This is a genomic window from Collinsella aerofaciens (assembly GCF_015555045.1).
GTDB lineage: Bacteria > Actinomycetota > Coriobacteriia > Coriobacteriales > Coriobacteriaceae > Collinsella > Collinsella aerofaciens_W.
Window position 1 is genome coordinate 1 of the sequence record NZ_JADNJQ010000013.1, and the last position, 57,671, is coordinate 57,671.

Consider the following 57,671-nt stretch of genomic DNA (forward strand, 5'->3'; position numbering starts at 1 on the left):
GCGCCTATGGCACTTCAACATCATTGTCGCAGCCCCGACCCGCGGTCACGAGCGGGGGCTCCTATCTTTTTAGTGCCCTCGGATTGGGTCATAGTGTCTGGCGATGCCAAAACATCGGCGTTTTTGTTGTCGGGACGGCAGTTAGTAGTCGTCGAGTAGTCATTGGTGCTCAGCGGCAGTCCCCATTGCACCAAGTGGCGTGTGCCGTTAAGCGGAGAGGCGTATTGTTGACCCATCGTTTGGGCATACAATGGCTATTGGTTTGCTGCGGTGAAGGCCTGTCCGCTCCGCAGCTTTTTTCTACGGTTAAAGGAGTATGTATGTCCGTTGAGGTCATGAGGTCTGTGATCGATGCTGCCGAGGGGCGCGTGCCCGTCGACACGCTGTTTACCAATGCACAGATTGTCGACGTGTATGGCCAGCGCGTGGCGCCCGGTAGCGTTGCCGTCAAGGACGGTGTGATCGTCGGCGTGCTCTACGATGGTCGCGACGATGCCGCTGGCACCTATGAGACAACTGAGGTCATCGACTGCCAGGGTCGCTATCTCGCTCCCGGTTTTATTGACGGGCATCTGCATATCGAGTCTTCGAACATCCGTCCCGCCGAGTATGCTCGCATGGCCGCGACGCGCGGTACTACCACCGCCATTGCCGACAGCCACGAGATTGCCAATGTTGCCGGTCTCGACGGCTTGCGCTTTATGATCGAGGATGGTCGCCGCGCGCCCATCTCCATCAAGTACATGATGCCTTCGTGCGTGCCCGCGCTGCCCGACGAGCAGGCCGGTGCCGTTATTTCGGCTGCCGATATGCAGGCGTTTTTTGCCGAGCATCCAGGCGATGTCTTTGGTCTGGGCGAAATGATGAACCTGCCGGGCGTCTTTATGGCCGACCCCGAGACCTGTGCTCGCATCGATGCTGCCAACCAGACGCCGTCCAAGCAGGTTGACGGCCACGCGCCGCTCGTTGCCGGTAAGGACCTCAATGCCTATGCCGCAGCGGGCATTATCGCCGACCACGAGTCGACGATTCCCGAGGAGGCACTCGACAAGCTATCTCGCGGCATGTATGTGATGCTGCGTGAAGGTACGTGCAGCCATGACCTGGCCAATCTATCGCCGATGCTGCTGGAGAATCCCGCGCGCGCCCGCCGCTGCTGCTTTGCGACCGACGACCGCGCTCCCTCCGATGCGCTTTCGACCGGCATGATCGACAACGCCTGCCGCGTGGCCATCGAGGCCGGCGTCGACCCGGTGGTCGCTATCTCCATGGCGTCCCTTTCCACGGCTGAGGCATTTGGCCTGGACCACGGCTGCCGCGACCCGCACGAGCTCCGCGGCGCAATCGCCCCGGGCAAACGCGCCGATCTGCTGCTGCTCGATGACCTGACGTTTGCCACGGCTCCGCATCGTGTTTATGCCGCCGGTGCCCTGGTGGCGCAGGATGGCACCTTTGTGGGCGAGATTGCACCCGAGATGGCCGAGGTTGCAGCCCTTGCCGATGAGCTGCGCGCCTCCGTTAAGCTGCCGAAGCTTTCGCTCGACGTATTCGACTATGCCTTTAAGCCGGGCGAGGCCGTGATTGACGTGGTACCGGGTAAGGCCATCACGGGCGTGGCTCGCCCCGAGAGTGCCGAGGGTCTGCGCCGCATTATGCTGATCGAGCGTCACGGCCGCGGCGTGTCGCTGCAGGCCGAGGGCGCCGATGGCGACGGCCCCGCTGGCCTGGGCCTGGTCGGCAAGCATATCGGTCGCGGCTGGGTGCGCGGTTTCACCATCACCGGTGGTGCCATTGCCTCCACGATCGGCCACGACTCGCACAACGTGTGCGTGGTGGGCGACAATGCGGCGGATATGATGGCTGCCGTTGAGGCCGTGGGCCAGGGCGGCCACGTGCTGGTGCGCAACGGCGAGGTCGTGGCGCGCATTCCGCTGGCGCTCGGTGGCCTTATGAGCGAGGGCACGGCCGAGGACGTTGCCGCGCAGCACGACGACTTTATGATCAAGGCGCGCGCCATGGGTATTGAGCCGCCGCTCGACCCCATCATGGGCATTATCTTCCTGCCCCTGCCGGTCATCCCGACGCTCCGCATCCGCCCCGAGGGCATGTTCGACGTTACAACCTTCACCTATGCCGACTAGTCATCGGGGACGTTCTTAAACGACTAGTCGTCGGGGACACTCTTTGGCGGGCTGCCTGACGCCGCGACCGTAGGACCTCTGGCATGTGTGAGCTATTTGCCAGGTCCTTGAAACGTTTGCGCCCGCGGAGTCTTATTTGAGCTCCCTTTGGGTACGTTGGAATCGGATACACGTTCGATTCCAACAAGCCCGAAGGGAGCTTTTCTATGTTTAAACTGATTGCATCCGATATGGACGGCACACTGCTTGACGAAAACGGCCAGGTGCCTCCCGAGACCTACGAATTGATTCTGGCGCTACACGAGCATGGCGTGCATTTCGCCGCATCGTCAGGTCGTCGCTACGATCGCCTGTGTGAGTTCTTTGCGCCCGTTCGCGACAAGATGGACTTTGTTGCCGCTAACGGCGCCCAAGTCTACGCCGACGGTAAGATGGTAGACCGTGAGGTGTATTCGCACCTGGCGATTCGAAGGCTCGCCCAAGCCGTCAGGACGTTTCCCAATCTGCATCTTGCGCTCTTTGACCGAACCAAGTCCTTCTTGCTCGATGACGAGTGCAAGTTCGTGCGTGAGGTCGATAAGGACCTTCCCAATGCCGAGCGCATTTGGGAGCTGCCCGATCCCAGCGTAAATATCATCAAGGCGAGTATCTTTTGCGATGACTGTGCCGTTATGGACAGTGCCTACGTACTGCAGCGCGAGCTTGGCCAGCTTTTTACCTTTGCGCCTTCTGGAAACGCATGGATCGATGCCATGCAGCCTGGTGTGTCGAAGGCCTCGGGAATCGAGCAGCTCATGGAGCACTATGGCGTCGAACGCGACGAGGTCATGGCGTTTGGCGACTCGATGAACGACTACGAGATCATTCGCTTTGTCGGCACGGGCTGCGCGATGGAAAATGCGCGCCCCGCGCTCAAGGCGGTGGCCGATCGCGTCGTAGGCTGCAACCGCGACCACGCCGTTCAGCATGAGCTCCGTCGCGTGCTGGAGAGTCTCTCCTAATCCGGCAGATGGGGACGTTCCTTTTCTGCCGACAGTGGGGGGACAGTCCTTGCAGCTTTTTGCGAAGAGTGTCCCCAGTGACTAGTCGTTTAAGAATGTCCCCAATGATTGATCAATGACTAGGCGAGGGCGGCCATGATGGTGCGGGCGACGCCGTCGTGGTCGTTGTCGTATTCGGTGATGGCGTCGGCGGCCTCGCGATCTTCGGGCTCGGCGTTGATCATGGCCATGCCGTGGCCCGCTGCCTGTAGCATGGGGATGTCGTTGATGTTGTCGCCGAACGCCCAGGCGTCGGCGAGACGCTCGCCCAGGTGCTCGCATAACCACGTGAGGGCCGTCCCCTTGGTGGCGCCCTCACCCATGACCTCGATATTCATGGCGTACGAACGCGTGACCTCAATGCCTCCGAGCGTGTCGAGCTCTGCTGCGATGGCGTCGCGATCGGCCGGGTCGTGCCAGTACATGGCGATGCGTTCGAGCGTCTCGACCTCGTCGATCTTGCTGTCGATATCCATGTCGATCGGTGTTCGTGTGCGCTTGAGCGAAGCCGCGATGTGGGGGTCGCCGCCACAGAACTCATCCAGACGCCCGTATAACGAGCGGGGGAGGAAGCACTGCCCATCCGCGAAGATATCGAAGGTCACATCGTGGCCGGCGGCAATGCGATGGATGCGGTGGGCAATACCACGGTCGAGCGGACGGCTCAAGATGCACGTGGCGCGCGAGGCGTCGGTGGGCGTATCCTCGTCGAGCTGCCAGACGCTGGCGCCGTTGGCGCAGACCGCGTAGTGTACGGCGGGGTGGGCGAGGATGGGCTCAAAGATGCCTGACAGCGGGCGCCCCGTGCAGGGCACAAACTCAATCCCACGTCGAGCGAGTTCGTCGAGCATTGCCCAGGTGGCGTCGCTCATCTGCTTATCACTCGTCAGCAGCGTTCCGTCCATATCGGAAAACACAATCATTTGATGCAGCCCTTTCTACTGGCATAAAAAGCGTGGCCGAAGGCGGCGATGCCCTGGCCACGCTCGAGTTCTATAACGGTCCGCGTCCTAGCGGTCGGCGAGTGGCTTGTACTCCAGCGGCTCGATCACCGGGCGGTAGGCGGGGCGGATGATGCGGTGCGCACAGAAGAGCTCTTCCATGCGGTGCGCCGACCAGCCGGCCATGCGGGCGACGGCGAATAGCGGCGTAAAGAGCGTCTCGGGCACGCCGAGCATCTTGTAGATAAAGCCCGTGTACAGGTCGATGTTGGCGCAGATGGGCTTGGTCATGCCGTGGTCGCGCATGACCTGGGGTGCCAGGCGCTCGATACGCTCGATGAGTGCGAACTCTTCGCCCAAGTCCTTCTTGGCTGCCAGTGAGCGCGCGTAACGGCGGCAGACCTCGGCGCGCGGGTCGCTGAGCGTATAGACGGCGTGGCCCATGCCGTAGATGAGGCCCGTGCCGTCGAAGGCCTGCTTGTCGAGGATCTTGCCCAGGTAGGCCGCGACCTCGTCCTCGTCCTCCCAGTTGGAGACATGCGCGCGGATGTCCTCGTGCATAGACACGACCTTGGCATTGGCGCCGCCGTGGCGCGGGCCCTTGAGCGAGCCGATAGCCGCGGCGTAGGCGGAATACGGGTCGGTGGCCGAAGACGACAGCACGCGGCAAGCGAAGGTGGAGTTGTTGCCGCCGCCGTGCTCGGCATGCAGCATGAGCATAACGTCGAGCAGCATCGCCTCATCGCGGGTGAACGCCATGCCGCCGCGCAGGACCTGTAGGATGGTCTCGGCGGTGGAGAGGCCGGGCGTGGGGTGCGGCACGTGAACCTCGGAGCCGCGAAGCTTGGCGACCGAGGCCATGTGTGCGAAGGCGGCGATGCGCGGGAGACGTGCGAGCATGGAAATGGCGACGTCGATTTCGTGCTCGGGCGTGATCACGTCTGGTTCGGCATCGAAGGCGTAGAGCAGCAGCACGGCGCGCTGGAGCACGTTCATGATGCTCGACGACACCGTGGTCATAGGGAACTCTTTGACGTACTCGTCGCTCAGATGTCTAAAGGCGCCCAGGCGCTCGCAAAAGCCGTCGAGCTCTTCCTTGTTGGGCAGCGAACCCGTGATAAGCAGATAGGCGACTTCCTCGTAGCCGTAGCGATTCTCGGCCTGGGCATTGTTGACCAGGTCTTCGATGCTGTAGCCGCGAAGCGTGAGCTTGCCCTGATCGGGCACGACCTTTCCGTCGACCTTGTTGTAGCCGTGCACATCCGAGATGCGAGTGAGGCCCGCGACCACGCCCGAGCCGTCGGCATTGCGCAGGCCGCGCTTGACATTGTGCTCAACAAACAGGCCCTCGTCATAAGGGTCGGTCGGCAGGCCGTGGTAGAGGCTTTCGCTCTCAGGCGAAATCTGGCGGCTTGCTTCGTAATCCAGAACCAGGCGGCTCAAGTGGTCGTCGAAGCGGTAATAGATTTTCTTGGCGTCGTAGGCCATGCGCGCTCCTCTCCGGGCCGCATCGGGGTGACTTGCATGGGCATGCGCGCGTCAGGCTATCCCCAGCGGCTTGCTCGCTACAGGCGGTACATAAAGTTGAAGACGTCCTCGCGCTGGATGGACACGTTGACGCCCGAAAGCTCGCCGGCCTCGGCCAGCGCCTTCTGCAGCTCGGCGAAGTCGAGCTTGGACTCGGCGGTATCGGCCAGCATGGTCATGGTGAAGATGTCCTCGATAATGGACTGCGTGATGTCGCGGATGTCGACGTTGGCCTCGCCCAGAACGCGGGTGACGCCGGCGACGATGCCGGGGCGGTTCTTGCCAAGGACGGTGATGACGATACGGGAGGACGAGATCTCGGCCATGGGAAACCCTTTCGCGTGATTGCGGCGCGCGCGGGGCGCTCCGCTACGGTACAGTGTTCATCATTGTACCTGTCTGGCGCCAAAAGGGGTGTGCTTGCTGCGGCGTTACACGTCTGCAACATGGATGAAGGTTCGATGGGGTGCGTGCTCGCTGAGGTTGGGCATATCGCATTGCACAAAGACCGTGAACCTTTTGTGAGACGTGCGGTGCCGTGGTAACATAACTAAGTTTGTTGTCTTGGTCGGAAACCAAGACGCCTTATGCGCTGATCGGTAACCAGCGCCTGACTAATAAGGAGTCCTACCATGAAGCAGGGTATCCATCCCCAGTATGTCGAGTGCACGGTGACGTGCTCCTGCGGCAACACCTTCAAGACGCACGCTACCGTGTCCGAGATGAAGGTCGAGCTTTGCAACGAGTGCCACCCGTTCTACACCGGCCAGCAGAAGTTCGTCGACACCGGTGGACGCGTCCAGCGCTTCGCCGACAAGTTCGGTGGCGCCGCTGCCGCCCAGCTCAAGAAGGCTGAGGAGGCCAAGGCTGCCAAGGCCGCCAAGGCTGCTGAGGCCGAGGCCGCTCGCAAGGCCGCCGCTGAGGCTAAGGCTGCCGAGAAGGCTAAGCGTGCTGCTAAGTTCGCCGAGGAGGCTGCCAAGCAGGCCGCCGAGGCTCCCGCAGAGGCTCCCGTCGAGGAGGCCGCTGCTGAGGCCGAGACCACCGAGGCTGCTGAGTAAATAGCTCGCCGCGGAATCGCTCGCATTCATGGCATAAGGGCCGTGCATCCGTTTGGGTGCGCGGCCCTTTTCTTTTTATTGGTGCAAACCAACCTGACCCCGCGGCACCAAGTTGGTGCATGGGGGTCAGGTTTCTTTGCACCAAATGGCAGGGGATACGTCGTTTGCCCAGATAAAACCTGCCAAAATAAACCTGTCCCTTTTTGGCAGGTTGGTCGTAGTTATTACGTGGCGGTCGAGGTCGACCGCATAGGCTGCGCCCCGTTTGGCTAAAGTACAATTATCTGTGTTTAACTCGCCCGAGGCTGCATGGCGCGGGCGATGGCCAAAAAGGAAAACCACATGGGATTCATGTCAAAGCTGCTGTCCTTTGGATCCGATAAGGACCTTAAGCGCTACTACAAGATCGTCGATCAGATCAACGGTCTTGAGCCCCAGTTTGAGAAGATGACCGAGGAAGAGCTCCGCGCCCAGACCGATAAGTTCCGTGAGCGTTACGCCAACGGCGAGTCGCTCGACGATATGCTCCCCGAGGCTTTTGCCACCGTGCGTGAGGCTTCCAAGCGCATCACGGGCATGCGTCACTTTGACGTGCAGCTCATTGGCGCCATGGCACTGCACGAGGGGCATATCGCCGAGATGAAGACCGGCGAGGGCAAGACCCTTGTCTCCACCTTGGCCGGCTACCTCAACGCTATCGCCGGCAAGGGCGTGCATGTCGTTACCGTCAACGATTACCTGGCAAAGCGCGACTCCGAGTGGATGGGCCGCATCTACAAGTACCTGGGAATGACCGTCGGTCTGCTCCAGAACAACATGCCGCTCGAGCTCAAGCGTCCGGCCTACCAGGCAGACGTCACCTACGGCACCAACTCCGAGTTCGGTTTCGACTACCTGCGCGACAACATGGTCACCCGCCCCGAGCAGCGCGTACAGCGCGGCCACCATTACGCCATCGTCGACGAGGTCGACTCCATCCTGATCGATGAGGCCCGCACCCCGCTGATCATCTCGGGCGCTGGCACCAAGTCCGCCAGTACCTACAAGGACTTCGCGCGTGCCGTGCGTGGCCTTGAGCGCGGCGAGGACGTGTCGCACGACATGCTCACCGCCACCGAGGACGTGGAGCCCACGGGTGACTACGTCATGGACGAGGCCAAGCACACCATCGCCGCCACCGAGCGCGGTCTTAAGAAGATCGAGCGCCGCCTGGGTATCGAGGACATCTACGCCGATCTCTCCGGCCAGCTTGTCAACCACCTGCAGCAGGCGCTGAAGGCCCAGTACATGTTCCACCGCGACAAGCAGTACGTGGTCACCAACGGCGAGGTCAAGATCGTCGACGAGTTCACCGGCCGCATTATGGAAGGCCGCCGTTACTCCGAGGGCCTGCACCAGGCCATCGAGGCCAAAGAGGGCGTGCTCGTGCGCGAGGAGAATCAGACGCTGGCCACCATCACCCTGCAGAACTACTTCCGTCTGTATGACAAGCTCTCCGGCATGACCGGTACGGCACTTACCGAGGATGCCGAGTTCCGCGAGATCTACAAGCTGCCCGTCGAGGTCATCCCCTCCAACAAGCCTGTGCAGCGCGTGGACCACGAGGACCTGGTGTACCGCACCATCCAGGCCAAGTACAATGCCGTCGCCGACGATGTCGAGCAGCGTCACGCCAAGGGCCAGCCGGTCCTGGTGGGCACCGTCTCCATCGAGAGCTCCGAGAAGCTGTCCGCCGCCCTTACCAAGCGCGGCATCGCGCACGAGGTCCTCAACGCTAAGCATCACGAGCGCGAGGCCCACATCGTTGCCCAGGCCGGACGCTACGGCGCCGTGACCATCGCCACCAACATGGCCGGTCGTGGTACCGACATCCTGCTGGGCGGCAACCCCGACGAGCTGGTGCGCGAGCGCCTGGAGTACGAGGGCCTGACCATGGAGGACGTGACGCCCGAGCAGCTCGAGCAGTTTAACGCCGAAGCCAAGGAGACCTGCAAGGCCGAGCGCGAGCGCGTGCTTGCCGCCGGCGGCCTGACCGTTATCGGCACCGAGCGCCATGAGTCCCGCCGCATCGACAACCAGCTGCGTGGCCGTTCCGGCCGTCAGGGCGATCCGGGCGAGACCCAGTTCTACCTGTCGCTCGAGGACGACCTCATGCGCCTGTTCGGTGGCGACAAGATGGACCGCGTCTCCAAGATGATGGTTACGGCCGACATGGGCGACGACATGCCCATCCAGCACAAGATCATCTCCAAGGCCGTCGAGAGCGCCCAGCACAAGGTCGAGAGCATCAACTTCTCCATGCGTAAGAGCGTCCTTGAGTACGACGACGTCATGAACAAGCAGCGCCAGGTCATCTACGCCGAGCGCAATAAGATTCTGGACGGCAAGGATCTGACCGACCACATCACCGAGGTCATGCACGATACCGTGTACCGCTGCGTGCAGGAGTTCTGCACCAAGGACAGTCACGATGGTGAGCGCGACCTGGAGGGCCTGCGCAAGTGGGTTGTGGAGCTCACCGGCCACATCGATACGCCGAAGTTCCCCGACGAGGATTATGAGGCCCTGGCTGCCGATGTCCTGGCTTACGTAGAGAAGTGCTACAACATGAAGGCCGAGCGCTTGGGCGAGGACCTGATGCGCGAGCTCAACACCCAGGTTATGCTGCGCGTCATCGATACCCGCTGGATGAACTACCTGCAGGAGATGGACTACCTCAAGACCGGCATCGGCCTGCGCGGCTTTGGCCAGCGCGACCCGCTGGTCGAGTACAAGACCGAGGCCTACGGCGCGTTCCAGATGCTCGTCGACACCATGTACGAGGATTACCTGCGCACGGTTCTGCGCATCGAGATCAAGGCTGCCCCGCGTGCCGTGGAGCACAAGGAGGAGCCCGCGCTCGAGGGTGCGCACTTCTCCGGTCCCGCCGAGGTCGATGGCGACAACGGCGACTCGGTGCTGCGCAAGCAGGCGCAGGTGCAGGCCCGCACGGCTGTCCAAGGCGGACCGGCTGCCGTCAACAACGGTGGCAAGGTGACCACCTATCGCAAGTCCGAGAGCGACGATCCGTACGTCAACGTGGGCCGCAACGACCCGTGCCCCTGCGGTAGCGGCAAGAAGTTTAAGTACTGCCACGGCAGGAATCGTTAATGGCTGAGGCTTTAGAGGTAACGCCCGCCGAGCTGGACGCGTTTGCGGACCGGCTCGGCGAGGTCGAGTCGTATCTCCATTTGGACGAAAAGCGCACGCGCGTGACTGAGCTCGAGGCTAAAAGCGTGGCCCCCGGCTTTTGGGATGATGCCGACGCTGCCCGTGCCACCATGGAGGAGATCGCGCGCACCAAGGAAGATATCGCTGCCGTGGACACCGCGCGCGGCGAGCTTTCCGATGCCCGCGCCGCGCTGGAGCTTGCCGAGGAGATGGGGGATGACCCCGACGCCGTCGCCCTTCGCGAGGAGGCTACAGCCACGGCTGAGCGCCTTGCCCGTGCCATCGACGAGCTTGAGCTTTCGAGCTGGTTTACCGGTGAGTTCGATCACGGCGATGCCATTGTGACCATCAAGCCCGGACAGGGTGGTCTGGAGGCCCAGGACTGGACCTTCATGCTCTTTAAGATGTACATGAAGTACTGCCAGCGTCGCGGCTGGAAGGTCACCATCAACGACTGTCCCGCGGCCGAGGTCATCGGCATCGACCGCGCTACCTTTACCGTCGAGGGCAAGGACGCATTCGGCATGCTGCGCGCCGAGGCCGGCGTCCACCGCTTGGTGCGCATTAGCCCCACCGACGACAAGAAGCGCCGCCAGACCACGTTTGCCGGCGTCGAGGTCATCCCCGTGCTACCCGATGATATCGACATCGAGATCAGCCCCGATGACATCCGCGTGGACGTGTACCACGCGAGCGGCCCGGGCGGTCAGGGCGTCAACACCACCGACTCCGCCGTGCGCGTGACGCATTTTCCCAGCGGCATTGTGGTCACCTGCCAAAACGAGCGCAGCCAGATCCAGAACAAGGCCGCGTGCATGCAGATCCTCAAGGCTCGCCTGTACGAGATTGAGCTCGAGAAGCGCGCCGAGGCGCTCGATGAGATCCGCGGGCCCAAGACCACGATCGGGTTTGGTAACCAGATTCGCAGCTACGTGCTCTACCCGTATCAGATGGTCAAGGACCTGCGTACGGGCGTGGAGACCAGCAACGTCGAGGCCGTTCTTGACGATGGCGACCTGGACCCGTTTGTTATTGGCTACCATCGCTGGGCCACCGGCAACGCTGACGCGGAGACCCCATCTGCATAAACCGCCCGGTTTATGTGGAAATGGATTAAAACCCTCCGAGCAGGGTGGTTTTGTATCCAAAACAAACCCTGCGCAGGGGTGGTTTTTGTCCGGCGAATCGGTAGAATCGAATACAAGAAGAAGTTCAAAGCGCATCCGTTTGGGTGCGCTTTTTTGAGGGAGGCAGCATGGCATATCGTCTGGACATCAAGCGCATTCTTTCGATGAACTTCTTTCACGATCTGCCCCAGATCATGTTGGGGTGTGCCTTGGCCGCCATCGCGACCGACCTGTTTTTGATTCCCAACGGCCTTGCTGCCGGTGGCGTTACGGGCCTTGCCACCATTATCCAGGCGGTCGGTGCATCGCGCGGCCTATCGCTTCCCGTTGGTATTCAGACGATCGTGATGAACGCCTTGCTGCTGCTGGTCGTTATGCGCGAGGGCGGCATGTTCTACGTGGTGCAGACCGCGACGGGCTTTGTGCTGCTGGGCTTCTTTACCGATCTGTTCGCCCCGTTTGTAGCACCTCTGGCGGATGCGGACCTGATGCTTCCCGCTATGTGGGGCGGTATTATTACGGGCATCGGTTACGGCATGGTGTTGCGCGCCGGCGCCAACACCGGCGGCTCGGACACGATTGGCCAAATCATCTCGCGTAACACCTCGCTGCCGGTGGGCTCGACCGTCATGGCAATCGATGTTGCCGTATGCGCGCTGTCGGCTCCGGTCTTTTCAATCGAAAACGCACTATATGCAGGCCTTTCGATGGTCATTAGCGGCTACGTGATCGATGCCGTGGTCGATGGTGGCAACAAGCGCCGTATGGTACTCATCATTTCGGACAAGTTCCCTGATATCGCTGCCGATATCATGTATGGCCTGGGTCGTGGTTGTACCAAGTTTAAGGCGACTGGCATGTATTCGGGTGCCGAGAAGCCAGTGATTATGGTCATCGTGAGCCGTCGAGAGCTCAATACCCTCAAGACCATCGTGCGCGAGCGCGATCCTCACGCCATTGTGACGGTCGCTGACGTTACGGAAGCCTTCGGCGAGGGATTCAAGGACATTAGCGCGTAGGGTCGACCGCGTTCCATCCAAAAGACGTTCACATTGATAAACCGTTTCATCAGCGGTTCTGCCTGCTAAATTGTTCAAATAATGATAAAAACTCTGGTAAAGCCATCAGTTTCCAGCATAATGAATGACGTACGTGCATTGCGGCTGTGTTGGGATTACCTTCGGTGCCGTGCGCATTTTGTCTAATGAGGATGAAAGGAAGGCACAATGAGCGACGAAGAGCTCAAAAAGGTTGCCAACGAGGTAAGGAAGGGCATCGTCACCGGCGTGCACGCTGCCAAGTCCGGCCATCCGGGCGGTTCGCTCGGCGCTGCCGACATCATGACCTATCTGTACTTTGAGGAAATGAACGTCGACCCGGCCGATCCCCGCAAGGCCGACCGCGATCGTTTTGTGCTCTCCAAGGGCCATTGCGCTCCGGGCCTGTACGCCGTGCTCGCCGAGCGTGGGTTCTTCCCCAAGGAGGACCTCGAGACGCTGCGCCATATCGGCAGCCACCTGCAGGGCCACCCCAACATGAACGACACCCCGGGCGTCGACATGTCCACCGGCTCGCTCGGCCAGGGCATTTCCGCCGCCGTGGGCATGGCCGTTGCCGCCAAGCACTGGGGCGATACTTATCGCACGTACGCCCTGCTGGGCGATGGCGAGAGTGAGGAGGGCCAGGTCTGGGAGGCCGCCATGTTTGCCGGCAACCAGCAGCTCGACAACCTCTGCGTGATCGTCGACCACAACGGCCTGCAGATCGACGGTCCCGTCGAGGAGGTCAACGACCCCATGCCGCTCGCCGACAAGTTCCGCGCCTTCAAGTTCCATGTGGTGGAGCTCGCCGACGGCAACGACTTCGACCAGATCCGCGCCGCCTTTGCCGAGGCTCGCGCCACCAAGGGGCAGCCGACCGCCATTATCGCCGAGACCATGAAGGGCAAGGGCGTTTCCTTTATGGAGAACCAGGTTGGTTGGCACGGCAAGGCCCCCAACGATGAACAGTTTGAGCAGGCCATGGCAGAGCTCACGGCCGCCGGAGAGGAGCTCTAGGATGGCAGACGTCAAGAAAATCGCCACGCGCGTAAGCTACGGCGAGGCCCTCGTCGAGCTCGCCAACGAGCACGATGACTTTGTGGTCCTCGACGCCGACCTGGCCGCCGCCACGCAGACCGGCAAGTTCAAGGCCGCCTGCCCCGATCGTTTCTTCGATGTGGGCATTGCCGAGAGCAACCTGATGGGCGTCGCCGCCGGTATCGCGACCACCGGTCGCGTCGCCTTCGCGAGCACCTTTGCCATGTTCGCCGCCGGCCGCGCTTTTGAGCAGGTCCGTAACTCCATCGGCTACCCGCACCTCAACGTTAAGATTGGTGCCACGCACGCCGGTATCTCGGTGGGCGAGGACGGCGCCACGCACCAGTGCTGCGAGGATATCGCCCTGATGCGCGTCATCCCTGGCATGACTGTGATCGTTCCTGCCGACGACGTCGAGGCCCGCGCGGTGACGCGCGCCGCCTACGAGTGCGACGGTCCGGTGTACATGCGTTTCGCCCGCTTGGCCTCGCCGGTTATTAACGACCCCGAGACCTACAAGTTCGAGTTGGGTAAGGGTATTGTCATGCGCGAGGGCGCCGATGTGACCATCATCGCCTGCGGCCTGATGGTCGGCGAGGCTCTCGAGGCCGCCGAGCAGCTCGCTGCCGAGGGCATCGACGCCGAGGTCATCAACATGCACACCATCAAGCCCATCGATGCCGACCTGATTGTCAAGAGCGCCACCAAGACCGGCCACGTCGTGACCGTCGAGGAGCACTCTGTGATCGGTGGCCTGGGCAGCGCCGTTGCCGACGTCCTGTGCGAGCAGTGCCCGACGCCGCTCAAGAAGATCGGCGTCAACGACACCTTCGGTGAGTCCGGCCCGGGCGCCGAGCTCCTACACAAGTACGGCCTGGACGCCGCCAACATCGTGACGACCACCAAAGAGTTCTTGGCCTAGGACAAGACGAGGCAAAGTATCGCCTCAACAACCACATACAAGCCAGAACAGGGGCGTCCCCAAAGAGGACGCCCCTGTTTTTTCGGCAACAAACAAAACAGGCCCGCACCAAGCAAGGGCTTCCTCTGGGAAACGGGCCCATCCCAGCCAAGTGCAATTCAGCCGCCAAGCATAGCGCTGCTGCACCCAAATAAAACGCAGCGACCCCTTAGTTACCGCAGGCCGGGCACAGGGTTACTCTCCAAATCTTTCCGCAGGACGGAGGAGCCCCCGCCGCGCGAAGCGCGCAGCGGGGGCTCCGACATGTCCGAGGACGATTTGGAGAGTAACCCTGTGCCCGGCCGACGGGATCCCTAAGCACGCCATGCTTCTTATGTGCAGCAAAGCTAATGCTGCTAAAATACTAAGCGCTCATGTAGTTTAAACGCACGACGATAAGGAGCACCAGTGGGTAACCACTTCCGTACCTCCGGTGCGGGCGATGATGCCCCCAAGACGCAGGCAGGCGTCCAGGGCAGTCGTTTCGCCACTCCGGATTCAGAGGGCCAGCCTGTTGCTCAGGCCCCCGCTCAGCCGGCAGATCAGGCACAGCCGGCATCCGATCCCTTTGCCTACAATCCAACCAGCGATGTCGCGCTTTCCGGCGCGGCGGGTTTTGAGCCCGTTCAGGCCGTGACCGCTCGCGTGGAGCAGCCTCAGGCTGGCGCCGCCACGCCGCAGCCTACCATGGCCGGCATTCCCGACCCCATGGCCCCTGCGACGCCGGCTCCTCAGCCTGCGCAGTCCGGTCTCTTTGCCGCTATTCCCGACCCCACGCAGCCTGCTGCCCCGGTGGTCGAGAGCGATCAGGCCGCCGAGGTCGCAAGCCTCGATAACGCGCTCAACAACCCCGATTTTACGTCGGTGTTTGCGCCCATCGATCCCCAGGCCAGCCGCAAGAAGATGGCCAAGCAGGCCGGTGTCGAGCCCGTCATCCTTATGGAGCATGTCACCAAGATCTATCCGGCACAGCCCAACAAGCCTGCACTCGACGACATCAACATCGAGATCTATCCGGGCGAGTTCGTCTTCCTGGTCGGTCACTCCGGCTCGGGTAAGACCACGCTGCTGTCGACGCTCAACCGTGACGTCAAGCCGACGAGCGGTCGCATCCTGGTTGCCGGTCAGGACCTCATGAAGATCAAGAACCGCAAGGTTCCGTTCCTGCGCCGCCAGATTGGCGCCGTGTTCCAGGACTTTAAGCTTCTGCCGCAAAAAACCGCCTACGAAAACGTGGCGTTTGCCCTGCAGTGCATCGGCAAGCCCAAGGGCGTCATTCGCAGCCAGGTGCCCGAGGTGCTGCGTCTGGTCGGTCTGGCCGATCAGATGGACTCGCTGCCCGACCAGCTTTCCGGTGGCGAGCAGCAGCGCGTTGCCGTCGCCCGCGCTATGGTCAACCGTCCGCCGCTGCTGATCTGCGACGAGCCGACGGGCAACCTCGACCCGGCGATCTCGCTGGGAATCATGAAGCTGCTCGAGCGTATTAACCGCACCGGCACCACCGTGATCGTCGCCACGCACGACCGCGAGATGGTCGATAGCATGCACCGTCGCGTGATCGCCCTCGAGGGCGGCCACGTTATCCGCGACCAGGAGAGGGGAGGTTACGGCAACTATGGCACCAACTAACGTGGGCTACTCCTTCAAAGAGGCAATCAGCCACTTCTTCCGTAACTGGACTACCTCGCTCGGCGCCGTCATCACGATCTTCCTTTCGCTGTTTATCATCGGCCTGTTCATCATGGGCTCCGCGATGCTGAACTCCGTGATCGGCACCGTCGAGGATCAGGTTGTCATCAACGCGTTCATTAGCGATGACGCCGATCAGGCAGACATCCAGGCCTTTGAGGCCGAGCTCAAGACGTGGAGCAACGTCAAGTCCGTGACCTATAAGGATAAGGACGACGCGCTGGCCGAGTACACGAGCAAGATGTCGGGTAACGCCGACGCCACCATGAGCGCGCTCGACGGCCAGAACCCGCTGCCCGCCTCGTTTGCGATTGAGATGGACGATCCGTCTCAGGTCGAGAGCACGGCCAAGAAGCTCAAGAAGGATGCCGATTTCCAGAAGATCGCGGATGACGGCGACGTCAACGCGAGCGTGCTGTACGGCCAGGAGGAAGTGAGCCGCCTGTTCCAGGTGACCAACTACATCCGCATCGCCGCCGTGGTGCTCGTTGGCCTTCTGACCTTTATCGCATTCATCTTCATCAACAACACGATTCGCCTGTCCATTACGGCGCGTCGTCGTGAGATTGCGATTATGCGTCTGGTCGGCGCCAGCAACGGCTTCATTCGTGGCCCGTTTATCACCGAGGGCGTACTGCAGGCCATTTTGGGCTCGCTGCTTTCCATCGGCGTTCTGGAGCTGCTGCGCAATCTGATGATTCCGCGTTTGCAGGAGAGCATCGGCTGGATGTCGTTTGCCCTGCCGATGCAGTACTACCTGGTGACCTATGCTGCGCTGATTCTGGTCGGCGTGATTATCGGCCTCTTTGGTTCTGCCATCGCCATGCGTCGCTACCTGCGCGTGTAGGCATGCCTGGAATTCATCCCTTCCAACGGGTCGTCTCTTATGGGGCGGCCCGTTTTTTGATCCCTAGGGGACGGCAGGAAAGCGAATCATTTGGGTAGACTCTTTGGAGTTCGCAATCGATAGTTAGGAGGCGCCATGGGGCGCAATAACAAGCATAAGCGTGGAGCTCGCAATAAGCGCGGGCCGGTGCGCAGCGAACGCCGTCCGAGCCTGACCGGGCGCGTGCAGCTCCATGAGCACAGTGCCTATGTCATAACCGAGAATGGCGACTACAAGGTCATGGGTCGCGGCAAGCGTGAGATCATGGACGGCGATACCGTTGCCGTGAGCATTAAGAATAGCCCGCATGGCGAGCGTCGCGCCGTGATCGAGGGCGTAGTTGAGCGCGCAGCCATAAGCGTGGTGGGTACGTACCAGACCGCCGGTCCGCTCGGTGTGATCGAGCCGCTCGATTCGCGCTTGAAGGCCGACTTCTTCATTTTGCCCGAGGATACCTCGGCGGATCGTCTGGGTGTCCACCCGGGTGATGCCGTTGTCGCGCGCATTTTGACCTACCCGACGCGCCTGGAATCGGGCACCGTGACGATCGAACGCCGCATTGGCGGAGATGACGCGCCCGATTTGGGCGTTCAATATGTGATGGCGCGTTACGGCTATACCGATGGCTATCCCGAGACCGCGCTAGACGAGGCCGAGGGGCTTTCGCTCGATGTGTCCGCGGCGCTTAAGGACCCGCTCCGCCGCGATCTGCGCGACCGCTTTGTCATCACGATCGACCCGGTCGACGCGCGCGACTTTGACGATGCCATTTCGCTGGAGCGCACGCCCGAGGGTGGCTACAAGCTGGGTGTGCATATCGCCGACGTTTCACACTATGTGGCTTGGGACGGGCATATCGATCTTGAGGCTCGCCATCGTACGACATCGGTGTATCTGGCCGATCGCGTGCTTCCCATGCTGCCCGAACGCCTGTCCTGTGACCTGTGCTCGCTTCGCCCTGACGAGGACCGTCTTGCGTTTACCGTCGATATCGAGCTCGATGAGCGGGGTCGCGTGCGGCATTACGATCCGTACCCCAGCGTGATTCGCTCGCGTGTGCGTATGGACTATGACGGCGCCGAGGCGCTGCTGGTGCGTGCCGGTGCGGTTGAGTATTCGGTGCTGGAGGGTGCGGCCGAGGATGTTGCGGCTGCCGAGGCCTCGCGCGAGGAAGCGCTTGAGCGCGGTCTTGCGTGCGAGGAGACCGCCCGCGGCTACAACATCGACCTCGGCGATTTCCTTGTCGCCGCCAACGAACTCGCCGAACTCCGCCGTCGTATTCGTCGCGCCCGCGGCTCAGTCGATTTTGACACGGCCGAGATTCGCGCTCTATTGGATGAGGGCGGAGTGCCCGTGCAGATTGTGGCGCGTGAGCGTTCGTGTGCCACGTCGCTTATCGAGGAAGCCATGCTGCTCGCCAACGAGTGCGTTGCAGAGTGGCTGGCGGACCGTGATATCGAGGCCTGCTATCGCGTGCATGAGGATCCGAGCCCCGATAGCCTGCACGGTGCCGCCGTTGCGCTGGCGCAGCTAGGCATCATCGACGATCGCCGTGCTGCCGGTATTGCCCTGGGGAGTCCCGATGAGCTGCAGGCCGCAGTCGATGCTGCCGCCGGTACGGCCAACGCACCGCTCGTCAACATGCTGCTTCTGCGCAGCATGCAGCGCGCGCTGTACAAGCCGCGCAACGAGGGCCACTTTGCGCTCGCCGCGCCGTGCTACTGTCACTTTACGAGTCCCATCCGTCGCTACCCCGATCTGGTGGTGCACCGCGTGCTCAAACTGCAGTTGGCCTACGAGCAGCTCGGCGGCAAGGACGCCTTGGTCCGTACGCCGCGGCTGATCGGCAAGGGGCGCGAGTCGCTGCCGCGCATTCTGCCGCAGATCTGCCGCGCATGCAGCGATGCCGAGCGCGCGGCAGATGCCGCCAGCCATGCGACACAAAAGATCAAGATTGCCCAGTACTATGAGGACCGTCTGGGCGAGCGCTATGCCGGAACCGTCTCGTGGGTTAGCAGCATGGGCCTCTTTGTGCGCTTGGATCTAACGCAGGTCGAAGGCTTGATTTCGATCAAGAGCCTGGGCAACGAGTGGTTCGAGTTCGACGAGGACGCGCTTACGCTGACGGGCGCCGACACGGGGACTCGTTACGAGCTGGGGCAGCGCGTGATTGTCGAGGTCTCGCGCGTCAATACCACGCGTGGGCACTTGGACTTTAAGCTTATCCATTAGCCAAATCCCGACTCATGGTGGGGGAGCGGAGGGCGGCCTTTCGGGACCGCCCTTCGCATTTGAATCGTGGCTACCTTGCCGTCTGCTCGGCCGACCGCTTACCTGCTATTTGAGAGGTAGAACCTACCAAAATAAACCTGTCCCTTTTTGGCAGGTTTACAAGAAAGCAGGGATGAGATGGCGACGGTGTACGGTTATGCGCGGGTGAGTTCGCGCGATCAGAATCTTAATCGGCAGCTGGATGCGCTGGGCGCCTATGGCGTGGGCTCGGCGAATATTTATGCCGACCATGCGAGCGGCAAGGACTTCGATCGACCGCGTTATCGCGAGCTGCTGCACGTTCTGGGAGACGGGGACGTGCTGGTGGTGCTTTCTATCGACCGACTTGGTCGTAATTACTCCGAGATTCTTGAGGAATGGCGACGCATTACCAAGGAGCTCGGGGTTGCCATTGTGGTGTTGGACATGCCATTGCTTGACACGCGCGCCAGGGCCAGCGGCGCGCCGGATGTGACCAACACCCTGATTGCCGATATTGTGCTGCAACTGCTGAGCTACGTGGCGCAGGTGGAGCGCGAGAATATCCATCGGCGCCAGGCGGAGGGAATTGCAGCGGCGCGGGCGCGAGGGGTTCGTTTCGGTCGACCTCGCAAGCCGTGCCCTCCTCAGTTTGAGCTGGTGCGCGATAGCTATGAGGCGGGCGATATTACCCGCAGCCAGGCAGCAAAGTGCCTGGGCGTGTGCGTGGGGACGTTCGATCGCTGGATGCGCGAGGCGGGGTAGGGGTTTGCGTCGCTTTGTCGCTTCCTGTTGCGATTCAAATTTTGATACGGTGACGATGTCATTTGGGGCTACACTCGCTCATATTTAAAAAGACGGAGGTTGGCCTTTGGCGCACATGAAGAAAATAATCGGGTGGACCGCGATCGCTCTGTTCGCCGCAACGCTGGCGGGCATCTGGGTGCTGACGGAGCAAAACGCAGTGCAGACGTCGTTGCTGAGCGAGTCCACCGCGCGCGTGGTGGAGGGTCAGGCTGCGAGCGTTCAGGCTACCGGCATCACGGGTGAAACTCAGGCGGGGGACGGCATGACTGAGAGTACCAATCCGGCTGCCTCGACGGTCCAGCCTGGTCGACTTGCTTCCATTCGCATGTGGGTAGGCGCAAACGTCCGTCGCGTCGCCCATACCGTAGAGTTTTTCTTCGTCGGATTGTTCGCCTCGGTGATCGTGGTCTGCTTTTCCAGGCGTCCATGGAGTGTGTGTTCCCGTTGCGTGCCTGTGTTTCTCTTTTGCGCTGCCTGCTCCGTTGGCGACCAGGTGCATAAGATCTTTGTTCCCGGCAGGCATTTCGACGTTATCGATTTAGGATTCGATGCTGCGGGCTATGTCACCGCCATGCTGTTGGTATTGCTGGCAGCGGCGTTGGTGCGCCATGTGACTCGGCCGATCGGCGCCCATGCGAGGCGCTAGCCTTAAGACGAGACATCGCGACTGCCTATGCTTCGACATTGACTACCATAACGGCTGCAATCGCGAGTGGTCGTCGATGTGCAGTTTTCCAGACACCTGTTTTCTCTAAGAAAGGAAATCCCATGGCGGTATTGTTTGTTGAATATCCCAAGTGCTCGACCTGTAAGAAGGCCAAGGCATGGCTGGACGAACATGGGGTAGAGTATATCGACCGCGATATCGTTTTGGACAATCCCACGGCTGATGAGCTTGCGACCTGGATTGCTCGTTCGGGGCTGCCGGTGCGGCGCTTCTTTAATTCGTCGGGCATGAAATATCGAGAGCTGGGCCTGAAGGCGCGTCTGGATGCGGGCATGACGGATCAGGAGTGCTACGAGCTGCTGGCGACCGACGGCATGCTGGTCAAGCGTCCGCTGCTGGTGGGCGACGACTTTGCGATTCCCGGGTTTAAGGAAGCGGCCTGGACCGAGGTGCTGCTGTAGTGGCTGCGGAAAGTGCGTCCCGTTTTGAGCTCGGATTCCGGGACGCAGTTTCCGGTTGAAGGGGCTAGCGGAAACCGTATCCCAGTTTGAGCGCGAAATCCGGGATACGGTTTCCGTTTGGGGCCTCTAGGGGAAAGCGCGTCCCGTTCTGGACGTAAATTCCGGGATGAGCTTTCCGGTTGGCGGGCATGCGCACTATCCCGGCTGGCGGGCATATGCGCTAATCCTCAAGCTGTGCCCATTCGTGCGGATCGTAGACCTTTACGTGCTTGTTGGGCTTGCCGCTCCAGTACTCTTCGTCCATAAAGGGCAGATATGCCTGAATACCGGGGCAGATAAAGGGAATCCGCTGCTGTTGCAGTCGCTCACGCTGGCGCTGCTCCAGGTGTGCCTCGGATGTGACGGTCGGCATACCGGACAGCTCGACGAGGCTTGCCTGGATTCGCTTAAGGTCGGGGAGTCCCGCGTGCCATGACATCCGCATGATCAAAAAGGATGCACGGCGGTATTTTGCCTGCATCACCGTGATGGCGGGGCGCAGTGTGGGATGGATTTTGTCCCGTTCGGGCCAAAGGTCAGCAGTGATCTCGAGGCCCAGGGTCTCCCATAGGTAATCAAGCTCTTCGTCCATGGTGCCTCGATATCTACGTGATCATTGATACTTCGATTGTGTTGCCTGGTGCTATCGTTTTCACGGTAGAATCTGCCAACGGTTGACGGCTACCGCTCGCGGCGTTTTGCCCTTCGTGTACAGCGGTTGGCTTCACAGGTCCTTCACGGGTTGGACTAAATTAGGCCAATTTGACTGAATTTCAAAAAAGTCAAAATTGGGGCTTGCGTCACGGCGAGACTTCCCGTATATTTCTTTCTTGCGCAAAGGCACAGCCGAGCGCAGCGATGCAGTCATTGGGATGTCGTCTAATGGCAGGACAGCGGATTCTGGTTCCGTCAATGGGGGTTCGACTCCCTCCATCCCAGCCATTGCATTTGCTACATATGGCCCGTTCGTCTAGCGGTTTAGGACGCCGCCCTCTCAAGGCGGAGATCACCAGTTCGAATCTGGTACGGGCTACCAAAATTGAACTCCCGGGCCTCGCAAGAGACCCGGGTTTTGTGTATTGACCGATGTTTAAGGCGCGTTGAGTCTGCCGCCTGGACCGAGGAGTTGTCATGGACCTGCCCATCAGCTTGCAAGACATCACGTATGCCGAGAACTATCTGGCGCAGGGCGACCTGGCTACGGCGACGCCGCTGCTGGAGCGTCTGGTGGAGCTCGCCGAGGAGTATATCGACGCTGAGTGCAAGACGGAGGAGAAGCGCCAATACTTTAGCTTCGATAGCAAGTTTGAGCGCTTGGCCTATCGCCGCGTGGAGAAGGATCCGCGCGAGCTCGTGCAGGTCGAGGTGCCGTTTGACCGCCTGTACTCTGACATGGCGTTTGCCTACATTCGCCAGCAGGATTATGTGAGTGCTCGCAACGCCTTGATGCAGGCCGTGCGCTGGGACCCCATGAACTGCAACTACCGCCTGGATCTGGCCGAGCTGTTTCGTGCACTCGAGGACAAACAGGAGTGGGCCTCGCTTTCGTTTTCGGTACTAGAGCGTGCGAGCGACGGCAAGTGCGCCGCCCGCGCCTACGCCAACTTGGGCCAGTATTTCCTTGAGCCCGAGACCGAGAACGTCTCGGCGGCCGTGGGCTGCGCGCGTCTGGCGCTGCGCTTGGCCCCTGGTGATGCGCATACGACGCGCCTGCTCAACAAGATCCATACTGCCTATCCCGATGCCGCCGAGGAGAGCGACGAGCACGTGATGGGTGAGTTGGCGTTGCAGGGCGTGCCGACCTTGCCTTCGGCCGAGATTGCCATTTGCCTGATCATGTGTGCGACTGACGCTGCGAGCGACGGCGACAAGCAGGAGGCTACGCGCCTGACGGTCCGCGCCCGCGACCTGGTGGGTGAGGAGGCATGCGCGGCGATCATTAAGCTGGTACGCGAGAGCGATGCCGAGCTCAACGCCGAGCGCAAGGCAAAGCGCGCAGACGCCGACAAGGGAGCCGACGGCGTCAAGGAGGCCGGCGATGCCCAGTAAGCGCGAACGCAAGCTCATTTCAAAGAATCGCTCGGCGCATCACGAGTACTTTATTGACGAGACGTTCGAATGCGGCATTGAGCTGAGCGGTACCGAGGTCAAGTCGATTCGCGAGCGCGCGTGCCAGATTACCGATACCTTTGCACTGATTCGTGGCGGCGAGTGTTGGCTGGTGGGCCTGCATATTCATCCTTACAGCCACGGCGGTGTGTGGAACCGCGACCCCGATCGCCGTCGTCGTCTGCTGCTGCACCGCAAGGAGATTGACTTTCTCGACGGTAAACTACGTAATCGCGGCTATGCCCTGGTGCCGCTGGAACTCTACTTTAATACCGACGGCCGCGTAAAGCTGCTGTTGGGCCTGGGTCGCGGTAAGAAGCTCTACGACAAACGCGAGGACATGGCCAAGCGCGACGTTCAGCGCGAAATCGATCGCGCGCTGAAGGAGCGTAATCGCTAGGAGCTCTGTATAAGTTGCGGTGGAATGCGGACTGTTTTGCCTGTTTGAGGGGCTATTCAGTCCCTATTTCACCGCAACTGCGGGCGTTCCATCTCGCTTACTGTTCTGACACATATGTCTCAAAGGCGGCGTCCGGTATGGACGTCGCCTTTTTTGTGGGTACATACATCCATGAGGTTCCAACCCGGGTTAGGGGAGTGGTCGTTATGGACAAAACTGCGTTCTTTACGATGCCGAGCGGCCTGTATGTGGTGAGTGCTGCGGCCGACGGGCTACGTGCCGGCTGCGTCATCAACACGGCGGTGCAGGTGACGTCCGCGCCGCCGCGCATTTCGGTTGCCGTGAACAAGGAAAATGTCACGTCTGGTGTTATCTCGTCTGCCAAGGCCTTTGCACTGACCGTGATCGATCAGACGGCCGATATGCTCTATATCGGCAACTTTGGCTTCCGCACCAGCAGCGATTATGACAAGTTTGCCAAGTACGAGACCCGTGAGACCGCTCTGGGCATGCCCTATGTTCCCGAGCATGCGGCGGCCTTGTTTAGCTGCCGTTTGATCGACACTGTAGATGTTGGCACGCATCTACTGTTTATCGGCGAGGTCGAGGATGCCGAGCGCCTGAGCGACGAGACGCCGCTCACCTACGATTACTACCATAAGGTCCTGAAGGGCAAGACGCCTCCGAAGGCGTCCTCGTATCAAGGGTAGAAATGTGGGAAAATTACTTGCATTATATTATTGAGAATATATACTAATAAGCAAGTACACCAGCAGTCACGTTCGAGAGGAGAACATCATGGCTGAGGAGAAGAAGACGTATAAGTTCGTGTGCATCGTTTGCGGTTACGAGGTTGAGGTCGACACGCCCGAGCTGCCCGAGGACTACGTGTGCCCGATTTGCGGCGTCGGTCCCGATCAGTTTGAGCTCGTCGAGGAGTAACTCGCAGACACACGACTTGCAGCAACACATAGCTCTGTCCAAGGGTCCCGGTCGGATATTCCGGCCGGGACCCTTTTCCTCCGTCCCCAAGGGATTACGGCTGCCGTTAGCCGATCCTGTCTGTCGTGAGTCCAGCCGACCGTTTGTCTTAATCTGTAACATCTAACAGTGAAAACGGGGTCTACGTGTTACAGATTGAGACAAACGGAGCTATCCCTCGGAATAATCTCGATCTGTAACATCTAGACCCGCTTTTGATGTCTAGATGTTACAGATCGAGACGTTTGCCTGGTTAGGTGCCCCGTCTCATTACATCCCTGTCAACAACACGACATCGAGAATCGTCACGATGGCGCCGATCCCTACGAGCAGCGCGTTGAGCGGGCGCGAGTTGGTGTATTTGCCCATGACGCGGGGCGAACTGGTGAGTCGTATGAGCACAAAGACCGTAATTGGCAGCTGAAGCGACAGCAGCGCCTGACTCCAAATGAGACCCTCAAAAGGATTCGGGATGACCAGGCACGCCGCCACTGAGCCGACGAAACAGGCCGCCGCCCCGATCGAGGAATGTCGGTCGTGGATGTCGTATTCCTCGTCGAACATGCCCGCGGTGATGGTGCCCGCCGCCATGCCCGCCGTCACACTACTCGATATGCCCGCAAACAGCAGTGCCACCGCAAAGATGGTCGAGCTTGCCGGGCCCAGAATGGGGGAGAGTGTGGCCGCTGCGACGGCGAGGTCGTCTACGACCATGCCGTGCGCAAAGAAGGTCGTTGCGGCCAGGATGACCATGGCCGAGTTGATTGCCCAGCCCACGCCCATCGAAAAGAGCGTGTCGAAGAGCTCATAGTGCAGACGCTCTTCGATAACCTGCTCGCCTTGGCCTTCGAAGTGCATGGATTGGATGACCTCGGAGTGCAGGAAAAGGTTGTGGGGCATAACGACCGCACCCAGGACGCTCACGATAATCGCGGCCGAGCCGGTGGGCATACTGGGTGTGATCCAGCTTGTGGCGGCTTGCGGCCAGTCGACCTTGACTAGTGCAAGCTCGGCCAAAAATGAGAGCCCTACCACGCCTACAAAGGCGATGATCCAGCGTTCGGCGCGTTTGTAGGAGCTTGTCATGAGCATGGCAATCGATGCCGCCGCCACGATGATGCAGCCGGCGCGTACGGGCAGGCCAAAGAGCATTTGAAGCGCGATCGCACCGCCCAGGACTTCGGCCATGGCGGTGGCGACCGTGGCTAGATACGCGCTGCCGAGTATCGCACGCCCGACGAGGCGGGGCAGGTGGCGCGTCGTGGCCTCGGCGAGACACATGCCCGTGGCGATGCCCAAGTGTGCCGCGTTGTGCTGCAGCACGATGAGCATGATCGTGGACAGCGTGACGATCCACAGCAGCGCGTAGCCAAACTGCGAGCCGGCGGCCATATTGGAGGCCCAATTGCCCGGGTCGATAAAGCCGACGGTCACGAACAGTCCGGGGCCGATATGCCGCGCGATGTCGAGTCCTTCGTGGCCACCGGTGCGCGGGGAGCCAAAGTGATGTTTGAGATGGTTAAGCATGGTGCGCTCCTGCGTGTCGTTTGCTTGACGCCGTAAAGGGTACCCGTTTTAGGCTCAAAAGTTAGCCATGCCTAATAAAATTGTTGTATTTGAATGGGATGGTGAAAGGGGGCTGCCGAAATGTCTTGATCTGTAACAACTAGGGATGGAAATTGGGTCTAGGTGTTACAGATCAAGACAGGAAGAAATGGTCCTATGGAATATCTCGATCTGTAACAGCTGACCGCCAAAACCGGCCCTCCGTGTTACAGATTGAGACATTCGGAGCCGTCTCTCAATAACGTCTCAATCTGTAACAGCTAGTCATCGAAATTGGGTCTTCCTGTTACAGATTGAGATGTTTGAAGTGGTGAGCTTACGGGCCGAACCTGGGGCTTTTGTTGTCGTCCTTGAGGTCGGCGGTGTCCACTCGTAGGGCGCGCGTTACGCGATTGTTTCGAAACGGGCGGGAAACACAACGGGCCGGCGATGCTCCTAGTATGCCTAGTCAACTGACTGTCTAAATATCTAGGGGAGGATCGCGATGCAGGCAGATTCCGCTCAGCAGCAGGGCCTTTATCGCCCCGAATTCGACCACGATGCATGTGGCATCGGCGCGCTTGCCGATATCAACGGCGAACGCCATCACCAGATTCTGGACGATGCGCTGTCCATTCTGGTCAACTTGGAGCACCGCGGTGGCACGGGACTCGAGAAGAACACCGGCGACGGCGCTGGCATCCTGTTCCAGGTTCCGCATCACTTTTTCCGTAAAGAGGCTCAAAAGTGCGGCCAGATTCTGCCGGCAGAGGGCGACTATGGCGTGGCCATGCTGTTCTTTCCGCAGGACGACAAGGGCGTAGAGGATGCCCGTCGCGTGTTTGAGGAGGGCTGCGCCGAGGCCGGCGTGCCGCTGCTCTTTTGGCGCGAGGTGCCGGTCGACCCGCACGACCTGGGTGAGACGGCCCGCGCCTGCATGCCTACCATCCTGCAGGCCTTCCTGGGCCGTCCGGACGACACGCCCGCCGGCGATGCCTTTGAGCGTCGCCTGTATGTGTGCCGCCGCACCATCGAGAAGAAGGCCGATGCCGAGTTTGCCCTGCGCGACAAGATCTTCTACGTGTGCTCCATGAGCTCGCGCACCATCGTGTACAAGGGCATGCTTGTGGCCACGCAGATGCGTCGCTTCTTCATCGACCTCAACGATGCCGCCGTCAAGACGGCCGTGGCGCTCGTCCACTCGCGCTACTCCACCAACACCACGCCCAGCTGGGAGCGCGCGCACCCCAACCGTTTTATCATCCACAACGGCGAGATCAACACCCTCAAGGGCAACGTCAACTGGATCCGCGCCCGCGAGCCCAACCTGTACAGCCCCGTGCTGCAGCACGATCTTGAGCGCGTGATGCCCATCATCAACCGCGAGGGCTCCGATTCCGCGATTCTGGACAATGTGCTCGAGTTTTTGGTCATGAACGGTCGTCCGCTTACGCGTGCCGCGTCCATGCTGCTGCCCGAGCCGTGGGACCACAACGACAGTCTGAGCGAGGAGCGCCGCGCCTACGACGCATACCAGTCCATGCTCATGGAGCCGTGGGACGGCCCGGCGGCCATCGCCTTTACCGACGGTCGCACGCTGGGTGCTGCTCTCGACCGCAACGGCCTGCGTCCCGCCCGCTACTATGTGACGCGCGACGGTCGCTTTATGCTGGCAAGCGAGGTGGGCACCATCGAGGTGAGCCCCGAGAACATCCTGACGAGCGGCTGCCTGGGACCGGGCCAGATGCTCGAGGTCGACTTTGCCCGCGGGCGCGTCATCTACAACGACGAGCTTCGCGCCCGTTACGCCAAGGAAAAGCCCTACCGTGATTGGATTGCCGAGGAGACGCTGACCGTTGCCGCGCTCGATGAGCCCGTTGCGGCAACGCCCGCCGAGGACGCCGAGGTGCCCGCCGCCGTGCGCATGGCCAAGCTCGGCTACCACTGGGATGACGTCGACGAGGTCGTGTGTCCCATGGCCCAGCAGGGCAAGGCCCCGCTCGCCTCGATGGGCATCGACGCACCGTTGGCTTGCCTGTCCAAGAAGACGCGCTCGTTCTTTGACTACTTCTATCAGCTGTTCGCCCAGGTTACGAATCCGCCGATTGATGCTCTGCGCGAGCACATGGTGACTTCGACCACGCTCTATCTGGGCAACCACGGCAACCTGCTCGAGGACTCCCGCACGGCCTGCCAGCTGGTGCGCTTGGAGCGCCCGTTGCTCAACGAGGAGGAGTTCGACTGCATCTGCGCCATCGACCGCGTGGGCTTTAAGACCCGTCGCTTCCGTGCCGTCTACCGCCGCGATGCCGGCGAGGGCGCGCTGCAGGCTACGCTCAAGCAGCTTGCCGAGGACGTTGAGGCCGCGGTCCGCGACGGCGTGAACATCGTGGTGCTGAGCGATCGTGCCGCTGCGGGCGAGGTGCCCGTGCCGTCGCTGCTCGCCGTGGGCTGCGTGCACAACCACCTGATCCGCGCCGGCGTTCGTACCTTTGCCGACATCGTAGTGGAGTGCGGCGACGCCGTGTCCCCGCACGACTTTGCGGCGCTGGTGGGCTACTCCGCGAGCGGCATCTATCCGTACAACGCACATGCGTGCATCCGCGATCTGGCGGCGCGCGGCGATCTGGGCGTGACGGCCGAGCAGGGCATCGCCAACTATAACAAGGCCGCGACGGCGGGCATCGTCTCCATCATGTCCAAGATGGGCATCTCCACGGTGCAGAGCTACCATTCGGCGCAGATCTTCGAGGCCGTGGGCTTTACGCCGGAGTTCGTCAACGCGTACTTCGCCGGCACGGTGAGCCGTGTGGGCGGTATGGGTGTCGAGGACGTCGAGCGCGAGCAGAATGAACGCTATGACGCCGCGCTCGCCATCCTTAAGAGCCCGGCTCTCGATCAGCTGCCCACACTGGGTCTGACCAAGTGGCGCCCGCTCGGTGGCGAGGATCACCTGATTGACCCCCAGACCGTCTACCTGCTGCAGACCGCTTGCCGTGAGGACAGCTACGACACCTTTAAGGAGTACAGCACCCGCCTGCATCGCACCGGCCGCGCCGTGCGCCTGCGCGACCTGCTGGACTTTGATGCCAGCGACCGCACGCCGGTTTCGCTCGACGAGGTGGAGCCCGCGCTCAACATCGTCCGCCGCTTTAACACCGGCGCCATGTCGTACGGTTCCATCAGCAAAGAGGCGCACGAGTGCATGGCCATCGCCATGAACCGCCTGCACGGCCGTTCCAACTCCGGCGAGGGCGGCGAGGATCCGCGCCGCGAGACCCCGCTGGCTAACGGTGACTCCAAGAACTCCGCCATCAAGCAGGTGGCAAGCGCGCGCTTTGGCGTGACGAGCCGCTACCTGTGCAGCGCCTTCGAGATTCAGATCAAGATGGCCCAGGGCGCCAAGCCCGGCGAGGGCGGCCACCTGCCCGGCAAGAAGGTCTACCCCTGGATCGCCGAGGTCCGTCAGTCCACGCCCGGCATCGGCCTGATCTCGCCTCCGCCGCACCACGACATCTACTCCATCGAGGACCTGGCAGAGCTGATCTTCGATCTTAAGAACGCCAACCCCGGTGCGCGCGTGTCGGTCAAGCTGGTCAGCGAGGCCGGCGTCGGCACCATCGCCACCGGTGTGGCCAAGGGTGCCGCCGACAAGATCTTGATCAGTGGCCACAATGGCGGCTCGGGTGCCGCTGCGCGCGACTCTATCTGGCACGCGGGTCTGCCGCTGGAGCTTGGCCTTGCCGAGGCCCAGCAGACGCTGCTGCAAAACGGCCTGCGCTCGCGTGTAGTGCTCGAGGCCGACGGCAAGCTCATGGACGGCACCGACGTCGCTGTCGCCTGCCTGTTGGGCGCCGAGGAGTTTGGCTTTGCGACCATGCCGCTCATCTCCATGGGCTGCCTCATGCAGCGCGACTGCCAGCAGGATACCTGCCCGGCCGGCATCGCTACGCAAAACTGCCGCCTGCGTCGCGGCTTCCGCGGCAAGCCAGAGCACGTCGAGCACTTTATGCTCTTTGTTGCCGAGCAGCTGCGCGAGGTCATGGCGAGCCTGGGCTTCCGCACGGTCGACGAGATGGTCGGCCATCCCGAGTGCTTGCGCCAGATCGAGGTCCCGGGCAACCGCAAGGCTAACCTGCTGGATCTGTCGCCCGTGCTGGCGAGCGCGACCTGTGAGTTTGGTGCCCACATCTCGGGTGCCGACGGCCGTCACTTCCTGCCCCAGATGGCTGCGGACAGCGAGCTCGACAAGACGCTCGACTCCACGTTGTTTGTGCCCTACACGGCCGATGCCCGTGCGCACCTGCGTCCGATTCGCTTCCGCGCCGATATCGCCAACGTCAACCGCTGCGTGGGCACCATCTTGGGCAACGCGGTGACCAAGGCGCATCCCGAGGGCCTGCCCGCCGGCTCCATCACTATCGATTGCGACGGTTCGGCCGGTCAGAGCTTTGGCGCCTTCCTGCCGCGCGGCATTACGCTCAACGTGTGCGGCGACGCCAACGACTACTTTGGCAAGGGCCTTTCGGGCGGCGAGGTGTCGGTGCGCCCCAACCCGCATGCGACCTACAAGTTCGATGAGAACATCATCGTGGGCAACGTTGCGTTCTTTGGCGCCACGAGCGGCTGCGGCTTCATTAACGGCCTGGCAGGCCAGCGCTTTGGCGTACGCAACTCCGGTGCCACGGTGGTGGTCGAGGGCTGCGGCAACCATGGCTGCGAGTACATGACGGGTGGTCTGGCGCTCATCCTGGGCGAGGTCGGGCAGAACTTCGCCGCCGGCATGACGGGTGGCGTGGCCTATGTCTTTGACCAGTACGGCACGCTCGATGCCCGTGTGAACCACGAGAGCGTTGAGCTCAAGGCCCCGACGGCCGGCGAGCTGGCGCAGATTCGTGCACTCATCCAGGAGCACGTGGACGCGACGCAGAGCCCGCGCGGCATTAAGTTGCTCTACAGCTTTGAGACGATGAGCAAACACTTTGTGAAGGTCATTCCGACCGAGTACGAGCGCGTGCTGGCGATTGTCGCGGCGGGCGAGGCTGCCGGTAAGACGCATGCGCAGGCAGAGGAGCTGGCGTTTGACATTGTGACCGGTCGCGCGAGCGCCGCGGATGTCGCTCGCTTCGATGTCGCGGGTGCTGCGTTCGTGGCTGCCAGCTCTGTTGCTTCGACCAAGAAGGAGGCGTAAGTGCCATGGGTAAGCCCGGTGCTTTTCTTGATATCGATCGCGTGACTCACGAGCTTCGCCCCGTGGAGGAGCGCAGCCATGATTTTGATCCGCTGTACGTGGAGCTCGATGACGATGCACGCCGCGACCAGGCGAGCCGCTGCATGATGTGCGGTGTGGCGTTTTGCCAGATGGGCGCGAGCTTTGGCAAGGCGCGCCCGAGTGGCTGTCCGCTGCACAACCTGATTCCCGAGTGGAACGAGCTGGTGTACCGCGGCCGTTGGGACGAGGCTGCCGAGCGTCTGTCGCTCACCTCGCCCATGCCCGAGTTCACGAGTCGCGTGTGCCCGGCGCTGTGCGAGGCCGCGTGCAACCTGGGCTCGGTCGACGGCCAGCCCACGACGATTCACGATAACGAGCGCGCGATCAGCGACCACGAATGGGCAAACGGTGGCCCGCGTCGCTTTGAACCGGCAGGGGAGGACGCGCCCTCGGTCGCCGTGGTTGGTTCCGGTCCTGCTGGTCTGGTGGCAGCATGGGAGCTCGCCCGTCGTGGCGCTCGCGTGACGGTGTTTGAGCGCGACGACCGCCCGGGCGGTTTGCTCATGTACGGCATTCCCAACATGAAGCTCGAGAAGTCCGTGGTCGAGCGTCGCGTGGCGCTCATGCGCGAGCTGGGTATTGTGTTTGAGCTGGGTGCCGATGTGACGGACCCTGCGGTGGCAGCCAAGCTCGATGGCTTTGAAGCTGTCGTAGTGGCTGCTGGTGCACGTGCGCCCCGCGGTCTTTCGGCTACGAATGTGGATGCCCCAGGCGTGGTGTATGCCGTGGACTATCTGACGGCTTCGACCGTCTCGGTGCTCGATGGCGGTGAGCCCGCGGTGAACGCGCGCGGCCTGGACGTTGTGGTCATTGGCGGCGGCGATACCGGCAACGACTGCGTGGGTACCGCGGTGCGCCAGGGTGCGCGTAGCGTGCGCCAGTTTGAGTTCTTGCCGGCCGCGCCCGATAAGCGCGCGGCGAGCAACCCTTGGCCGCAGTGGCCCAACGTTAAGAAGACCGACTACGGTCAGCAGGAGGCTATCGCTGCCATGGGCGGCGAGATGCGTGCCTGGGGCGTGGATACGCTCGAGGTGCTGCTGGACAAGAAGGGCGCGGCAGCGGGCCTGCGCGTGGTCGATCTGGATTGGTCGGCCGGCAAGCCCGAACGCATTGCGGGCTCCGAGCACGAGGTGCCGGCGCAGCTGGTGCTCATCGCCTGTGGCTTTACGGGCCCGGAGCACAGCGTGTTCGATGCCGTCGACGTACCTGTTGCCACGGCGGGCCGTCCGTTGCCCGTGATGGTTTCCGAGGGCTCGCACCTTGCGGCCCGCGTGGATGGCATTGCTGCGGATGCCGCGCCGGTGTATGTGGCCGGCGATGCCCGCAACGGCAGCTCGCTCGTGGTGAGCGCCATGGCCGATGCCCTCGCCTGCGCCGCCGAGGTTGCCGAGACCTTGGGGCTGTAAGGCAATCATTCAAGACCGTTCCCAACGACTAGTCATTGGGGACGGTCTTCTTTTGTCTAGTCGTTGGGGACACCCCTTAACGTCTGACTGCTCATTTGCTGACGTGCAGGCTTGCGACGCCTTGCTGTTTTTGTGATGGCTGCGGCTGGCAAGCTCAAAATCTCTGTATATTTTGCCTATGTTTAACTGGGGTTTTGTCTCGGTATAGCTTATCGGTCAAGCGTTCCGTCAAGTATTCGGTCAGCATCTGGTTTGCAGCCCGATGCCCATTTCGCCCGTGCTGGCGGCGATCACTGGCCCTCCCCGTAAGCTCAAATTGAGGTTCATCAGTTTGAGGAGGATGCCATGGCCGATCATGTTTTGGACCGGGGACGTCTGACCGAGGCCGTCGGTAACGATATTGCCGACATGGCCCAGTTTTGGATGCTGCGCAAGTTTCAGTTTTTGGAGTCGGCGCGCACGCAGTTCGAAGTGATAGTCGATCCATGGCTCAGCTATTGCGAGGAGCCTTCACAAAGCGAAATCATGGCCTATAACATGGCATTTACCGATTGGCTGCTGTTCGAGCGTCCCTATTACCATGGCAAGACGCTGCTTGAGCTGTATGTGGACGAGCCGCCGGCATCGCTTTCGCCTGCTTCGCTCAGGCGGCTCGAACAGGTGCGCGACACGCAGTATTTCTCGCGCTTTGGCATTTTGGACAAGGATCCTGCGACTGGTATGGTCGCGCTGCGTGACACACGCACCGACCGTCGTTTTGATATCTACGACCCACATATCGTGAAAAAAGAGCACTGGCGCGAAGGTGCGATTGCGGTGCGTATCGCGTGCGTCGACGATGTCTGGCTGACGGCGGGGCAGCTCTACCTCTACGACATTGCACGCCTGAGCGATACGGCGGTCGACGGGCCTGGCGCGGTGCATCCCGAGGACCTAGAGGACGGTTTCGACACCTCGTGTATCAGCTTCTTTCTGAGGCTGGTTCGCGACATCATGGGTGCCCAGGGGCGGTATGTGAAGTCGCTCAACATCTACGAACAGGAATGGGAGTAGGGGTGGGCTGTCGCAGCGCCGCCGCCTGTCTATTTGTCTCGATCTGTAACGTCTAGGGACAAAAAACCGGTCTACCTGTTACAGATCGAGATGTTTGGAACCTGGCAGGGGGGAATGTCTCAATCTGTAACATCTACAGGCCACAATTCGACCTAACTGTTACAGATCGAGACAAAGAGGTGCAATGCTGCACGAACGTCTCGATCTGTAACGTTTGGCGGCTGCTTGTGCCCGTAACTGTTACAGGTCGAGACATTTGTCGACGGCGGCAACAGCGGCGATGGTCCATTTCTCCGATGTGATGGTGATAGAAGTGTCTAATACCGTTTTTAAACACAAGCATGCAACACGTAACACCTTGGCGCGGAATAGGATGCTTGCCAGGCTTACGGAGGCGGCTGAACAAGACGTGCTGCTTGTGACGCACGACAATGCCGAGCTCATGTGGCTGCGGCGCCATGTGGGCACAGACGATATTGCGGAGCCCGAATCGCACCTTTTTTGTTTTCAGTATGAATGGGATGCATTGACACCGCCGGAGCGGGCGCGGTGGACCATCAAGGGACTTGCGGAGTTTCATCCCGATTGGGCGTTTTGGGGGTATGACGCCGCGCTGATATGGGGTCTGGAGGTGCCGAATGATCTGCTCGGGCCGCGTTACTTGGTCAAAACGGGTTGTTCGGTGGCGTTGAGTACGGGGTGTAGGCTTCTACGTCCGCAGGCGGCGGGTGCGCTTGAGCGCGTCGATGGCGTGCGGGTGACGCCGTTTTGGCGCACGGTGGAGGATTGTCTGCTGCGTGCGCCGTTTTCGTATGGTCTGGCGATCGCCGATTCTGCATTGCGGGCGAAGGGCATGTCGCGCGACGACCTCTGCGAACGGCTCCAGGCCGATTGCGAGGGCAGGCGAGGGTATCGCAGAGCTCAGGTGATTGCGTCGCATGCGGACGGCCTGTCCGAAAACGGTGGCGAGTCTCGGTTCCGAGCGTTCTTTATTGCATACGGTTTTCCGGTGCCAGAGCTGCAGGTGGAGTTTCGCGACCCGCTTGATCTGAGCCAAGTGTTTCGGGTCGATTATTTCTGGAGGCTCGAGGACGGGACATGTGTCATCGGCGAGCTCGACGGAAAGGGGAAGTATGCCTTGCAGAACGGCGAGGGTCGGGAGTCGGTCGACCCGTTCGTGGCAGAGCGTCAGCGGGAATCTCATCTGACAATGCTCGGGCACAAGGTGCTTCGGTTCACGTTTGATGAACTCAAGAACCCGGGGAAGCTGGCTGAAAAGATGAGGCTAGCGGGTATTTCGCAGCGGACCGATTTGGCTGAGGAATGGAAGCGTCAGTGGTATGGGCGTTGAGGGGTGCAACTGACACGGATATGGTTGTTCCTGCCGGGTTTGTTTCGATCTGTAACAACAAGGGGCCGTTTGGCCTCGTAACTGTTACAGATCAAGACAAAAGGTTGGCTACCGCTAAAAGATCTCAATCTGTAACGTCTAGAGGCCGAAAACCTGTCTACTTGTTACAGATTTAGACGTTTGACGATGGGGCCGGAGAATATCTCGATCTGTAACATCTGACGGTCAAAATTCGACCCAACTGTTACAGATTGAGGCAAAGGTTGGACGCGATGTCGAAAAATCTCGATCTGTAACATTTGGAAGGTTAAAGACGGTCCATCTGTTACAGATCAAGACGTTTTGCTGGAACGACCGAAGCATCGCTGCACTGGTCTGTTTATCCTCACGCCCTTCTCTTCCTCCCGTTAGCCGATATGTCCGCAGCAACGCTGCCGTGCTGGGCGATAATGGACAAATGTTCAAGTTAATTGTGAAGGAGGAGCTCGATATGGCGTCTGCCGATCGTTCCACGTTGTTTATCAATGCGACCGTCTTGGATGGTTCGGAACATATGGAGCCGCAGCCCGACATGGCCGTGGCCGTTGAGCGCGGTCTCATCACGTGGATGGGGCTGAGTGCTGTGGCGCAGGCGCCTGCAGGTGCCGAGGTCATCGACCTGGCAGGGGCGTATCTCATGCCAGGCCTCATCAATATGCATGTGCATCTGTGCGGTTCGGGCAAGCCGGTTTCGGCGGGCGATGCGGGCGCGCTGATGAAGAAGCTCGATAATCCCGTGGGGCGCGCCATCGTGCGCCACATTCTTAAGGGCAGCGCCCAACAGCAGCTGGCAAGCGGCGTGACCACGGTGCGCGGCGCGGGCGACCCGCTGTTTGCCGATCTTGCCGTGCGCGATGCTATCGATGCTGGCAAGTACCAAGGTCCTCGCCTGGTGGCGCCGGGAACGGGCGTCACGGTGCCGGGCGGCCATGGTGCGGGCTTGTTCGCCCAGGTGGCCAACAGTCCCGCCGAAGCGGCCGAGCAGGTGCGCGACCTGTATGCGCGCGGTGCCGACGTCATTAAGCTGTTCGTAACGGGTGGCGTGTTCGACGCGACCGAGGTGGGCGAGCCGGGCGTGCTGCGTATGCCGGTGGAGGTTGCCGCGGCGGCGTGCAAGGCGGCGCACGATATGGGCCTTCCGGTTATGGCTCACGTCGAGAGTACCGAGGGCGTGAAGGCCGCGCTAGAGGCCGGTGTTGACACGATTGAGCATGGCGCTCCGTTGACGCCCGAGATCCTGGAACTGTACCGTGGCGCCGCGGGCACGCAGCTCGAGGGACGTGCGCCCAGCGTGACCTGCACCATCAGCCCGGCGCTGCCGTTTGTGTTGCTCGACCCGGAAAAGACCCATTCGACCGACACGCAAAAGAAGAACGGCGACATCGTGTGCTCGGGCATCATCGAGAGCGCTCGTGCGGCGCTAGAAGCCGGTATCAAGGTAGGCCTGGGCACGGATTCGAGCTGCCCGTTCGTGACCCAGTACGACATGTGGCGCGAGGTGGCCTATTTTGCCAAGTATGTCGGCGTGAGCAACGCCTTCGCGCTGCATACGGCTACGCAGGTCAATGCCGAGCTGCTGGGGCTGGGCGGCGAGACCGGCACAATCGAGTGCGGTAAGGCCGCCGATATCCTGGTGACGCGCGAGAACCCGCTCGATGATCTGTGTGCGCTGCGTGAGCCAATGCACGTGATGTGCCGCGGCAACTTGGCGCGCAAGCTGAACGTGAAGCGTATCCCCGAGGTTGATAACGAGCTTGACGCGATTATGGCCATGCCTGCTGAGGCGCTGGCCGAGGAGCTTGCCCGCGACGGCGTGGCATAGGTGTGGCAAGGGGACGGTCCCTTTGCCATAATCAAAAAAGCCGAGGTCTCAGCGCGAGGCCTCGGCTTTTTCTGTCCCATGGTATGGCGGCTACGAGCGCGTCTCCATCTTGGCGTGGCACTTGGGGCAGGTGACGCGGATCTTGCCTTTGCCCTTGGGGACGGAGAGCATCTGGCCGCAGTTGGGGCACTTGAGATATGCCGTGGTCTTGCGACCCTTCCACATCTTCTTGGCCGTGCGCTTGGCACGCTCAAAGTCTTCCTTGCTCGTTCCGGCCGCGCGTGAGGTGCTGGCCGCTGCGGCCCCGCCGCCCAAGCTGGCGACGAACTTGCCCAAGCCGGGAACATTGGCAGTTGCGGCGACAAAGGTCTCGTTCTCCTTGCGACGTGCATCGATGTTTTTGGACAGGCCGCGCAGCACGCCAATTACGATGACGGCGATGGCGATCCAGCTGAGCCACTGGATGCGGGCTATCGATCCGATCATCGCGATGATGATGCCGGCAAAACCCATTACGATGGTGAGCTCGTCAGCGCCATTGCGACCCTTCATAAAGTCATTCATGCAAATTGCCTTTCGTTCGATATGCTGCACGCCTTTATACCCGATTTAGAGCAAGGGGGACAGGTTAATCTACACCAATGCGGTGCAAACATACCTGTCCCCGGAACACCAAGACGGTGTAAAGAAGTCTGTCCCCAATGCCCCAATTACTTGGAGAGCTTGTCGACAACGTGTTCGATCTCGGCGAGCTTGGCGGCCTTTAGGTCTTCGTCGCCCGATTCGATTGCCGAAGTCACGCAGCCCTCGATATGCGCCTTGAGCACGTCGGCGTTAATGCGCGCGAGGAGTGCCTGCGTGGCCATGAGCTGCGTGGAAATATCGACGCAATATCGGTCCTCATCGACCATCCGCAAGATGCCGTCGATCTGGCCGCGCGCCGTCTTGAGCATGCGGGTCACAGATTTGTGGTCTGCCATCATGGCGGGTCCTCGTTTCTGGTCAGTCTTCCAAATACCCCGCCCTCAGTTGCGGTGGAATAGTTCCTGTTTGGGGGTGCGGACGATTTCTTGGACCGCGCCTAGGCGTATCCAAGCTTCCTGCGGTACTCCATCGGGCTGAGCCACCCGAGGGACTTCTTGATCCGCTCCTCACGATAGTATACGAGGTAGGCCTCGAGCCTGCCCATGAACTCCCCGGCCGTCACGCCCTCCCAGCCCCTGTAGTGGAAGAACTCGTTCTTGAGGCGGCCGAAGAAGCCCTCGCAGGCCGAGTTGTCCGGGCTGCAGCCCTTCGCGGACATGCTCCTGGCCAGCCCGTTCTCCTCGCAGATCCCGATCCACTCCGGCCAGCGGTAGTGGCCGCCGCGGTCCGAGTGGATCGTCGTGCGGGCGCCCGCCGGCCTGGCCGCGCAGGCCTTGAGCAGACTCGAGTTCGCGAGGCGCTTGTCGGGGTGCAGCCCGATCGACCAGGCGACGGGCATCCCGTCGAAGCAGTCGACTATCGGGCTCAGGTAGACCTTCTCGCCGCCCGGGAGCCTGAACTCGGTGATGTCGGTGAGCCACAGCCGGTTGGGCTCGTCGGCGCGGAAATTCCTGTTCACGAGGTTCTCCGGCGCCTTGGAGACCTCGCCGGCGTAGGAGCTGTAGCCCCGGGCGCGCCTCTTGTTGTAGACGACCTCGAGGCCCTCCTCGCGCATCACGCGGGCCACGCGCTTCTCGCTGGCGCGGACCCCCTCGCGGCGCAGGCGCGCCCAGACGGTGCGGTACCCCCAGCGCCCCGAGCCCTCGCGGAAGATGCGCACCACGCGGTCGCGTATGTCGGCGTCGCGGTCGCGCGGTGCGGCGACGCGGGGCCTCCAGTACTCATAGGAGCTCTTCGATATCCTCAAGAAACCTGTGATCGAGCGGAGGGGCAGGGCGGTCGCCCGCCTCAATCTCTCGCCGAGCTCGCACTTGCTCCTGTTCGAGATCGAAGCCGGGTCCCACCCTTCCGCTTTTAGGTCGGCCAACACCGCCCTGAGCAGCAGGTTCTCTATCTGGTCCTCGTTGAGCCCGGCGAGCGGGCCGGTCGCGGGCGGGGCGTAGATCGACTTGTCGGGGCCCAAGCTGGCCTCCTTCCGGCGCGGTTTCCTCGCACCGATTCTACAGCGCGCCCCGGTGTAGCTGTGCGGGAGGTGCCCCGTCGCCCACTTCTTGGCCGCGCCCACCGAGACCCCCGCGAACTTCGCGGCGGCGGTCGGCCCCATGCCGTCCTCCGTCGCCAGGAGGAAGAGCTCGACCTTCTCCCTGCTGTACATGCGAACCTCCAGTCCGGACCGCTTCACGGTCCAACTTTCTGTCCGCACCCCCTTTTAGCGCCTCAAGCCTTCAAACAGGAACTATTTCACCGCTACTTCTGAAGGGTTGGTTGAGTGGCGGTTGCTGAGCGGCTATGTCAGCCGGCAGTGGTGCCTGTTGGTGCGGCAGCTGCTACGCGGCGGCCACGGACAGGGCGTGGAACTTCTCGCCCGCGGCCTCGACGGCGGCGGCGAGCTGCTCGGCGGTCACGGTGTCGGCGCACTCCACCTGGACGGTCTGGGTCTCGTGATCGGCGTCGGCGTCGGTCACGCCGGCAACGTTGAGCAGCGCAGTCTCGACGGTGGCATCGCAGTGGCCGCACATGAGGCCGGAAGTCTTGATTGTGTATCGCATAGGTATTCCTCTCTGTTGCGTCGGCTTTCCCAGGCACCCGACCTTGACCTTCAAGCCGTCGCTCGCGTATCAAAGTACGCGTCGCTCCTCTTTCAGGTCAATCTCGGGCATCTGGAAAACCCGTTCTAAATGGACTTAATGGTGAGCCTATTTTGCCACTTTAGGCTTAAAGGTTCGCAGGCGCAGCGCATTGCTTACGACGCACACGCTCGACAGACTCATGGCCGCGGCGCCAAACATCGGCGAGAGTTGCCAGCCGGTGAGGGGGAAGAACACGCCCGCGGCGAGCGGAATGCCGATGCCGTTGTAGAACAGCGCCCAGAACAGGTCCTGCTTGATGTTGCGGATCGTGGCGCGCGACAGCTCGATGGCGCGGGCGACGTCCATGAGGTCGCTGCGCATGAGCACCACATCTGCCCCCTCCTTGGCGATGTCGGCGCCGGTGCCGATGGCCAGACCCACGTCGGCGCGCGCCAGAGCGGGGGAGTCGTTGATGCCGTCGCCCACCATGGCGACCTTGCCGCCCGCATCCTGCAGTTCGCGCACGTGGCGCTCCTTGTCGGCGGGAAGGACGTCGGCGATGACCTGCTCGCTGCTCAGTCCCACGCGGCGGGCGATCGCTTCGGCGGTGACGCGGTTGTCGCCGGTGAGCATGCGTACGTCGACGCCGAGCTTGCGGAGCGCGGCGATGGCCTCGGCGCTCGTTTCCTTGACCTCGTCAGCCACGGCAATGGTGCCGGCAAGCTCGCCGTTCTTGGCAAAGAACAGCGGCGTCTTGCCCTCGGCGGCAAATTGCTCGGCAAGACCCGCGGGCACGGTAACGCCCAGCTCGTCCATCAGGCGCATGTTGCCGGCTGCAATGACGTTTTGCCCCTCGCGCGCCGTAACGCCTCGCCCGGGCGCGGCGGCAAAGTCCTCGACCATGCGCGCGACAATTCCGCGCGTCTCGCATTCGGCCATAATCGCCTCGGCCAGCGGGTGCTCGCTCGAGCGCTCCAGCGCGGCGGCCAGCTTGAGCAGCGCCTTTTCGCTCATGGCGGGCGAGCCGTCGGCGCGCGCGGCAACCACAATGTCGGTCACGGCAGGCTTGCCGCGGGTGACTGTGCCCGTCTTATCGAGCACCACGGTGCCCACGCTGCGCAGGTTCTCCAGCGCCTCGGCGCTCTTAAACAGAATGCCCATTTCGGCGCCCTTGCCGGTGCCCACCATAATGGCGACGGGCGTGGCCAGGCCGAGTGCGCACGGACAGCTGATCACCAACACCGCCACGGCGGAGGTGAGCGCCTCGTTTATGCTGCCGGTCAGTGCCATCCACACCGCAAAGGTCACGGCCGAAATCACGAACACCACGGGCACGAACACACCGGCGACCTTATCGGCCATGCGGGCAATGGGCGCCTTGGTGGCGTTGGCGTCCTCGACGAGCTGGATAATCTTGGCAAGCGATGTTTCGTCGCCCACGCGTGTGGCACGGAAGATAAACGAGCCGGTGCGGTTGACGGTGGCGGCGTTGACGGTGTCGCCGGCGGTCTTTTCCACGGGGATGGACTCGCCGGTGAGCGCGCTCTCGTCCACGGCCGAGCTGCCCTCGAGCACCACGCCATCGACGGGGATGGACTCGCCGGGGCGCACGCGCAGGACCTGGCCGGGAAGGATGCTGTCGACGTCGACGGTGGTCTCGCTGCCGTCCTCTGCCACGACGGTCGCAGTCTTGGGCGCCAGGTCGATGAGCGCCTCGATGGCGCTGCCGGTTTTGGACTTGCTGCGCGTCTCGAGGTATTTGCCCACGGTGACGAGCGACAGGATGGTGCCGGCGCTCTCAAAATACAGATTGTCCATGCCCGTCATCATTGCCTCGTGCACCTGACCTGTGGCCAGCTGGTCGGCCATGATGAACATGGCGTAGAGCGACCAGGCGATGGAGGCGGTGGCGCCCACGGCGATGAGGGCGTCCATGGTGGGCGCGCCGTGCGCGAGCGATTTAAACCCATTGATAAAGTACGCGTCGTTGACATAGACGATGGGGATGAGCAGGACGAGCTCGGTGAGGGCGAGCGTCATGCTGTGGGTATGGTCGGTGAAAATGCCGGGCAGCGGCCAACCAAGCATGTGTCCCATGCCTATGTAGAACAGTGGGACGAGGAAAACGATCGAGATGATGAGGCGGGCGCGCATGGCAGAGGCGGCGGCCTTCAATTTTTTGGTGGGCGACTCCATGTGGGCGGCGCCGGACCTGGCTTGCGTGCTGCCGTTTGAGCCGGCGGCACCGGTGCTCGCATCGACGGGTGAGGCCGAGTAACCCGCACGGTCGACGGCGGTGCAGATATCGTCGGGGGAGACCTGCGCGGGGTCGTAGTCCACCAGCATGGAGCCGGCGAGCAGATTGACCGCGACGCTTTGGACGCCGTCGAGCTTGCTCACGGCACGGTCCACGTGCGCCTGGCAAGCGGCGCACGTCATGCCGCCCACGTCAAACTTATCTTGGGCCATGGCTTCTCCTTTCTGTGGTTCGGTGTTGGAATTGTTAACCTGCCGATACTATACACCCATACCCCCTGGGGGTGTCTAGTGGAGATTGAAATGTATGACATTTCGCTATGGATGAGGGTGGCTGCTCAATCGGTGGCCGTCCCAACCAATCATCTTAATCTGTAACATCTAGCAGGGAAATATGACCTCTAACTGTTACAGATCAAGACATAGAAATCGGCCGAAAGCTAACGTCTCGATCTGTAACAACTAGACCCCGTTTTACCGAGTAGATGTTACAGATCAAGACAAACCATTCGAGGGTAACCCGAACGTCTCGATCTGTAACAGTAAGATCGATGTTTGGGTCTTAGTTGTTACAGATCGAGACAATCTCGAAGCAGATGCCCAGGGCATACAACGTAAAACGCCGGGGCGCCCGCGTGATGGGCGCCCCGGCGCATGCAGGGCAGGGTTTGCGAAGCGGTGGAAGGGAGGAGAAGCCGTCCTCCCGAAATCCTTACTCCTGACGACGCTTCTTGTCAGTCAGAAAGACGCCGGCGGCTACGAGCACGACACCTCCGATGATAAACGTCTCACCGGCGAGCGCAGCATTGTCGCCTGTGGTGGGAAGCGCCGAGTTGGCGGCCGTCTTGGCGTTGCCGGCAGATGGCTTTCCAGTAACCGGCTTAGCGGCAGCCTGCGTGACCTTGGCCTGCTCGGCCTTCGCGGCCTCTTGCTCCTGGCGGGCGATCTCGTCCTTCAGGGCTTGCTCGGCGGCTACGCGTTTTGCCTTCGCCTCGTTGTAGGCATTGAGCGCTGCGGTGTAGGCGGGCGTCGCAGCATCAAGGTCTGCCTGAGCGGCATCAAGTGCGGCCTTTGCGTTATGTTCTGCCTGCTTGGCGGCGACGCACTTGGCAAAGAGGGCATTGAGCGTATCGTTCGCGTTTGCGTCAGAGCCAGTAGCAATGCCGTTTTCGACGTTGATGGACTTGAGCTTTCCGAGGGTAGCGACAGCGGCATCCGATGCGGCCTGAGAATTCTCGACCGCCTGCTCGGCGTTCGCGATGGCATCATTTGCCGCACCAAGGGCGACTCCGGCCTCGGTAACTGCTGCGTCGGCGTCCTGCTTGGCCGCCTCGGCGGTGGCAAGATTATCGGCTGCATTGCTCAGGGCGTCGGCACGGGCCTTCTTTGAAGCAAAGTCGTTTTTCGCCGTGGTCAGATTGCTCGCGGCGTGCACCGCGTTCGCCGCCTTGGCCTCGGCGTTGTCCTTCGCGGTGTCGAGGGCCTGCTTCTTGGCGGTCTCGTCGAGCTTCGCCTTTTTGAGAGCGCTCCGGGCAGACGTCTGGGCTGCCGTGGCTTCATCAAGCGCCTGATGGGCCTCGTCGGCTTTCTCCTGAGCCGCAGCAACATCGGCTGAATACTTGGCAAGTTCCTTCTTTGCATCTTGCAGAGTCTGCTGTTTTACGAGAGTCTCTGCCTTGGCGTCATCAACCTTCTTCTGACTCTGAGCGGCTTGCTCTTTCGATGCCTTAAGCTCGGCGCGCTTCTGGTTGACGACCTGCTCTGCGGTCGCCACGTTGCTTTGGGCGGCTTTGACCTGGTCTTCGGCTTCGGCAACTTTTCCGTTTGCCTTGGCGAGATTCTGCTTTGCTAGGGCAACAGCGGCGGCGGCACTTGCTACGCTGTCGTTCTTGGCGGCAAGGTCGCTATTCGCGGCAACAATGCCTTCTTGCTTTTGAGCGACGAGGGTTTCAGCTGCCTTTACGGCATCGGCTTGCGATGTCGCTGTGCTGCGCTTTTGCTCAAGGTCCGTCTTTGCGGCGGCGAGCTTTTCGCTGGCTTTGGAGAGGCTCAGCTGATACTGATCAAAGAGATTCTCGAGTTCATCGATCGAGTATTCTTTCTCGCACGAACCGTAATTGTTGTCGATCTCCAAGACGAACACATACGGCCAAAGGGTTCCGCGCGAGTTGATGCCGTATCCCATGGTTTTGGCGTTAGGTTGTACGATATTCAAATAATGGCCGACGGTGCCAAAGTCTGCCCCGCGCTTTTCGAATTCGGTTTTGTGGCTCCGGAAAGTATCCCAAGCATCTTTGGGGGCAACGTTGCCAAGGCCGGCTTTCGCTGCAGCCTCGTCAAATATCTCCTTTTCAGCATCGACCCATTGGTGCGCGATGTTTTCTTTAGTACTGAAGTTCCAAGCGGCATTTTCACAATTGGCGTAATCTGAGTGGCCTAGCGTTTTGTCAGAGTAATTGGAGTCGGATTGAGCGATTGCCATTTGCTCGGCCGTCACCCTAAGCTCACTCAATCCAACGCTTGCACGGTATTCGTTAATCTCGCGCAGCTTGTTAAACGATAGCTTGGCGTTGTCGAGTGACGTGCCGTCTTTTTTATCGCCAATGGTCGTCGGGTTTTTATCGCTCTGCCTATAGATGATGTTTGCAGCGTCGTTGGCACCGATGAACTGGTAGAAGCCGATGACGCTCTGCGCCTCCGCTGTCGTTGCCTTATCGGTTGCTGCCTTGCACGTATCGTATGCTTTCTGTGCATCGACAACGGCTTGATCGGCGGCCGCCTGGTTTGCCTTGGCAGTTTCGAGCGCCTTGTCTGCCTGCTCCTTCTCGGCTTTTGCCTGGTCGACTTGTTTCTGAGCGACCTTTGCCTTCTCCAGTTCGGCAGCATGTGCCTGCTTTGCCGAGGTCAACTCCGATTGCGCCGCATCGGCTTTCGTCTGGGCTGCCGTTACACCATTTTCGGCTGCTGCGACTGTCTGCTTCTTGGCTTCGAGCTCGCTTTCGGCGCCGGTGAGGGCGTCCTGCTTGGATTCAACGTCGCTATTTGCCTGAGAAAGGCCTGCTTCGGCAGTCGCTTGCTGCTTTTTCGCCTGGTCGAGTGCGCTTTGGGCAGCATCGACCTTTGCCTGGGCGGCGTCATACTCCGGGCCCTCGGCGCCTGCCTTTGCGGCCGCCAAATCGGCTTGTGCGCTGTCGTATGCCGCCTGTGCCTCAGCCGCCTTGCCATCTGCGACGGTCTTTGCCTGCTGGGCGGAAGCCAGCGTGCCTGCCGCCTCGTCGTAAGCGCTCTGCGCGGCGCTCTGAGCCTGCTGGGCATCGGTGAGCGCGGAATCGGCAGTGGCCTTCGCAGCCTTTGCTTGGTCCAGAGCGGCCTGCGCATCTGCGGCTGCCTGCTCGGCGACCTTGATTTCCTCCGGCGTTGCGTTGGCGGCTGCCTTCTGTGCTGCCTCGAGCTTGGCCTGCGCGTCGGCTGCCGCTTGCTTTGCGGCATCAAGGACCTTCGACTTGTCCTCGGCGTCGGTCTTGGCTGCATCGAGCTTTCCTCGGGCATCCTTCAGCGTGGCACTGGCGCTGTCGGCCGCCTTGACGCTTTCATCGAGCTGGCGAGCATATTCGGCGCGCGCGGCGGCCTCTGCCTGCGAATTATCGGAGACAGAGACGTCATAGGTGCTTTGTGCGTTGTCGCGTGCCGCCTGTTTTTCGGTATAGGGGGCAGCCACCGTGTCGTAGTCGGATTTGGCGTCTGCCTCGGCAGCCTTTGCGGCGTCGATCGCAGCCTGCAAGTCGGCAATCTTCTGGGCGTCTGCCTTTACTGCGGAGCCTGCCGCCTCGCCGGCGTGGACAGCAAGCGGGGACATGATCGCGTCCTGTGCCGTGGTATCACTCACATCGTTGGCAAATGCCGAGAACGGCGCGAGCAGCGACGAGCCGGTCATAGCGATGGTGGTTGCCGCGGTGACGGCGAGTCGTGTTGCCTTGTGGCCCGAGAATGTGGGGCGAGGCTCGGCGCCGCCTGAGACTTCCAAGTGTTTAGGTGCGTACTTTGCCATTTCTTCTCCCAATCGTTGAAGGGGTACCTATGACAATTCGTATGTTACGACTGCCGAAAGGGCTTCTGTTGCGCAACATTGGCAAGGAAATATCGACACACTTGATTTATATATTATGAGGCGAAGTTCTCGGCAAGCTAATGTCTCGTTCTGTAACATCTAGCAGCAAATATGACCTCTAACTGTTACTGATCGAGACAGACCGTTCGCGGTCAACTCAAATGTCTTGATCTGTAACATCTAGAGAGGTTTTTAACCCCTTACTGTTACAGATTGAGATGTTGTCTCGCGGGGCTGGGGTTTGTCTCGATCTGTAACATCTAGACCGGTTTTTGGGTTCTAACTGTTACAGATCAAGACAATTGCCGGGGTGGGGTCCCGTCACGGCAAGACGCCCACTGCTTAGATGCAGAATCCAGGAATCACGCAGGTTCGCTTGTTTGGCTTTTCCGCAGGCGTTGCGTACGTAAAGACGTCGCCGTCGCGTCCCACGCGGTTCATATAGAGTATGCCTTCGCTCTCCGATGTGTCGGGACTCGCCGTTCGTTCCCACCAACAGGTGTCCTTGCCCTTCCACTGGCGAACCAACGTCTCGTTCGTGGTATACGGACTTACCTTGAGCTCGCGGAAGAGCTGATACTCCTTGCCCTCGCCGTTATAGATGTCGGCCAGGTAGTGAAAGTCCTCGACAAATGACTCGGGCGGTTGCACTCCGCACAGCTCGACCATGGCGGGCAGCCAAAGGGTTGCGGGCAACTCGCTCAGACACGATACGCTTCTGGCGGCGCCAACGTTATTCGAGATCTTTTTGACAGATTTAATGAGTGCGCGCAGCTCATTGGGCAGCAGCTTAAGGCCGTCGCCGTCGAGCCATTCCCGCAGCTCGCAATCTGCCCAGCCGGCGCTCAACGGTTGGGCCGCGGCATCGCGCTCGGCAATGCCGGCATCGAACATAAACGTCAGTCCGGCCTTGCCCGTACCGTCTAGAAGCTCGTCGTGACGGATGCCCACAAGCTGCGCGCCGATGTGCAGCCCGTTGGTGAGCCTCACGCGCTTGGTACACGGATAGGGGATATGCCCGTTGTCATCGAGCAGATGGTAGCGCTTGGCAATCTCGCGTGCCTCGCTACGGGTCTCGGCGGCCTTAATCTTGAGCGAAATCTCCTGCAGCTGATCCCAGGTGTAGTCGTCAAGTGAACCGCGGATGCCGTCCAGGTAGTCGGGGATGCCAAAGCCATGGGTTGCCGCCCCGATAACGCCGAGCCCCGCAACGGCCGCGACAACGCCACCGATAATAAAGCGGCGGCGGGTCATGGCGTCGTGCCGGGCCTGCTCCAGGATTTCTCGCGCGCGCTCGCCGGCGACGTCGACCTTAAGGTGCGTGCCAGAATCGATGTCAATCGCGGCCTCGTCTCCTGCGCCTTCGCGGCCCTCGGATTCGGCATCGGTGAGGTATGCCGAGAGCACCTCGAGCATCTGCTGCTCGGTGGGACGATCGCACTGCTCGACTGAGATGCCTTTCATGATGATCTGGACGAGTGCCTCGTCGTCATTGCATCGCGGCTCGAGCGGTGCCGGCTTGGTCTTGGTCTTTATGAGGTAGAACGAGCCGGTTGCCGCGGCACCCGTCGACTCAACATCGAACGGTTTGCGACCGCTGTAGAGCTGGTACAGAATGCTCGAAAGCGCGTAGACGTCGATTGCGGGCGAGCGGCGAAGGGCCGCGATGCCTTCGATATCCTGCGTGAGCATCTCGGGCGCGGCGTATGCGGGCGTGGCAAAGCGCCAGATGTCGGCGCGCCGGGTGATCGTGTCATCGCCGAGGGCCATGGTCGCGGAGCCCATGTCGATGAGGCAGGGGTCAAAGGAGCAATCGACGATCTGCTGCTCGAGCGTTCGACTGGTGGTACGGAACATAATGTTGGCGGGCGACAGGTCGCGATGGACGACCGGATTTACGAGTCCCTGGGTCATCAGGAGTGCGCGAAGCACGGCGTTTCCAACGGCGGCCACCATCTGGGTGGTTAGCCCGCCCGAGACATCGTGCGGAAGCAAGGGCAGCGCCTGCTTGAGCGAGGTGCCCTCGACCCACTCCATGAGGATGAGAGGGTCATCCTCGCACGATCCGTAGCCATAGACGCGCGGAAATCCGCGCAGGTGCGAGACGGTACATAGATGACGGTACTCCTCGAACAGCGCGGCGGTGCTGGCCAGGTGCGCTGCCGATTGCTCGGCGGAGCGGTCGGGGGCTTGGCCGGAAAGGATAGCGTTGTCCTTGAGTAGCTTGACGGCAAAGACCTCGCCGCTCGTGTTGGTCCCGCGCAGCACGTGCCCGATGTTGCCGTTGTTGCGGTGGGCCGTCTGGAGAATAAGCGTCATAAACCGACGCTTGGCCTCGTCCTCGGCGCTGGGGTCGACCGCCACGGCGGTGTCGAACGTGTCAAGACGGATGAGTTTGTCGCCATAGGCGCTATCGGTAGTATCCATGGCGTTCCTTTGTCTGGCATGGGTTGCCGCACGTATACGTGAGCAGTGCGGATATCGGTAAAGAACCATGATAGCCGCACTGCCCACGTATGCCGCTGAGTATTGTCGTTTACGACGCAGAAGGTAGAAGACGAAAGACGGACGGCGACCGTCTTCCGATCGCCGTCCGTGCTAGTCCACAATGACAAGGAATGTCGTGTAGAGACCCAGATGGAGCCTGTCGCTGTTTTCGATTTCCACCGGGGGATAGACTTTGCCGGGCTCTCGTTGGTCGCGGGGCGGCTCGATTACGATATCGCCGTCGCCTGCGCCCGATTCGAGCACCGTGCCGTTGGTCGATCCAAGGCCCTGGGCGTACCAGTGCTCACCCTCAAGCCAAATGCGAAGATGTTCGCGCGATGCGTCGGCGCCCACATCGGTGATGCTGGGCGAGGTTTTGGGCAAAGAACCAATCACGGTGCCGCGCGGATCGCGTGTGAGGGGATGGATCTGCATGTCGACGCAGTTGTCGGCATGTGTCCTGAGCAGACCGAGGTTGGGGGCGACGGCGCGCGGCTGCTCCAGGCTGCCCATAAAGTCACGTCCGACGGTAGTTTCGGTGGTGCCAAAGTGCCCGCCCGTCTTGCTGTCGCAAAAGCGCTCGACGGTGGCCACGCCTTGAACGGGATCGGCGAGCGCCCCCGTTGCCACAAAGAGCATCAAGAAGAGCGTGCTTTTTTCGCGCACGGCATTGCCGTCAAAGTTGTCGATGCGATTGAGGGCATTTGCATATAGGCGGCTGTCCAGCTTGTAGCTGGCGAGAGCCGACATCATTTCGTTGGCGGCCGGACCGCGATAGTGCTCGGCGATTGCCCGATAGGCGGACTCGCCGCCGCCGAGCTTGCTGCAGATTGCCGAGGAAAGGTTGAGCGTGGTGACGGTAAAGTCGCTGTAGATGGCGGGCGCGCACTGGTCAGGCTTGCGATGGACGATGTAACGGGTGAGATACGAGCGGTTGGAAGAGCATTTCTCGAGCAGGGTACTGCCGAGATAAGAGTTTCCGTTGATAAGCATTCGGGCGATCTCGAGATGTTTAAGACCGCCGAACGAGCGAATATCGTTATAGAGGACCGAGCAAGGCGTCTCTGCTGCCACGGATACCTCCTTTGGTTGCTTCCTAGCCAATATGGCGATAGGAATTAATGGCCCCCGGTGGGCGACGTATTAAATGGCTGCGCAATATATAGCGTAACCAAAGCAACATTATAGGCCGCATGTTCGAAATTGCAGGAAGACCGAGAGATTTTAGTTGGACTGAACGGAAATCCCCCTCTGTCTTGTTCTATAACATTTGGACCCGGTTTTGCCCTGCATCTGTTACAGATTGACACAATCGGCCAGGCCCACCTCGTCCGCCTCGTCATCTGTGGTTTACGTGGGGGCATACGGAGTACGGGTATACTAACCGGCGGCGAATCTGCTCCATCGCTTAGAGCTGCTGCGTCTGGACGGCGCGTGATAGGGCTGCCAAAGCGATCGCCAGCGTGCTGAGCAACGTCCTCTCTGTGCGCACCTGTTTTTGTATGTATTAGCGCACTACCAAGCACGCCCGCGCGGCCGCATACCGCGCTCATGACGCGTGCAGATAAGGAACAACAACATATGCGTAATTCTGTATCCGACGTCACCGACGCCGAGATTCTGGACGAGGCCCGCGAGGCCATGACCCAGGCTGCCTTCGATGCCGCCGATGAGGCAAATGCTGCCCAGGCCGTCGAGTCCGCTACCGAGAGCCTGCCCGCCTTTAACGAGCTGGGGCTTTCGGACGAGATGCTTCGTGCTATTGAGAACCTGGGCTACACGGCGCCCACGCCCGTTCAGGCCGGCTCCATCCCCGTGGTGCTCGAGGGTCGCGACCTGCTTGCCGCCGCTCAGACCGGCACCGGCAAGACGGCCGCCTTCTTGCTGCCGACCATGAACAATCTGGAGCACATCGCTCCGCCCAAGCCCGTGCGTGAGCGCGGCGGCCGCAACCGTCGTCGCGGCGCCAAGAAGCCCGAGGGCAACGGCCGTGGCCCCGTGATGCTCGTCATCACCCCCACGCGCGAGCTCGCCCAGCAGATCGACGAGGTTGCGAGCAAGATCGCCGACGTCACCGGCCATGTCGCCGTGACCGTCGTGGGTGGCGTGAGCTACAAGCCGCAGACCGCGGCACTCAAGTACGGCTGCGACATCCTGGTCGCTACGCCGGGCCGTCTGGTCGACCTGATCGAGCAGGGCGCCTGCCACCTGAACGAGGTCAAGGTCCTGGTGCTCGACGAGGCCGACCGCATGCTCGACATGGGCTTTTTGCCCGCCGTCCGCCGCATTGTGCGCGAGACGCCGGCCGAGCGCCAGACGCTGCTGTTCTCGGCGACGCTCGACGAGGAGGCCGTGGGCGAGATCACCGACCTGGTGAGCGATCCGGCTCGCGTGGAGATCGCGCCCGCCACGTCGACCGCCGACACCGTCGATCAGTTTGTGTTCCCGGTGTCCATCGAGGCCAAGAATAACCTGTTGCCCGAGTTCCTCAAGAAGGAGGGCCCGGAGCGCACCATCGTCTTTATGCGCACCAAGCATCGCGCCGACAGCTGCTGCCGTCGTCTGGAGCGTAAGGGCATCAAGGCCGCCGCGATTCACGGCAACCGTAGCCAGGCCCAGCGCGAGCGTGCGCTTTCTGCCTTCCGCGACGGCACCGTCGACGTGTTGGTGGCAACCGACGTGCTCGCCCGCGGCATCGACATTAGCGACGTGCGCTACGTCGTGAACTTTGACGTGCCGGCCGAGCCGACCGACTATATCCACCGCATTGGCCGTACGGGCCGCGCCGGCGAGCTGGGCTGGGCCATTACGTTTGTGACCGAGCAGGACGTCGACGAGTTCTACGAGATCGAGAAGCTCATGGACAAGACCGCCGACATCTACGAGGCCGGCGACCTGCATGTGGGTCCCAACCCGCCCGCGGTTGACCCCGAGCGCGACCCTGCGGCCTTTAAGGTGAAGAAGAAGACCAAGCGCGGCAAGTCCAAGAGCAAGAAGAAGCTTGAGCAGGCACGCCGCGACGGCAAGCGCAACGGCGACGATTACGGTGATGTGGCCGGTCGTTCCAACCGCGGTCGCGATGAGCGCCGTGGCGACGGCGAGCGTCCGAGCCGCCCCAAGCGCGGCGGCAAGACCCGCGTGCGCGAGGGCGTTCAGGCTCGCGTGGACGAGGCCGTGGAGAGCGTGGCTCGCGAGGTGGCTGCCGAGGAGCGCGCCGGTGCTGGTGCCGTCGAGCAGGCCCCGCGCGGCAACCGTGCCGAGCGCCGTGCCAAGCAGTTCCAGGGCGAGGCACATCGCCGCCGTCGCGAGGATGAGGATCGCGGCGGTCGTCGTCGTGTTGAGCGCGAGGACGAGGGCCGCGGCTCGCGCGGTGGCAAGCGCGGTGCGGGCGACCGCCGTCGTTCCGGTCGTGATGACGAGCGCAGTGGCCGTGATGAGCGTCGCGGCGGCGAGCGTCGCGAGGGTGCTCGCGGCAATGGCGGCCGCGGCGGCGCTGGTCGTTCTAACGAGTCGCGTGATCGTCGTGACCCGCGTGCCAGCCGCGATCGTCGCGATGACTGGCGCAACTACGACGATACCCGCGAAGAGCGTCGCGGCGGCTATCGTGGTGGTCGTGGCGGCAACCAGGCCGGCTCCCGTGGCGGCCGTGCCGGCGGTCGCGATAACCGTGGCAGCTACGGCAACAGCCGTGGCGGCAAGCGCGGTGGCAGCTCCCGTCGCCCCGGCGACGGCGGCGGCAAGCGCAAGTAAGATGCGCATCGCGCGCTAGCGTGAGACAAGCTAAGGGCCCGAGCAAACAACGCTCGGGCTCTTTTGTTTGCCGTGTCCATCGCTAATTCAAACGTGATGTTCTCGGGAATGCATCTGGGGGATGCCGAGGACCTATTTTCTGCCATGCAGCAATGGGTCCCATGGGGTGCGCCGTGCATTTTTTGGAGTATTCTGCAGTTCGAGTTGTCTGCATATGATTCGACGTCGCCAACGGTGGCCTTCGGATATCCCTAGCGAGCGTTCCGAGTCAGATTTCGCCGTTTTCCGGAGCAGGGGCGCGTCATTCTCGCCATGTCGGGACTTAGAATGATACGGCGCCCTACAGTTTTGCCCACCCGCGGCGGTGCTGACGCGGTCACGTTGCAGAATACTCCGTTTTTTGCACGTGCCGGGATGGGGTACCTCAGGAGAACGCGGCGGTATCCAGTAAGTATATGCAATCTGTACCGTAATTTATACAAAACGAAGGGGCAGACAGCGTAGGGTGGGTGCATTGGGGTGCTTGGTGCACCAAAACGGGGATCCCATGCGCCGTATACTCTGGCTGGATGTGAAAGCGGCTTGACGCGTTGCCAGGCGTAGGGGAGGGTGCCTCGATGAGCGTATTCGAAATTGTGTTTAGTCCGACGGGTGGAACGCGGAAGGTGTCTGGCCTTGTGGCCGGGGCACTGGGCAAGAATACCGTTACCGTCGATCTGGCCGATAGCGGGCTAGATTTCAGCGCTGTCTCGATGACTGAGGACGACGTGGCCGTAATCTCTGTGCCGGCGTATGCCGGTAGAATCCCGGCTGTGGTGGCTGACCGGTTGGGCATGGTGCGCGGCAACGGGGCTCGGGCTGTTTTGGTTTGTGTATACGGAAACCGCGCGTTTGAGGACACGCTCGTAGAGCTGGAGGACGTTGCGAAGCATGCGGGATTCCGGGTGATCGCGGCAGTTGCAGCCATTGCAGAACATTCCATTGCGCGACAGTTTGCTGCCGGTCGTCCGGATGCGCAGGATGCGGCGCAGCTTGCTGAGTTTGCTCAGCAAATTCAGCAAAAGCTGTTGGCTGAGGATGCGTCCGAGCCCTCTATCCCCGGCAATCGTCCTTATAAACAAGCTGGAGGTCACCGCATGGCACCCGAGGCAACAGAGGATTGCGTTTCCTGCGGTGCATGCGCCGCGGCGTGCCCCGTTTGTGCTATCGAAAAGGGTGACCCCAAACGAGCAGCTGGCGAGGCGTGCATCTCCTGCATGCGCTGCATTGCCGTATGTCCGCGAGGTGCTCGTAAGGTTGATCCCAACAAGCTATCCGCTGTTTCCCAGATGCTGAGCAAGGTTTGCGTCGTGCGGAAGGAATGCGAGCTCTTTATCTAGCGCAAGTGAGATTGGTGCAAACAAACCTGGCCCTTTTGCACCAAAAACGATCCGTTTTCCTCCGTTCCCAAGGGATCATGTGATCCGAAGGGGACGGAGGAAAACGGATCAAAAAGGAAAAATAGTAAGGCGCTCTTTTTCACATTGAATATTGCAATTTGGTAACGCGTTTTATCAAATATGGCATTTATCTGCGGTAATGTTCTATTTCACCGCTGAGGGTGACATTTTATACCGCCTGCCGAACTGCGTGGAGACCTAACAACTTTTTAGGTCAGTGTTGTGCGTGTAGCAACTTCGCCCGGCCTCGCCTCCGGGCTGCCGCATGAGAGGGGATCTTATGGCACGACTGCACGTAATGGAACGCAGCCACGCTCAGGCCGTCATGGACGACCTACATGATGCGCTTGGGCGCCGTCTGGCGGTGAGTTCGCTCGCCCCGTGCCCCGTTGAGTTTACGGCGGCGCTCGTCAACCTGTGCTCCACCCAGAGCTGCGGCAAGTGCACGCCCTGCCGTGTGGGCCTGAGCGCGCTGAGCGATCTGCTCGCCGATGTGCTCGAGGGCCGCGCCGACGAGTCCACGCTCAATTTGATTGAGCGCACGACCCGCACCATCTATCTTTCGAGCGATTGCGCCATCGGTTACGAGGCCGGCGCCATGGCACTCACCGCCATCCGCGGTTTCCGCGATGATTTTGAGCACCACATTCGCGAGCACTCCTGTGGCTTTGACCGCGAGGCCCGCGTCCCGTGCGTCTCGGGCTGCCCGGCGCACGTCGACATTCCTGGTTACATTTCGCTGGTCGAGGCCGGCCGCTATGCCGATGCCGTCAAGGTCATCCGCAAGAACAACCCGCTGCCGCTCGTTTGCGGCCTGGTGTGCGAGCATCCCTGTGAGATGCACTGCCGTCGCGGCATGGTCGACGATCCCATGAACATCCTTGCCCTCAAGCGTTTTGCCGTTGAGCACAGCGACCTCAACGATTACAAGCCCAGCGTGGTCGACAACACCGGCAAGCGCATCGCCGTGATTGGCGGCGGTCCGGCCGGCCTTTCCTGCGCCTACTACCTGGCCGTGATGGGCCATAAGGTGACGATCTTTGAGCAGCGTCATCACTTGGGCGGCATGTTGCGCTACGGCATCCCCAGCTACCGCCTGCCGCGCGAGCGCCTGCAGGCCGAGATCGACTGGATCTTGAGCGCCGGCATCGACGTGGAACTCGACCACTCCGTCAACGGCGAGGAGCTTGCCCGCCTGCGCGACGAGTTCGATGCCGTCTACCTGGCCATTGGCGCCCACAGCGATAAGAAGCTCGGCCTTCCGGGCGAAGAGGCGCCCGGCGTGGAGTCGGCCGTCAAGATGCTGCGTGCCATCGGCGACGACGAACTGCCCGACCTGAGCGGCCAGCGCGTGTGCGTCATCGGCGGCGGCAATGTGGCCATGGACGTGGCACGCTCTGCCGTGCGCTGCGGTGCCGAAAAGGTGAGCATCGTCTACCGCCGTCGCATCTGCGACATGACGGCCCAGGATGCCGAGATTGCCGGCGCCCAGGCCGAGGGCTGCGAGGTTCTGGAGCTCACGGCCCCGCTCGGTATCGAGACGGGCGAGGACGGTCGCGTGAGCGGCCTGCGCGTGCAACCGCAGATTATCGGCGAGCCCCGTCGTGGGCGTCCGGCCCCGCGTGCCGCCGCCACGTCCGAGCGCGTCATTCCCTGCGAGCGCGTGTTTGTGGCCATTGGCCAGGACATCGATTCCAAGCCGTTTGAGGAGATGGGCGTTGCCTGCAAGTGGGGCTGCGTCGTCACCGATTCGGATGGCGCCGTGCCTAACTTCGACGGCCTCTTTAGCGGCGGTGACTGCCAGACCGGTCCCGCCACCGTCATCCGGGCCATCAACGCCGGCCGCGTTGCTTCGGCAAATATCGACCGCTACCTGGGCTTTGACCACAAGATCAAGCTCGACGTTGAGCTGCCGACTGTGCAGTTTAAGGGCAAGCACGAGTGCGGCCGCTGCGAGCTGGGCGAGCGCGAGGCCGGCGAGCGCATCCACGATTGGAATCTGGTCGAGCAGGGCCTTACCGAGGAGGAGGCACGCCAGGAGGCAAGCCGCTGCCTGCGTTGCGACCACTTTGGCTTTGGCGCGTTCCGCGGAGGGAGGAACCTGGAATGGTAGGGCTCAACAAAACCACTGTCAGCGACAACACCGAAAGCGGAGCACTCAACATGGTCAAGCTCACTATCGATAATTGCGAGGTCGTGGTTCCCGAGCACACCACGATCCTGGACGCGGCCAAGTCCGTCGGCATCCAGATTCCCACCCTGTGCTACCTGCGCGATCTAAACGAGATCGGCGGTTGCCGCGTGTGCGTGGTCGAGGTTGAGGGCTGCGACCAGCTGGTTGCCGCCTGCAACAACTATGTGCTCGACGGCATGGTGGTCCGCACCAACAGCCCCAAAGCCCGCGAGGCGCGACGCACCAACGTGCAGCTGCTGCTGTCCCAGCACGACTCGCGCTGTACGAGCTGCGTGCGCAGTGGTAACTGCAACCTGCAGACTATCGCCAACGATCTGGGCATCTTCTATCTGCCGTACGAGCAGCACCTGGCGCGCGAGGGCTGGGACTTCGATTTCCCCATCATCCGCGATAACGACAAGTGCATCAAATGCATGCGCTGCATCAAGGTGTGCGAGAGCGTGCAGGGCTTAGGGATTTGGGATCTGACCAACCGCGCCACGCATACCGCCGTGGGCACCCGCGGGCGTGCGTCGATCGGCAAGACCGATTGCGTCGCGTGCGGTCAGTGCATCACGCATTGCCCGACGGGTGCCCTGCGCGAGCGTGACGATACCGAGACCGTGTTCGATGCTCTCGCCGATCCCGACAAGATCGTGCTGGTGCAGATCGCGCCTGCCGTGCGTAGCGCCTGGGGCGAGGAGCTCGGCATTCCGCGCGAGGAGGCTACCGTCGAGCGCTTGGCCTGCGCACTGCGCCGCGTTGGCTTTGAGTACGTGTTCGACACCGATTTCTCGGCCGACCTCACCATTATGGAAGAGGGCTCCGAACTGCTCGAGCGCCTGGGTAAGGCCGCCAAGGGCGAGGGCGACAGCCGCAGCTGGCCCATGTTCACGAGCTGCTGCCCGGGCTGGGTACGCTTTGTGAAGGCGCGCTATCCGGAGTTTGTCGACAGCCTGTCCACGTCAAAGTCGCCGCAGCAGATGTTCGGCGCCATCGCCAAGACCTACTACGCCAAGGTGCTGGGCGTGGAGCCCGAGCGCCTGTTTGTGGTGTCCGTGATGCCGTGCACGGCCAAGAAGGCTGAGTGCGCGCTGCCGAGCATGGTGGGCGAGGACGGCACGCCCGATGTGGACGTTGCGCTGACGGTGCGCGAGATGGTGCGCATGATCCGCGCGAGCCACGTGAGCGTCGACACGCTGGTTGAGGAGCCGCTCGACACGCCGCTGGGCTTTGGCACGGGCGCGGGTGTGATCTTTGGCGCCACGGGCGGCGTGATGGAGGCCGCCGTGCGCTCGGCCTATTACCTGGTGACGGGCAAGAACCCCGACGCCGACTTCTTTACCGATGTGCGCGGCCTGGACGGCTGGAAGGAAGCCGTGGCCGATATCGATGGCACCAAGGTGCGCGTCGCCGTGGCACACGGGCTGGGCAATGCTGCCCGTCTGCTCGACGCGATTCGCGACGGCCGCGTGAGCTATGACTTCGTCGAGGTTATGGCATGCCCGGGCGGCTGCGTCGGTGGCGGCGGTCAGCCCATCCACGACGGCTGCGAGCTGGCAGCCGAGCGTGGTCAGGTGCTCTGGGGCCTGGATGCCGCTGCGGACATTCGCTTCTCGCACGAGAATCCCGATGTCCAGGCGTGCTACCGCGAGTTCTTGGGTGAGCCGCTCTCGCCGCTGGCCGAGGAGCTGCTGCATACCGACCATCACGCATGGGCGATGCCTAACGAGGGGGCGTGCTAGCGATGTGCGCGTTTAATGTTGAGATGTCGCGCCGGGGGTTTGCCTCGGCGCTCGCCGCGGGCGCGCTGTCGCTTGCGCTCGCGGGCTGTGGCGGCGGGGCTGCCGGTGCCGGGTCCGCCGCGGGCTCGGCTGCCACGGA

At 61.5% G+C, this 57,671-nt stretch carries 41 protein-coding genes and 2 tRNA genes (1 of these 43 running past the window's edge); 30 read left to right on the plus strand and 13 right to left on the minus strand.

What is annotated here, in order from left to right; translation table 11 throughout:
* The first annotated feature begins 320 nt into the window (after positions 1-320).
* Both I2E45_RS05750 and I2E45_RS05755 read left to right on the plus strand, forming a co-directional pair.
* Positions 321-2,141, plus strand: coding sequence for an adenine deaminase (locus tag I2E45_RS05750; protein ID WP_195444900.1), 1,821 nt, complete (start codon positions 321-323; stop codon positions 2,139-2,141).
* 206 nt (positions 2,142-2,347) lie between these two features.
* A complete protein-coding gene (locus tag I2E45_RS05755) occupies positions 2,348-3,142 on the plus strand; it encodes a Cof-type HAD-IIB family hydrolase (protein WP_195444904.1) in 795 nt (264 codons plus the stop codon).
* Between the two features lie 119 nt (positions 3,143-3,261).
* Here the strand turns inward: I2E45_RS05755 and I2E45_RS05760 are convergent, their stop codons facing one another.
* The 3 genes from I2E45_RS05760 to I2E45_RS05770 all read right to left on the minus strand — a co-directional run bounded on the left by I2E45_RS05760 (position 3,262) and on the right by I2E45_RS05770 (position 5,975).
* Positions 3,262-4,104, minus strand: coding sequence for a Cof-type HAD-IIB family hydrolase (locus I2E45_RS05760; RefSeq protein ID WP_195444906.1), 843 nt, complete (start codon positions 4,102-4,104; stop codon positions 3,262-3,264).
* Between the two features lie 87 nt (positions 4,105-4,191).
* Positions 4,192-5,610: a citrate synthase gene (locus tag I2E45_RS05765; RefSeq protein ID WP_195444908.1), complete on the minus strand. Its 1,419-nt coding sequence runs from the start codon at positions 5,608-5,610 to the stop codon at positions 4,192-4,194.
* Between the two features lie 77 nt (positions 5,611-5,687).
* Positions 5,688-5,975: an ACT domain-containing protein gene (locus I2E45_RS05770; protein WP_006235289.1), complete on the minus strand. Its 288-nt coding sequence runs from the start codon at positions 5,973-5,975 to the stop codon at positions 5,688-5,690.
* 306 nt (positions 5,976-6,281) lie between these two features.
* Here I2E45_RS05770 and rpmE point away from each other — a divergent pair, with 306 nt between their 5' ends.
* The 12 genes from rpmE (at position 6,282) to I2E45_RS05830 (ending at position 20,843) form a co-directional block, all read left to right on the plus strand.
* Positions 6,282-6,707, plus strand: coding sequence for a 50S ribosomal protein L31 (gene rpmE, locus I2E45_RS05775; protein WP_006235303.1), 426 nt, complete (start codon positions 6,282-6,284; stop codon positions 6,705-6,707).
* Between the two features lie 342 nt (positions 6,708-7,049).
* Complete coding sequence (gene secA, locus I2E45_RS05780; protein WP_195444910.1) at positions 7,050-9,857, plus strand: preprotein translocase subunit SecA; 2,808 nt, start codon at positions 7,050-7,052, stop codon at positions 9,855-9,857.
* Positions 9,857-11,005, plus strand: coding sequence for a peptide chain release factor 2 (gene prfB, locus I2E45_RS05785; RefSeq protein ID WP_117817199.1), 1,149 nt, complete (start codon positions 9,857-9,859; stop codon positions 11,003-11,005). Before secA ends, prfB begins: the two co-directional genes overlap by 1 nt.
* Positions 11,006-11,172: 167 nt before the next feature.
* Positions 11,173-12,063, plus strand: coding sequence for a YitT family protein (locus I2E45_RS05790; RefSeq protein WP_035137417.1), 891 nt, complete (start codon positions 11,173-11,175; stop codon positions 12,061-12,063).
* Between the two features lie 207 nt (positions 12,064-12,270).
* Positions 12,271-13,101: a transketolase gene (locus I2E45_RS05795; RefSeq protein WP_006235308.1), complete on the plus strand. Its 831-nt coding sequence runs from the start codon at positions 12,271-12,273 to the stop codon at positions 13,099-13,101.
* Position 13,102: 1 nt separating this feature from the next.
* Complete coding sequence (locus I2E45_RS05800) at positions 13,103-14,044, plus strand: transketolase family protein (protein ID WP_195444914.1); 942 nt, start codon at positions 13,103-13,105, stop codon at positions 14,042-14,044.
* A 447-nt stretch (positions 14,045-14,491) separates the two neighbouring features.
* Entirely contained in the window at positions 14,492-15,712 is a 1,221-nt protein-coding gene (ftsE, locus tag I2E45_RS05805) for a cell division ATP-binding protein FtsE (RefSeq protein ID WP_040359244.1), read from the plus strand.
* Entirely contained in the window at positions 15,699-16,619 is a 921-nt protein-coding gene (ftsX, locus tag I2E45_RS05810) for a permease-like cell division protein FtsX (protein ID WP_138340404.1), read from the plus strand. The genes ftsE and ftsX overlap by 14 nt, the downstream gene beginning before the upstream one ends.
* 135 nt (positions 16,620-16,754) lie before the next feature.
* The gene (locus I2E45_RS05815) at positions 16,755-18,890 is read left to right on the plus strand and encodes a ribonuclease R family protein (protein ID WP_195444916.1); all 2,136 of its coding nucleotides are present in this window, start codon (positions 16,755-16,757) and stop codon (positions 18,888-18,890) included.
* Positions 18,891-19,067: 177 nt separating this feature from the next.
* Positions 19,068-19,673, plus strand: a complete 606-nt coding sequence (locus I2E45_RS05820; protein WP_055310347.1) for a recombinase family protein — start codon at positions 19,068-19,070, stop codon at positions 19,671-19,673.
* 115 nt (positions 19,674-19,788) lie between these two features.
* Positions 19,789-20,361, plus strand: coding sequence for a VanZ family protein (locus I2E45_RS05825; protein ID WP_229058857.1), 573 nt, complete (start codon positions 19,789-19,791; stop codon positions 20,359-20,361).
* 122 nt (positions 20,362-20,483) lie between these two features.
* Complete coding sequence (locus I2E45_RS05830; RefSeq protein WP_195444922.1) at positions 20,484-20,843, plus strand: arsenate reductase family protein; 360 nt, start codon at positions 20,484-20,486, stop codon at positions 20,841-20,843.
* Positions 20,844-21,063: 220 nt separating this feature from the next.
* On the opposite strand, the gene I2E45_RS05835 is transcribed toward I2E45_RS05830, so the two are convergent.
* A complete protein-coding gene (locus I2E45_RS05835) occupies positions 21,064-21,474 on the minus strand; it encodes a hypothetical protein (protein WP_195444925.1) in 411 nt (136 codons plus the stop codon).
* A 276-nt stretch (positions 21,475-21,750) separates the two neighbouring features.
* Here I2E45_RS05835 and I2E45_RS05840 point away from each other — a divergent pair.
* The 6 genes from I2E45_RS05840 to I2E45_RS05865 all read left to right on the plus strand — a co-directional run bounded on the left by I2E45_RS05840 (position 21,751) and on the right by I2E45_RS05865 (position 24,333).
* Positions 21,751-21,824 (plus strand) — tRNA-Gln (locus I2E45_RS05840).
* 17 nt (positions 21,825-21,841) lie between these two features.
* Positions 21,842-21,918, plus strand: a tRNA-Glu gene (locus I2E45_RS05845).
* A gap of 95 nt (positions 21,919-22,013) precedes the next feature.
* A complete protein-coding gene (locus I2E45_RS05850) occupies positions 22,014-22,931 on the plus strand; it encodes a tetratricopeptide repeat protein (protein WP_195444928.1) in 918 nt (305 codons plus the stop codon).
* Entirely contained in the window at positions 22,921-23,391 is a 471-nt protein-coding gene (gene smpB / locus I2E45_RS05855; protein WP_006235325.1) for an SsrA-binding protein SmpB, read from the plus strand. Before I2E45_RS05850 ends, smpB begins: the two co-directional genes overlap by 11 nt.
* Positions 23,392-23,597: 206 nt before the next feature.
* Positions 23,598-24,101: a flavin reductase family protein gene (locus tag I2E45_RS05860; protein ID WP_195444932.1), complete on the plus strand. Its 504-nt coding sequence runs from the start codon at positions 23,598-23,600 to the stop codon at positions 24,099-24,101.
* An 88-nt stretch (positions 24,102-24,189) separates the two neighbouring features.
* Positions 24,190-24,333 carry a rubredoxin-like domain-containing protein gene (locus I2E45_RS05865; RefSeq protein WP_195444934.1) on the plus strand — a complete coding sequence of 48 codons (144 nt, stop codon included), beginning with the start codon at positions 24,190-24,192 and terminating at the stop codon, positions 24,331-24,333.
* 309 nt (positions 24,334-24,642) lie between these two features.
* On the opposite strand, the gene I2E45_RS05870 is transcribed toward I2E45_RS05865, so the two are convergent.
* Entirely contained in the window at positions 24,643-25,899 is a 1,257-nt protein-coding gene (locus tag I2E45_RS05870; RefSeq protein WP_195444937.1) for an Nramp family divalent metal transporter, read from the minus strand.
* A gap of 523 nt (positions 25,900-26,422) precedes the next feature.
* Between I2E45_RS05870 and gltB the strand changes: the two genes are divergently transcribed.
* From gltB to I2E45_RS05895, 5 genes are all read left to right on the plus strand, one after another.
* Positions 26,423-31,108, plus strand: coding sequence for a glutamate synthase large subunit (gltB, locus tag I2E45_RS05875; protein WP_195444939.1), 4,686 nt, complete (start codon positions 26,423-26,425; stop codon positions 31,106-31,108).
* 5 nt (positions 31,109-31,113) lie between these two features.
* On the plus strand, positions 31,114-32,595 hold the full coding sequence (locus I2E45_RS05880) for a glutamate synthase subunit beta (RefSeq protein ID WP_195444942.1): 1,482 nt from the start codon (positions 31,114-31,116) through the stop codon (positions 32,593-32,595).
* Positions 32,596-32,940: 345 nt separating this feature from the next.
* Positions 32,941-33,648 (plus strand): hypothetical protein, encoded by a 708-nt coding sequence (locus I2E45_RS05885; protein WP_195444944.1) that lies wholly within the window; start codon positions 32,941-32,943, stop codon positions 33,646-33,648.
* A gap of 256 nt (positions 33,649-33,904) precedes the next feature.
* On the plus strand, positions 33,905-34,999 hold the full coding sequence (locus tag I2E45_RS05890; RefSeq protein ID WP_229058853.1) for a hypothetical protein: 1,095 nt from the start codon (positions 33,905-33,907) through the stop codon (positions 34,997-34,999).
* Between the two features lie 490 nt (positions 35,000-35,489).
* On the plus strand, positions 35,490-36,860 hold the full coding sequence (locus tag I2E45_RS05895) for an amidohydrolase family protein (protein WP_229058854.1): 1,371 nt from the start codon (positions 35,490-35,492) through the stop codon (positions 36,858-36,860).
* Between the two features lie 90 nt (positions 36,861-36,950).
* Here I2E45_RS05895 and I2E45_RS05900 read toward each other — a convergent pair whose 3' ends face one another.
* From I2E45_RS05900 to I2E45_RS10550, 8 genes are all read right to left on the minus strand, one after another.
* A complete protein-coding gene (locus I2E45_RS05900) occupies positions 36,951-37,424 on the minus strand; it encodes a hypothetical protein (protein WP_195444953.1) in 474 nt (157 codons plus the stop codon).
* Positions 37,425-37,570: 146 nt separating this feature from the next.
* Positions 37,571-37,840, minus strand: coding sequence for a metal-sensing transcriptional repressor (locus I2E45_RS05905; RefSeq protein WP_229058855.1), 270 nt, complete (start codon positions 37,838-37,840; stop codon positions 37,571-37,573).
* 101 nt (positions 37,841-37,941) lie between these two features.
* Positions 37,942-39,159, minus strand: coding sequence for an IS3 family transposase (locus tag I2E45_RS05910; RefSeq protein ID WP_195444958.1), 1,218 nt, complete (start codon positions 39,157-39,159; stop codon positions 37,942-37,944).
* A gap of 172 nt (positions 39,160-39,331) precedes the next feature.
* On the minus strand, positions 39,332-39,553 hold the full coding sequence (locus I2E45_RS05915) for a heavy-metal-associated domain-containing protein (RefSeq protein WP_195444961.1): 222 nt from the start codon (positions 39,551-39,553) through the stop codon (positions 39,332-39,334).
* Between the two features lie 147 nt (positions 39,554-39,700).
* Positions 39,701-42,043 (minus strand): heavy metal translocating P-type ATPase, encoded by a 2,343-nt coding sequence (locus I2E45_RS05920; RefSeq protein WP_195444964.1) that lies wholly within the window; start codon positions 42,041-42,043, stop codon positions 39,701-39,703.
* Positions 42,044-42,542: 499 nt separating this feature from the next.
* A complete protein-coding gene (locus I2E45_RS05925) occupies positions 42,543-45,878 on the minus strand; it encodes a CAP domain-containing protein (protein WP_195444967.1) in 3,336 nt (1,111 codons plus the stop codon).
* A 402-nt stretch (positions 45,879-46,280) separates the two neighbouring features.
* The gene (locus I2E45_RS05930; RefSeq protein WP_195444969.1) at positions 46,281-48,365 is read right to left on the minus strand and encodes a protein kinase domain-containing protein; all 2,085 of its coding nucleotides are present in this window, start codon (positions 48,363-48,365) and stop codon (positions 46,281-46,283) included.
* A 171-nt stretch (positions 48,366-48,536) separates the two neighbouring features.
* Positions 48,537-49,499 carry an FHA domain-containing protein gene (locus I2E45_RS10550; protein WP_195444970.1) on the minus strand — a complete coding sequence of 321 codons (963 nt, stop codon included), beginning with the start codon at positions 49,497-49,499 and terminating at the stop codon, positions 48,537-48,539.
* Positions 49,500-50,006: 507 nt separating this feature from the next.
* Between I2E45_RS10550 and I2E45_RS05940 the strand changes: the two genes are divergently transcribed.
* The 5 genes from I2E45_RS05940 to I2E45_RS05960 all read left to right on the plus strand — a co-directional run.
* Positions 50,007-52,175: a DEAD/DEAH box helicase gene (locus tag I2E45_RS05940; RefSeq protein WP_195444971.1), complete on the plus strand. Its 2,169-nt coding sequence runs from the start codon at positions 50,007-50,009 to the stop codon at positions 52,173-52,175.
* A 677-nt stretch (positions 52,176-52,852) separates the two neighbouring features.
* On the plus strand, positions 52,853-53,554 hold the full coding sequence (locus I2E45_RS05945) for a 4Fe-4S dicluster domain-containing protein (protein ID WP_324249329.1): 702 nt from the start codon (positions 52,853-52,855) through the stop codon (positions 53,552-53,554).
* Between the two features lie 340 nt (positions 53,555-53,894).
* Complete coding sequence (locus I2E45_RS05950; protein ID WP_195444973.1) at positions 53,895-55,727, plus strand: NAD(P)-binding protein; 1,833 nt, start codon at positions 53,895-53,897, stop codon at positions 55,725-55,727.
* Positions 55,721-57,532 carry an NADH-dependent [FeFe] hydrogenase, group A6 gene (locus tag I2E45_RS05955; protein WP_229058856.1) on the plus strand — a complete coding sequence of 604 codons (1,812 nt, stop codon included), beginning with the start codon at positions 55,721-55,723 and terminating at the stop codon, positions 57,530-57,532. The genes I2E45_RS05950 and I2E45_RS05955 overlap by 7 nt, the downstream gene beginning before the upstream one ends.
* 2 nt (positions 57,533-57,534) lie before the next feature.
* Positions 57,535-57,671, plus strand: the beginning of a protein-coding gene (locus I2E45_RS05960; RefSeq protein WP_195444976.1) for an ABC transporter substrate-binding protein. The gene runs 919 nt beyond the window's last position; only the first 137 of its 1,056 coding nucleotides appear in the window; it begins with the start codon at positions 57,535-57,537; its stop codon lies off the right edge, out of view.

Coding starts and splice junctions, on each gene's coding strand:
- I2E45_RS05750 (WP_195444900.1), top strand. CDS start 321: ATGTCCGTTGAGGTCATGAGGTCTGTGATCGATGCTGCCGAGGGGCGC.
- I2E45_RS05755 (WP_195444904.1), top strand. CDS start 2,348: ATGTTTAAACTGATTGCATCCGATATGGACGGCACACTGCTTGACGAA.
- I2E45_RS05760 (WP_195444906.1), bottom strand. CDS start 4,104: ATGATTGTGTTTTCCGATATGGACGGAACGCTGCTGACGAGTGATAAG.
- I2E45_RS05765 (WP_195444908.1), bottom strand. CDS start 5,610: ATGGCCTACGACGCCAAGAAAATCTATTACCGCTTCGACGACCACTTG.
- I2E45_RS05770 (WP_006235289.1), bottom strand. CDS start 5,975: ATGGCCGAGATCTCGTCCTCCCGTATCGTCATCACCGTCCTTGGCAAG.
- rpmE (WP_006235303.1), top strand. CDS start 6,282: ATGAAGCAGGGTATCCATCCCCAGTATGTCGAGTGCACGGTGACGTGC.
- secA (WP_195444910.1), top strand. CDS start 7,050: ATGGGATTCATGTCAAAGCTGCTGTCCTTTGGATCCGATAAGGACCTT.
- prfB (WP_117817199.1), top strand. CDS start 9,857: ATGGCTGAGGCTTTAGAGGTAACGCCCGCCGAGCTGGACGCGTTTGCG.
- I2E45_RS05790 (WP_035137417.1), top strand. CDS start 11,173: ATGGCATATCGTCTGGACATCAAGCGCATTCTTTCGATGAACTTCTTT.
- I2E45_RS05795 (WP_006235308.1), top strand. CDS start 12,271: ATGAGCGACGAAGAGCTCAAAAAGGTTGCCAACGAGGTAAGGAAGGGC.
- I2E45_RS05800 (WP_195444914.1), top strand. CDS start 13,103: ATGGCAGACGTCAAGAAAATCGCCACGCGCGTAAGCTACGGCGAGGCC.
- ftsX (WP_138340404.1), top strand. CDS start 15,699: ATGGCACCAACTAACGTGGGCTACTCCTTCAAAGAGGCAATCAGCCAC.
- I2E45_RS05815 (WP_195444916.1), top strand. CDS start 16,755: ATGGGGCGCAATAACAAGCATAAGCGTGGAGCTCGCAATAAGCGCGGG.
- I2E45_RS05820 (WP_055310347.1), top strand. CDS start 19,068: ATGGCGACGGTGTACGGTTATGCGCGGGTGAGTTCGCGCGATCAGAAT.
- I2E45_RS05825 (WP_229058857.1), top strand. CDS start 19,789: ATGAAGAAAATAATCGGGTGGACCGCGATCGCTCTGTTCGCCGCAACG.
- I2E45_RS05830 (WP_195444922.1), top strand. CDS start 20,484: ATGGCGGTATTGTTTGTTGAATATCCCAAGTGCTCGACCTGTAAGAAG.
- I2E45_RS05835 (WP_195444925.1), bottom strand. CDS start 21,474: ATGGACGAAGAGCTTGATTACCTATGGGAGACCCTGGGCCTCGAGATC.
- I2E45_RS05850 (WP_195444928.1), top strand. CDS start 22,014: ATGGACCTGCCCATCAGCTTGCAAGACATCACGTATGCCGAGAACTAT.
- smpB (WP_006235325.1), top strand. CDS start 22,921: ATGCCCAGTAAGCGCGAACGCAAGCTCATTTCAAAGAATCGCTCGGCG.
- I2E45_RS05860 (WP_195444932.1), top strand. CDS start 23,598: ATGGACAAAACTGCGTTCTTTACGATGCCGAGCGGCCTGTATGTGGTG.
- I2E45_RS05865 (WP_195444934.1), top strand. CDS start 24,190: ATGGCTGAGGAGAAGAAGACGTATAAGTTCGTGTGCATCGTTTGCGGT.
- I2E45_RS05870 (WP_195444937.1), bottom strand. CDS start 25,899: ATGCTTAACCATCTCAAACATCACTTTGGCTCCCCGCGCACCGGTGGC.
- gltB (WP_195444939.1), top strand. CDS start 26,423: ATGCAGGCAGATTCCGCTCAGCAGCAGGGCCTTTATCGCCCCGAATTC.
- I2E45_RS05880 (WP_195444942.1), top strand. CDS start 31,114: ATGGGTAAGCCCGGTGCTTTTCTTGATATCGATCGCGTGACTCACGAG.
- I2E45_RS05885 (WP_195444944.1), top strand. CDS start 32,941: ATGGCCGATCATGTTTTGGACCGGGGACGTCTGACCGAGGCCGTCGGT.
- I2E45_RS05895 (WP_229058854.1), top strand. CDS start 35,490: ATGGCGTCTGCCGATCGTTCCACGTTGTTTATCAATGCGACCGTCTTG.
- I2E45_RS05900 (WP_195444953.1), bottom strand. CDS start 37,424: ATGAATGACTTTATGAAGGGTCGCAATGGCGCTGACGAGCTCACCATC.
- I2E45_RS05905 (WP_229058855.1), bottom strand. CDS start 37,840: ATGGCAGACCACAAATCTGTGACCCGCATGCTCAAGACGGCGCGCGGC.
- I2E45_RS05910 (WP_195444958.1), bottom strand. CDS start 39,159: ATGTACAGCAGGGAGAAGGTCGAGCTCTTCCTCCTGGCGACGGAGGAC.
- I2E45_RS05915 (WP_195444961.1), bottom strand. CDS start 39,553: ATGCGATACACAATCAAGACTTCCGGCCTCATGTGCGGCCACTGCGAT.
- I2E45_RS05920 (WP_195444964.1), bottom strand. CDS start 42,043: ATGGCCCAAGATAAGTTTGACGTGGGCGGCATGACGTGCGCCGCTTGC.
- I2E45_RS05925 (WP_195444967.1), bottom strand. CDS start 45,878: ATGGCAAAGTACGCACCTAAACACTTGGAAGTCTCAGGCGGCGCCGAG.
- I2E45_RS05930 (WP_195444969.1), bottom strand. CDS start 48,365: ATGGATACTACCGATAGCGCCTATGGCGACAAACTCATCCGTCTTGAC.
- I2E45_RS05940 (WP_195444971.1), top strand. CDS start 50,007: ATGCGTAATTCTGTATCCGACGTCACCGACGCCGAGATTCTGGACGAG.
- I2E45_RS05950 (WP_195444973.1), top strand. CDS start 53,895: ATGGCACGACTGCACGTAATGGAACGCAGCCACGCTCAGGCCGTCATG.
- I2E45_RS05955 (WP_229058856.1), top strand. CDS start 55,721: ATGGTAGGGCTCAACAAAACCACTGTCAGCGACAACACCGAAAGCGGA.